51 protein-coding genes, 5 tRNA genes, 6 rRNA genes, 1 other RNA gene, 1 riboswitch and 1 other annotated feature (2 of these 65 cut by a window edge) are annotated in these 57,671 nt (G+C 38.3%); of the genes, 56 read left to right on the top strand and 7 right to left on the bottom strand.

Translation table 11 applies throughout. The features are described from left to right. The 12 genes from ACZ42G_RS00290 to ACZ42G_RS00345 all read left to right on the top strand — a co-directional run. A protein-coding gene (locus ACZ42G_RS00290; RefSeq protein WP_464850920.1) for a helix-turn-helix domain-containing protein crosses the window boundary here: on the top strand, positions 1 to 177 show its final stretch. Its footprint begins 1,020 nt before the window's first position; 177 of the gene's 1,197 nt are visible here — the last part of the coding sequence; its start codon lies off the left edge, out of view; its stop codon occupies positions 175 to 177. A gap of 156 nt (positions 178 to 333) precedes the next feature. Continuing rightward, a complete protein-coding gene (locus ACZ42G_RS00295) occupies positions 334 to 1,464 on the top strand; it encodes a tyrosine-type recombinase/integrase (protein ID WP_464850921.1) in 1,131 nt (376 codons plus the stop codon). A 249-nt stretch (positions 1,465 to 1,713) separates the two neighbouring features. Continuing rightward, a tRNA-Arg gene (locus tag ACZ42G_RS00300) sits at positions 1,714 to 1,790 on the top strand. A 14-nt stretch (positions 1,791 to 1,804) separates the two neighbouring features. Further along, positions 1,805 to 2,233, top strand: a complete 429-nt coding sequence (locus ACZ42G_RS00305) for a nucleoside deaminase (RefSeq protein ID WP_464852066.1) — start codon at positions 1,805 to 1,807, stop codon at positions 2,231 to 2,233. 3 nt (positions 2,234 to 2,236) lie between these two features. After that, a tRNA-Ser gene (locus ACZ42G_RS00310) sits at positions 2,237 to 2,326 on the top strand. Between the two features lie 12 nt (positions 2,327 to 2,338). Then, positions 2,339 to 2,432 (top strand) — tRNA-Ser (locus tag ACZ42G_RS00315). A 136-nt stretch (positions 2,433 to 2,568) separates the two neighbouring features. Next, positions 2,569 to 2,834, top strand: an RNA gene (gene ffs / locus ACZ42G_RS00320) — signal recognition particle sRNA large type. Between the two features lie 154 nt (positions 2,835 to 2,988). Further along, entirely contained in the window at positions 2,989 to 4,881 is a 1,893-nt protein-coding gene (locus tag ACZ42G_RS00325; protein WP_464850922.1) for an HD domain-containing phosphohydrolase, read from the top strand. A gap of 58 nt (positions 4,882 to 4,939) precedes the next feature. Further along, complete coding sequence (gene dnaX, locus ACZ42G_RS00330) at positions 4,940 to 6,532, top strand: DNA polymerase III subunit gamma/tau (protein ID WP_464850923.1); 1,593 nt, start codon at positions 4,940 to 4,942, stop codon at positions 6,530 to 6,532. A gap of 69 nt (positions 6,533 to 6,601) precedes the next feature. Then, positions 6,602 to 6,937 carry a YbaB/EbfC family nucleoid-associated protein gene (locus ACZ42G_RS00335; RefSeq protein ID WP_013786874.1) on the top strand — a complete coding sequence of 112 codons (336 nt, stop codon included), beginning with the start codon at positions 6,602 to 6,604 and terminating at the stop codon, positions 6,935 to 6,937. A gap of 13 nt (positions 6,938 to 6,950) precedes the next feature. After that, positions 6,951 to 7,550: a recombination mediator RecR gene (gene recR / locus ACZ42G_RS00340; RefSeq protein WP_013786875.1), complete on the top strand. Its 600-nt coding sequence runs from the start codon at positions 6,951 to 6,953 to the stop codon at positions 7,548 to 7,550. 521 nt (positions 7,551 to 8,071) lie between these two features. Beyond that, positions 8,072 to 9,772 (top strand): RNA-binding domain-containing protein, encoded by a 1,701-nt coding sequence (locus tag ACZ42G_RS00345; protein ID WP_464850924.1) that lies wholly within the window; start codon positions 8,072 to 8,074, stop codon positions 9,770 to 9,772. 71 nt (positions 9,773 to 9,843) lie between these two features. On the opposite strand, the gene ACZ42G_RS00350 is transcribed toward ACZ42G_RS00345, so the two are convergent. Continuing rightward, positions 9,844 to 10,035, bottom strand: coding sequence for a hypothetical protein (locus ACZ42G_RS00350; RefSeq protein ID WP_464850926.1), 192 nt, complete (start codon positions 10,033 to 10,035; stop codon positions 9,844 to 9,846). Between the two features lie 170 nt (positions 10,036 to 10,205). Continuing rightward, positions 10,206 to 10,266: riboswitch (Fluoride riboswitch) on the top strand. 57 nt (positions 10,267 to 10,323) lie between these two features. On the opposite strand from ACZ42G_RS00350, the gene crcB (ACZ42G_RS00355) reads away from it, so the two are divergent. The 16 genes from crcB (ACZ42G_RS00355) (at position 10,324) to ACZ42G_RS00430 (ending at position 23,304) form a co-directional block, all read left to right on the top strand. Further along, positions 10,324 to 10,725, top strand: coding sequence for a fluoride efflux transporter CrcB (gene crcB / locus ACZ42G_RS00355; RefSeq protein WP_464850928.1), 402 nt, complete (start codon positions 10,324 to 10,326; stop codon positions 10,723 to 10,725). Further along, complete coding sequence (gene crcB / locus ACZ42G_RS00360) at positions 10,725 to 11,096, top strand: fluoride efflux transporter CrcB (protein ID WP_464850930.1); 372 nt, start codon at positions 10,725 to 10,727, stop codon at positions 11,094 to 11,096. Before crcB (ACZ42G_RS00355) ends, crcB (ACZ42G_RS00360) begins: the two co-directional genes overlap by 1 nt. 42 nt (positions 11,097 to 11,138) lie before the next feature. Further along, positions 11,139 to 12,320, top strand: coding sequence for an HD-GYP domain-containing protein (locus ACZ42G_RS00365; protein WP_464850932.1), 1,182 nt, complete (start codon positions 11,139 to 11,141; stop codon positions 12,318 to 12,320). A 48-nt stretch (positions 12,321 to 12,368) separates the two neighbouring features. After that, positions 12,369 to 12,635: a DUF2508 family protein gene (locus ACZ42G_RS00370; protein ID WP_013786879.1), complete on the top strand. Its 267-nt coding sequence runs from the start codon at positions 12,369 to 12,371 to the stop codon at positions 12,633 to 12,635. Between the two features lie 52 nt (positions 12,636 to 12,687). Further along, positions 12,688 to 12,960, top strand: a complete 273-nt coding sequence (locus ACZ42G_RS00375) for a pro-sigmaK processing inhibitor BofA family protein (RefSeq protein WP_274893705.1) — start codon at positions 12,688 to 12,690, stop codon at positions 12,958 to 12,960. Between the two features lie 87 nt (positions 12,961 to 13,047). Next, a complete protein-coding gene (locus ACZ42G_RS00380) occupies positions 13,048 to 13,296 on the top strand; it encodes a DUF1657 domain-containing protein (protein WP_013296629.1) in 249 nt (82 codons plus the stop codon). 335 nt (positions 13,297 to 13,631) lie between these two features. Next, positions 13,632 to 15,203 (top strand): 16S ribosomal RNA (locus ACZ42G_RS00385). Between the two features lie 128 nt (positions 15,204 to 15,331). Continuing rightward, positions 15,332 to 18,208, top strand: a 23S ribosomal RNA gene (locus ACZ42G_RS00390). Between the two features lie 54 nt (positions 18,209 to 18,262). Continuing rightward, positions 18,263 to 18,371 (top strand): 5S ribosomal RNA (gene rrf / locus ACZ42G_RS00395). Together the 16S, 23S and 5S rRNA genes with 2 tRNA genes alongside form the textbook arrangement of a ribosomal RNA operon. A 7-nt stretch (positions 18,372 to 18,378) precedes the next feature. Next, positions 18,379 to 18,453: transfer RNA gene (locus tag ACZ42G_RS00400), tRNA-Asn, on the top strand. Between the two features lie 26 nt (positions 18,454 to 18,479). Then, positions 18,480 to 18,554: transfer RNA gene (locus tag ACZ42G_RS00405), tRNA-Gly, on the top strand. Between the two features lie 181 nt (positions 18,555 to 18,735). Then, a complete protein-coding gene (locus ACZ42G_RS00410; protein WP_013786882.1) occupies positions 18,736 to 18,978 on the top strand; it encodes a hypothetical protein in 243 nt (80 codons plus the stop codon). Positions 18,979 to 19,085: 107 nt separating this feature from the next. Continuing rightward, positions 19,086 to 19,823, top strand: coding sequence for an elongation factor P 5-aminopentanone reductase (ymfI, locus tag ACZ42G_RS00415; RefSeq protein ID WP_085113744.1), 738 nt, complete (start codon positions 19,086 to 19,088; stop codon positions 19,821 to 19,823). 204 nt (positions 19,824 to 20,027) lie between these two features. After that, positions 20,028 to 21,062 (top strand): NDP-sugar synthase, encoded by a 1,035-nt coding sequence (locus ACZ42G_RS00420; protein WP_274893707.1) that lies wholly within the window; start codon positions 20,028 to 20,030, stop codon positions 21,060 to 21,062. Between the two features lie 14 nt (positions 21,063 to 21,076). Next, complete coding sequence (locus ACZ42G_RS00425) at positions 21,077 to 22,255, top strand: glycosyltransferase family 4 protein (RefSeq protein WP_464850936.1); 1,179 nt, start codon at positions 21,077 to 21,079, stop codon at positions 22,253 to 22,255. A gap of 17 nt (positions 22,256 to 22,272) precedes the next feature. Then, positions 22,273 to 23,304, top strand: coding sequence for a glycoside hydrolase family protein (locus ACZ42G_RS00430; protein ID WP_464850937.1), 1,032 nt, complete (start codon positions 22,273 to 22,275; stop codon positions 23,302 to 23,304). On the opposite strand, the gene ACZ42G_RS00435 is transcribed toward ACZ42G_RS00430, so the two are convergent. Next, positions 23,305 to 24,027, bottom strand: coding sequence for a pseudouridine synthase (locus ACZ42G_RS00435; RefSeq protein WP_085113740.1), 723 nt, complete (start codon positions 24,025 to 24,027; stop codon positions 23,305 to 23,307). A 227-nt stretch (positions 24,028 to 24,254) separates the two neighbouring features. On the opposite strand from ACZ42G_RS00435, the gene pflB reads away from it, so the two are divergent. The 18 genes from pflB to ACZ42G_RS00525 all read left to right on the top strand — a co-directional run bounded on the left by pflB (position 24,255) and on the right by ACZ42G_RS00525 (position 43,311). Further along, on the top strand, positions 24,255 to 26,483 hold the full coding sequence (gene pflB / locus ACZ42G_RS00440) for a formate C-acetyltransferase (protein ID WP_085113739.1): 2,229 nt from the start codon (positions 24,255 to 24,257) through the stop codon (positions 26,481 to 26,483). A gap of 28 nt (positions 26,484 to 26,511) precedes the next feature. After that, positions 26,512 to 27,240, top strand: a complete 729-nt coding sequence (gene pflA, locus ACZ42G_RS00445; RefSeq protein WP_464850939.1) for a pyruvate formate-lyase-activating protein — start codon at positions 26,512 to 26,514, stop codon at positions 27,238 to 27,240. A gap of 97 nt (positions 27,241 to 27,337) precedes the next feature. Further along, the gene (locus ACZ42G_RS00450) at positions 27,338 to 28,234 is read left to right on the top strand and encodes an MBL fold metallo-hydrolase (RefSeq protein WP_464850941.1); all 897 of its coding nucleotides are present in this window, start codon (positions 27,338 to 27,340) and stop codon (positions 28,232 to 28,234) included. A 226-nt stretch (positions 28,235 to 28,460) separates the two neighbouring features. Beyond that, positions 28,461 to 29,303: a fumarate hydratase gene (locus tag ACZ42G_RS00455; protein WP_464850943.1), complete on the top strand. Its 843-nt coding sequence runs from the start codon at positions 28,461 to 28,463 to the stop codon at positions 29,301 to 29,303. 23 nt (positions 29,304 to 29,326) lie between these two features. Beyond that, positions 29,327 to 29,884, top strand: a complete 558-nt coding sequence (locus tag ACZ42G_RS00460) for a Fe-S-containing hydro-lyase (RefSeq protein WP_464850944.1) — start codon at positions 29,327 to 29,329, stop codon at positions 29,882 to 29,884. Between the two features lie 14 nt (positions 29,885 to 29,898). Further along, positions 29,899 to 30,462, top strand: a complete 564-nt coding sequence (locus tag ACZ42G_RS00465; protein ID WP_085113734.1) for a uracil-DNA glycosylase — start codon at positions 29,899 to 29,901, stop codon at positions 30,460 to 30,462. A gap of 263 nt (positions 30,463 to 30,725) precedes the next feature. Further along, a 16S ribosomal RNA gene (locus ACZ42G_RS00470) occupies positions 30,726 to 32,372 on the top strand. A gap of 547 nt (positions 32,373 to 32,919) precedes the next feature. Further along, a 23S ribosomal RNA gene (locus ACZ42G_RS00475) occupies positions 32,920 to 36,142 on the top strand. Positions 36,143 to 36,406: 264 nt separating this feature from the next. After that, positions 36,407 to 36,515: ribosomal RNA gene (rrf, locus tag ACZ42G_RS00480) — 5S ribosomal RNA — on the top strand. 127 nt (positions 36,516 to 36,642) lie between these two features. After that, on the top strand, positions 36,643 to 37,590 hold the full coding sequence (locus tag ACZ42G_RS00485) for an ROK family protein (RefSeq protein ID WP_274893714.1): 948 nt from the start codon (positions 36,643 to 36,645) through the stop codon (positions 37,588 to 37,590). Between the two features lie 10 nt (positions 37,591 to 37,600). Continuing rightward, a complete protein-coding gene (locus tag ACZ42G_RS00490; protein ID WP_274893715.1) occupies positions 37,601 to 38,173 on the top strand; it encodes a DNA-3-methyladenine glycosylase I in 573 nt (190 codons plus the stop codon). Positions 38,174 to 38,319: 146 nt separating this feature from the next. Continuing rightward, the gene (locus tag ACZ42G_RS00495) at positions 38,320 to 38,529 is read left to right on the top strand and encodes a sigma factor G inhibitor Gin (protein WP_013786897.1); all 210 of its coding nucleotides are present in this window, start codon (positions 38,320 to 38,322) and stop codon (positions 38,527 to 38,529) included. Between the two features lie 81 nt (positions 38,530 to 38,610). Further along, complete coding sequence (locus ACZ42G_RS00500; protein ID WP_464852067.1) at positions 38,611 to 40,032, top strand: aminotransferase class I/II-fold pyridoxal phosphate-dependent enzyme; 1,422 nt, start codon at positions 38,611 to 38,613, stop codon at positions 40,030 to 40,032. Next, positions 40,032 to 40,649, top strand: a complete 618-nt coding sequence (tmk, locus tag ACZ42G_RS00505; RefSeq protein WP_464850946.1) for a dTMP kinase — start codon at positions 40,032 to 40,034, stop codon at positions 40,647 to 40,649. Before ACZ42G_RS00500 ends, tmk begins: the two co-directional genes overlap by 1 nt. A gap of 13 nt (positions 40,650 to 40,662) precedes the next feature. After that, the gene (locus tag ACZ42G_RS00510; protein WP_013786900.1) at positions 40,663 to 40,992 is read left to right on the top strand and encodes a cyclic-di-AMP receptor; all 330 of its coding nucleotides are present in this window, start codon (positions 40,663 to 40,665) and stop codon (positions 40,990 to 40,992) included. A 9-nt stretch (positions 40,993 to 41,001) separates the two neighbouring features. Continuing rightward, a complete protein-coding gene (locus tag ACZ42G_RS00515; protein WP_085112536.1) occupies positions 41,002 to 41,445 on the top strand; it encodes a YaaR family protein in 444 nt (147 codons plus the stop codon). A gap of 10 nt (positions 41,446 to 41,455) precedes the next feature. After that, positions 41,456 to 42,415 carry a DNA polymerase III subunit delta' gene (holB, locus tag ACZ42G_RS00520; protein ID WP_464850948.1) on the top strand — a complete coding sequence of 320 codons (960 nt, stop codon included), beginning with the start codon at positions 41,456 to 41,458 and terminating at the stop codon, positions 42,413 to 42,415. An 11-nt stretch (positions 42,416 to 42,426) separates the two neighbouring features. Next, positions 42,427 to 43,311 carry a PSP1 domain-containing protein gene (locus ACZ42G_RS00525; protein ID WP_085112534.1) on the top strand — a complete coding sequence of 295 codons (885 nt, stop codon included), beginning with the start codon at positions 42,427 to 42,429 and terminating at the stop codon, positions 43,309 to 43,311. A gap of 28 nt (positions 43,312 to 43,339) precedes the next feature. Here ACZ42G_RS00525 and ACZ42G_RS00530 read toward each other — a convergent pair whose 3' ends face one another. The 4 genes from ACZ42G_RS00530 to ACZ42G_RS00545 all read right to left on the bottom strand — a co-directional run bounded on the left by ACZ42G_RS00530 (position 43,340) and on the right by ACZ42G_RS00545 (position 48,046). After that, a complete protein-coding gene (locus ACZ42G_RS00530) occupies positions 43,340 to 43,675 on the bottom strand; it encodes a DUF1634 domain-containing protein (RefSeq protein WP_085112548.1) in 336 nt (111 codons plus the stop codon). A 42-nt stretch (positions 43,676 to 43,717) separates the two neighbouring features. Then, the gene (locus ACZ42G_RS00535) at positions 43,718 to 44,551 is read right to left on the bottom strand and encodes a sulfite exporter TauE/SafE family protein (protein ID WP_085112533.1); all 834 of its coding nucleotides are present in this window, start codon (positions 44,549 to 44,551) and stop codon (positions 43,718 to 43,720) included. A gap of 11 nt (positions 44,552 to 44,562) precedes the next feature. Then, positions 44,563 to 46,746: a hypothetical protein gene (locus tag ACZ42G_RS00540; RefSeq protein ID WP_464850951.1), complete on the bottom strand. Its 2,184-nt coding sequence runs from the start codon at positions 46,744 to 46,746 to the stop codon at positions 44,563 to 44,565. Between the two features lie 79 nt (positions 46,747 to 46,825). Next, entirely contained in the window at positions 46,826 to 48,046 is a 1,221-nt protein-coding gene (locus tag ACZ42G_RS00545; RefSeq protein ID WP_464850953.1) for an arginine deiminase, read from the bottom strand. Between the two features lie 119 nt (positions 48,047 to 48,165). Between ACZ42G_RS00545 and ACZ42G_RS00550 the strand changes: the two genes are divergently transcribed. From ACZ42G_RS00550 to ACZ42G_RS00560, 3 genes are all read left to right on the top strand, one after another. Next, positions 48,166 to 48,912, top strand: a complete 747-nt coding sequence (locus tag ACZ42G_RS00550) for a tRNA1(Val) (adenine(37)-N6)-methyltransferase (RefSeq protein ID WP_464850954.1) — start codon at positions 48,166 to 48,168, stop codon at positions 48,910 to 48,912. Position 48,913: 1 nt separating this feature from the next. Next, complete coding sequence (gene rsmI / locus ACZ42G_RS00555; protein WP_464850956.1) at positions 48,914 to 49,729, top strand: 16S rRNA (cytidine(1402)-2'-O)-methyltransferase; 816 nt, start codon at positions 48,914 to 48,916, stop codon at positions 49,727 to 49,729. Between the two features lie 145 nt (positions 49,730 to 49,874). Next, on the top strand, positions 49,875 to 50,753 hold the full coding sequence (locus ACZ42G_RS00560) for a cation diffusion facilitator family transporter (protein ID WP_464850957.1): 879 nt from the start codon (positions 49,875 to 49,877) through the stop codon (positions 50,751 to 50,753). A gap of 37 nt (positions 50,754 to 50,790) precedes the next feature. Here ACZ42G_RS00560 and ACZ42G_RS00565 read toward each other — a convergent pair whose 3' ends face one another. Beyond that, positions 50,791 to 51,039, bottom strand: a complete 249-nt coding sequence (locus ACZ42G_RS00565; RefSeq protein ID WP_013786911.1) for an AbrB/MazE/SpoVT family DNA-binding domain-containing protein — start codon at positions 51,037 to 51,039, stop codon at positions 50,791 to 50,793. A 139-nt stretch (positions 51,040 to 51,178) separates the two neighbouring features. On the opposite strand from ACZ42G_RS00565, the gene ACZ42G_RS00570 reads away from it, so the two are divergent. The 7 genes from ACZ42G_RS00570 to ACZ42G_RS00600 all read left to right on the top strand — a co-directional run. After that, a complete protein-coding gene (locus tag ACZ42G_RS00570; protein WP_464850959.1) occupies positions 51,179 to 51,763 on the top strand; it encodes a nucleoside recognition domain-containing protein in 585 nt (194 codons plus the stop codon). A gap of 5 nt (positions 51,764 to 51,768) precedes the next feature. Beyond that, a complete protein-coding gene (locus ACZ42G_RS00575; RefSeq protein ID WP_464850961.1) occupies positions 51,769 to 52,290 on the top strand; it encodes a spore maturation protein in 522 nt (173 codons plus the stop codon). A 56-nt stretch (positions 52,291 to 52,346) separates the two neighbouring features. Further along, positions 52,347 to 53,750: a CCA tRNA nucleotidyltransferase gene (locus ACZ42G_RS00580; RefSeq protein WP_464850962.1), complete on the top strand. Its 1,404-nt coding sequence runs from the start codon at positions 52,347 to 52,349 to the stop codon at positions 53,748 to 53,750. Positions 53,751 to 53,806: 56 nt separating this feature from the next. Continuing rightward, positions 53,807 to 54,040 (top strand) — a binding site (T-box leader). 53 nt (positions 54,041 to 54,093) lie between these two features. Continuing rightward, positions 54,094 to 56,004 (top strand): methionine--tRNA ligase, encoded by a 1,911-nt coding sequence (gene metG / locus ACZ42G_RS00585; protein ID WP_464850963.1) that lies wholly within the window; start codon positions 54,094 to 54,096, stop codon positions 56,002 to 56,004. 143 nt (positions 56,005 to 56,147) lie between these two features. Next, entirely contained in the window at positions 56,148 to 56,516 is a 369-nt protein-coding gene (locus tag ACZ42G_RS00590; protein WP_274893728.1) for a GntR family transcriptional regulator, read from the top strand. Next, positions 56,516 to 57,211 carry an ABC transporter ATP-binding protein gene (locus ACZ42G_RS00595; RefSeq protein ID WP_464850965.1) on the top strand — a complete coding sequence of 232 codons (696 nt, stop codon included), beginning with the start codon at positions 56,516 to 56,518 and terminating at the stop codon, positions 57,209 to 57,211. Before ACZ42G_RS00590 ends, ACZ42G_RS00595 begins: the two co-directional genes overlap by 1 nt. Then, a protein-coding gene (locus ACZ42G_RS00600; RefSeq protein WP_464850966.1) for an ABC transporter permease crosses the window boundary here: on the top strand, positions 57,211 to 57,671 show its 5' portion. Its footprint extends 298 nt past the window's final position; the window shows 461 of its 759 coding nt (coding positions 1–461); the start codon lies at positions 57,211 to 57,213; its stop codon lies off the right edge, out of view. Before ACZ42G_RS00595 ends, ACZ42G_RS00600 begins: the two co-directional genes overlap by 1 nt.

Consider the following 57,671-nt stretch of genomic DNA (forward strand, 5'->3'; position numbering starts at 1 on the left):
ATCTTAAATCCACGCAAAAATCAAAGATTTCATCCTGGGTGTAGGCAAGCTTGGTTTAACCAGCAAAAGAGGAATGCTATTAAAATGTATAAGGAGGGACTAAACATAGAAGAAATTGCTATTAAACTTAACAGAGATGTTGAACAAATAAAAGAATGGGTCAAAAAAGAAACTTAAGAATTATTGGCAATCAATATTATACTATAAGATTGTATTTGTATTTTATATTTGATTGATTATTTGCCATATGCTCTAATTGATATATCTTTAAAAATCTTAATTTAAGGCAATGTTACATTAAAATTGTTGAATTAATTAGGAGGAGGTTTTATAATGGCAAGACAAAGAGGTTCTGTAAAAGAAATTGTAAAAGGCAAAAAATATAAGATAAGCTTCTATATTGGTACGGATACGAATGGGAAGCGAAAATATCATATTGAAACTATTGAGGCAAAAAATAAAGCAGAAGCGCAGAAATATTTATCTAAAAAGTTAGTAGAATTTGATACAGGAACTTTACCTATAGATGAAACTAATATGACATTAAAAGATTATCTTGATAAATGGCTTGAAACAAAGAAAACGTCATTGGCACTTATGACATATAGCAGTTATGAGCGGAATATAAGATTGTATATTGATCCTTCTATAGGGAATTATAAGCTTATAAAATTGACGCCTTTAATTATACAAAATTTGTACAATGGTTTAACATTGCAAGGTTTATCAGCTAGAACGGTAAGATATATGCACACGATATTGAATGAAGCATTGGATCAAGCGGTAATTTGGCAGGTAATCAATAGAAATCCCTGTAAAGGCTTAACATTACCGAAGCAGGTAAGGCAGGAAATGAAGGTGTTAACACAAGAGCAGGTAAAAAAGTTTTTAAAAGCTTGTATCTATAATCGTTTTGGAGTGCTATTTGAATTACTGGTTATAAGTGGTATGAGACCAAGCGAAGCATTGGCACTTAAATGGGAAGATGTTGATTGGAAGAATAATAGGATCACAATTCAAAGATCATTGACAAGAGTAAAAAATAAATGGGAATTTAAAGAGCCTAAAACAAAGCACGGAAGAAGGACAATCCCATTACCGCCTGAAGTTATGAAGGATCTTAAAGAACACAAGATAAATCAAGCAGAAGAAAAGCTTAAAGCGGAAGTATATAATGATTATGGGCTTGTATTTGCTTGTAGCAATGGTAGTCCACTAGAAGAACGAAAGATTGTAACAAGATATTTTAAACCGCTTTTAAAAGATGCGGGATTGCCAGATATAAGGCTATACGATTTAAGGCATACAGCGGCGACATTATTAATGAAGGCAGGTGAAAATCCAAAAGTAGTAAGTGAAAGATTAGGACATGCTAATATCGGAATAACATTAGATATTTATTCGCATGTATTGCCAGATATGCAGGAAGAAGCAACAAAGAAACTTAAGGATATGCTATTTTAAATTGATTTTTTAATTGCGAGTTGATTGCGAACTGAAAAAAACTTGATTAATTTCAACACATATTGTATAATGAAATAAGTAAAAGAAACGTTGAAATGGTGCGCATTAGAGGGATTTAAGAAGAATAGACAATATTCGATAAAAGTGGCTTATAAGGGACTACGAATCAAAAGGCCACGGGTTCGAATCCTGTCGGGCGCACCACTATGATATTGACAAATTTGAAATTTTATTTATAATATAAATCATGCGCCCGTAGCTCAGCAGGATAGAGCAACGGTTTCCTAAACCGTGTGCCGGAGGTTCGAGTCCTCTCGGGCGCACCATTTGTGTGATTAAGATGTACAACGAATTTATGAAGTCTGCTATAGATGAGGCTATACTAAGCTTTATGCTTGGAGAGATGCCGGTTGGTGCAGTTGTAGTTAAAGATGGCATCATCATCGGTAGAGGCCATAATCTGAAAGAAACAGAAAAAGATGCGACGCAGCACGCAGAGATCAATGCTATAAAGGATGCTTGCAAAAGCATTGGTGATTGGAGACTTAATGGTGCATCGCTGTACGTCACATTAGAGCCATGTCCAATGTGCGCAGGCGCGATAATAGAGTCCAGAATAAAAAGAGTGTATATAGGTGCAGAAAGCCGTGATAGCGGTGCTGCAGGCACTGTATATGACCTTTTAAATAAAAAAGCAGAAGTTTATTTTGGCATCATGGAAGATGAATGCAAAAAACTGATAAATGATTTTTTTAGTAGAGTAAGGTAATCTGGAGAGATGGCTGAGTGGTCGAAAGCGCTCGCCTCGAAAGCGAGTGGGCGGATTCCCGCCTCGTGAGTTCGAATCTCACTCTCTCCGCCATGGAAATATCATGGAGAGATGGCTGAGCTGGTCTAAGGCGCACGACTGGAAATCGTGTGTACCCTCAAAACGGGTACCGAGGGTTCGAATCCCTCTCTCTCCGCCATTAAATGTAATTCCCATCTTAATCCATAACATCCATTAAAAATTTCAATCCATGTGTTGATTTTTACATATAGACGATGTATAATAGGTCTTGCATTGCACAAAATAATGTTGTAAGTTGAAAAGGACTTACATGGCCGTACTAGATGGGGAGGTAGCGGTGCCCTGTAACCTGCAATCCGCTATAGCAGGGTCGAATTCCCGAGCCGAGGCATGATTACTGTAAGGCTGGCATAAGTAAGTGATTATGATATTCAAGTCCTCCGCAATGGAAATTTGTGAACCCCGCCAGGTCTGGAAGGAAGCAACGGTAAGCAAATACTTCCATGTGCCGGGGGAGTGCTTGAGTGGAGTTAACTGCTTATGTAACGCTTATGGTAACATGACAGAGTCGGGTGTGCGGCCTTTTTATTTTATTATATTTTACTAAAAAATTTTAATACGTACATAAAAAATATTTTATCAAAAAAATATTCTGATATTTAAAATTTGTGTAAAGTTTTTTTGCGCATTGTCGAAAATACTAATAGTGACTTTTACTGCTTAGGGAGGTATTTATGTTTAGAAGTTATCGCAATCGCTTGTTCGTCATAATATTCGGAGTTTCAGTCTTTGTATATCTACTTTCGTTTGTCCACATAGTAAAAGGCATAGGCAATAACATATTTGCTTCTTTTTTGATATTGTTTATTTCGGCTTTTATAGCAATGACAGAGTCAAAGCACTTGTCATATCCAATAGAAAAGTTGAATGAAGGCGTTAAACGTATAATAGATGGTGAATACGATTATAATATCGATATAGATGTTTCAGAAGAATTTGTAGAGTTATCAAGAAGTTTCAGAGAAATGTCACATAAGCTAAAGTCAACTTATGAAGAGTTAAAAAGGGAGTCTCAGGAGCTTTTAAAGAAAAACAACGAATTGCAAGATTACTATGCAGAGCTTGAGGCATCTTATGAGCAGATGGAAGCTGTGACAAACGAGCTTGAGAAATCGGAATCAAAGTATAGGACGTTGGTAGACAATATTTCAGATATTCTTTGGTTTACTGATAGTGAATATAATATAGAGTTTATTAATAATAGATCAGTAAGGTATTTAGATTATATGCCAGACGAGATGACAGGCAGAAAAATCACAGAATTCGTTCATGACGAAGATAAGAAGATCATGGAAGATCTGATGAATGGCAGAATAAGCATGGCGGAAATAAAATTCAAAAAAAGAGATGGTTCAATACTCCTTACAGAAACGAGAGCCAAGGTAATAAAGAACAATGAAAATGAGATATTGGGAATTCAAGGCTTGTCGAGGGATATAACTGATTACAATAATGCGAAAAAAGAGATAATGGAGAGAAATAGGCAGATTCTGGCCATAGGAAATGTGACGCAATTGTTGACTAAAAATTTAGAACCTCGAGATGTTTTATATTCTATTGCTGAAAAAATATCCACCATTCTTTCTTCACCACTTTGTACCATAAGGACGATAAATGAGTCAGGAAGATTAGAGCTTATGGTAGCAGCAGGGGAATTGAGAGACATGCCTCTTTTGAAAGAGCTGTCGTTGTCGTCGGATGAAAATGTTAAGCTTCTTGTTTCAAAAGAGATTACTGTTTTGGATCCTAATAAATTCCCGATAGATGATAATTTGCTTTTGCGATTGAAAGAATTAAATGTAAAAAACGTGATAGCTGTTCCACTCATATCTAAAGATAAGGCTGTAGGAATCTTAAATATATTAACAACTTCAAAGCTTGCCAATGATATAAGCTTGTTGAGATCTGTGGCTGATAGTGTGTCTGTTGCCATAGAAAATGCAAATCTGTATGACGACATGAGGAATTGGTACTTTAGGACCATCGACGCTTTGGCTCATGCTGTTGAGGCAAAGGATAAATACACAAAGGGGCATTCGCTTAGAGTTTCGAAGTACGCTGCAATTATAGCCGAAAGCATGGGACTGCCAAAAGATGAAATAGAAAAGATAAGAATTGCTGGTCTGTTGCATGATATAGGAAAGATAGGGGTGGCTGACAGTATACTTACCAAGCCTGGCAAGCTTACAAATGAGGAGTACGACAAGATAAAGCAACATCCAAAAATATCTAGAAAAATATTGGAACCAATTGGACTATCTAAGGATATAATGGATGGAATTGAAAAACACCACGAAAGATACGATGGGAAAGGATATCCATTTGGGCTTAATGACGACAACATACCATTGATTGCTGCGATACTGTGTGTGGCAGATTCATTCGATGCCATGACATCTGATAGATCGTATAGGAAAGGGATTTCCTTTGACGAGGCCGTAAATGAATTATTGAAGTACAAAGGCACACAGTTTAATCCGAGGGTTGTTGACAGCGTAATATCTATATACATGAGAGATAGAAAAAAGATGGAGAGGATAAAAATAGAAACGGAAATAGCAAACTAAAAGGATATAGAAAAGTATCCTTTTTTTTGTTACAATTAAGTAAATGAGGTGTTTTTATATGTACCAATCACTGTACAGAAAGTATAGGCCCAGAAGCTTTGAAGAAGTTTTGGGGCAAAATCATATTGTCAGGACTTTAAAAAATCAGATAAAAAGTGGGCGAATAGGACATGCATACCTTTTTTGTGGTACAAGAGGTACAGGCAAGACAAGTGTTGCAAAGATTTTTGCAAAAGCTGTTAATTGCCCTAATAGCGTAGATGGGGAGCCATGCAACAAATGTCAGATATGCCAGTCTGCCAATAACAATTCTCTCATGGACATAATAGAGATAGATGCGGCATCGAATAACAGCGTTGATGATGTAAGAGAATTGAGGGACAACATCATATATGCTCCTTCTTCATGCAAGTACAAGGTGTACATTATCGATGAAGTCCATATGCTGTCTGGCAGTGCCTTTAACGCACTTTTAAAGACGCTCGAAGAGCCTCCGCAACACGCAATATTTATTTTAGCTACAACTGAACCAAACAAGATACCTGCAACTATTTTGTCAAGGTGTCAGAGGTTTGACTTTAAAAGGATATCATCGAAAGTTATTTCACAGAATATAAAGAAGATAGCTGAAGACAGCCAAATAAATATAGATAGTAAAGCAATTGCACTGATTGCAAAGCATGGAAATGGCTCTATGAGGGATGCCATAAGCATACTTGAGCAGTGTGCTTCATACAACGATGTTTTAACGTATGATGATGTGTGCGATATACTTGGCACTGTAAATAATGATACATTGTTTGCTTTAGTGAATAGTTTAAACGATAGAGATGGAAAAGAAACCATAAAACAGATAGATAAGTTGATGCTTTACGGCATAGACGTAAATAATTTGGTGAAGGCTTTATTGTCTTTTTTGAGAGATGTGATTGTATATAAGACATGTGGTGATGAGTCAGAAGAGATATTAGAAACAGAGATAAATGATGTAATTGAGAAGGCTTCTTTATTTGACATGGCGTTTTTATCAAATGTGTTAGAGAAATTGATAGATCTTCAAGGAAAAATAAGATATGCTCAATCTCCAAGAATAATGCTGGAGATAACATTGCTTAAGCTTATAAATCCGGAAATCTCACCTGATATGGACAGTATTTTAGATAGACTAAGTATGTTGGAAAATGTGATTAAAAATGGAAAGGTAATGCCATCTGTAGAGAAAGATATTATCGCTAATGATAAAATTTTAAAATCTGAGAGGGCTTTTGATGATGTAGCTGTAAAAAAAGAAGCGAAAAAAACTGATGATATAGTTGATAAAGTAGATAAGAGCATTGAGATAAATGTGAATGAAGTTTTCAAAAAACTATTAAACATGATAAAAAAAGATAGGCCCATGATTTTTTCTTTTTTAAGCTTAGGCAAACCGTATTTGAAAGATGGCAATTTTGTGATAGAATATCCAAAGGAGCATGTGTTTTACAGAGAAGAGCTTAATAAAATCGAAAACAAAGATTACATCAAAGATATTATTAAAGGACTTACAGGCAATGACTACAACATAGTTTTTGTTATAGAAGAAAAAAATGAAGATGAACAGTTAATTGAGGCAGTAAGAAAATATTTTGGCGATGTAGAAATAATAGATTGATTAATCACTACTGAGTCAAAATTAGCATATAAATAAGAGAGAATACAAAATTAATTAGGAGGTATTTGGATGGCTAAAGGAGGATTTCCTGGCGGTTTCAACATGAACAACATGATAAAGCAAGCGCAGCAGATGCAGGAGCAAATGAAGAAAATGCAGGAGGAGCTTGAAAACAAGACGGTTGAGGAGTCTGCAGGCGGTGGAGCTGTAAAGGTAGTGGCAAATGGCAGAAAGGAGCTTATAAGCATAAAGATCGATCCGGATGTCGTTGACAAAGACGATGTAGAGATGCTGGAGGATCTTGTATTGGCTGCAGTAAATCAAGCTTTAAGAAGTGCTGAAAAGATGATTGCAGAAGAGATGGGAAAAATAACAGGAGGTTTCAACATACCTGGCTTGTTCTGAGGTGAATTAATTAATGAACGTATATTCGAGGTCATTGTCAAGGCTTATTGATGAATTATCAAGACTTCCCGGCATTGGACGCAAGACAGCTCAGAGGCTGGCGTTTTACATCTTAGATATGCCTTTAGACGATGTTGTTAACTTGTCTAATGCTATTTTAGAGGCAAAGAACAATTTAAGATATTGTAAAAAGTGCTATAACTTTACTGACAGTGAGCTTTGCAGTATATGCAGTGATGAGACGAGGGATACACATACCATATGTGTAGTTTCCGATCCCAAAGATGTAGTGGCGATGGAAAAGACGAGGGAATATCGAGGCTTATACCATGTACTTCATGGTGCAATATCGCCTATGGACGGAATAGGTCCAGAGGATATAAAGATAAAAGAGCTGCTGGAGAGGATAAAAGACGCTGAAATCAATGAAATAATATTAGCTACAAATCCAGACATAGAAGGCGAGGCAACTGCAATGTACATTGCAAAGCTTATAAAACCTTTTGGAATAAAGGTGACGAGAATTGCACATGGTGTACCGGTAGGCGGTGACCTCGAATACACAGATTCTGTAACACTGTCAAGGGCTTTAGAAGGCAGAAGGGAAATGTAAACTGCGGTTTAATTATGTATAAATCAAATAAACTCCTTTCATTTTGCAAATTCTTTTTATAATGCAAATAAAGTTGTTTCAGGAGACCATAGGGAAAAGGTATAAGGAATGCCTTGGAACTATGGTTTTTTGTTTAGAAGATTGATAGAAATAAGGAACAAGGAATAAGGCTAAAAGCCAGAAAAATCATAGGGCTTTTTTCTGTTTCCAAAAATCATATGGATAAAAATTCTTAGAAACAGAAAAGTTGTTTCATAAGTGGTAAAGTTCTATTAAAATGCAAATAAAGTTGTATTGAGAATTACTATGGTTATTAGAATGGATATTCTTAAAGAAGACGAAAGCCGATACTAATAGTAAAGATATTTTTGTAGATAGAATTTAATGTATAATGATAATAGAATACTGTGTTTTACTATTGCATTATATAAAGAAATGATGCAATAATATAAGTAATGATGCAATTAAAATGCATCATGTCGCATTTAATTGCAAAAATAAGCGCGAAAGGAGGTAAAGGCTTGAGAACAAAAGATGATATTTTAAAAATTCTTGATTTGTTAGAAGAGCATATTGCAGATGAGTTTGAAGCGCAAGATTTAGACTTTAAGGAATGGATAGAAAGAAGTATAAACGATAACATAAATTTAGCAGTAAAGATGGCAGTTTGTATGGCCAATGGCGGAGGAGGGACCATAGTATTTGGAATAAAAGATAAGGTTAGAGGCAGAAATAAGGCAATATTAGGTGTGCCTCCTACTGTTGATGCATTTTTGATGCAAAAAGCGGTATATGAAAAAACTGACCCCCATATTACTCCGACATTTGATTGGATTGAGGTGCCAGAAGGATATGGAAGAATACTGATGATGAATGTATATCCTGGTATGCCACCTTATACAGAAACAAATGGGAGTGCTACAATAAGAATAGGTAAAGAATGCAGACCGCTTACAGGGTCTATGAGAAAAGAACTGTTTGCTAAAACTGGAGTTTCAGACTTCACATCAAATTTAGTAGACGAATACTGGGAAGACTGTTTCTCACCAGTTGCTATGGAAAGAATAAGAATGATAATGGCCGAAGAACATGCTCCAGATACATTATTAAAAATGTCTAATGAAGACTTGTTAAAGTCTATAGGAGCACTAAAAAACGGGAAACTAACCTTTGGAGGACTTTTGATTGTTGGGAATACACAAGCACTATCAAAATATATCCCAAATCATAGGTGGGATTTTAGAAGAATGATAAGCAGTACAGATTATACGATAAAGCATGGAGAAAATTCAGCGATACCTATAGGTTTATATGAAATAGAGAGGTACATGGCTACTGAAAATCCTACAACCACCATTGAGGTTGGTTTCTTACACCCTGAATTTTCCACGTATCCTAAAATAGCATTGAGAGAAGCACTGCTTAATGCATTTGTACATAGGGATTATAGAATTCCAGGAAGTGTTATGCTGAAACATTATAAAGACAAACTGATTATTACAAACCCAGGCAATTTTATTGGAGGTATTTCTCCGAGCAATATACTTCATCACCCACCAGTAGCAAGGAACTTGCATCTTGCAGATTTGATGGACAGATTGAGACTTGTAAATAGAAGTAATCTTGGAGTTCCGAGAATCTATAAGTCTTTATTAATAGAAGGAAAAGAGCCTCCGCAATATAATGAAATAGGAGAATGCATCGAATTAACCCTTATTGCATCAACAATAGTTCCAGAGTTCAGAAATTTTATTAAAGAATTAAATTCCAAGGGGATTGAAGTTGATGTAGACCACCTGATTATTTTAAACTATCTTCTTAGACATAGAGAAATAGACACATATAATGCTTCTTATATATGTCAGAGAAGTATAGAACAAGTTAGAGAAATACTTAGTTATATGGAGAATAGTTTAAAACTTATAAAATCAGGAGGTACTGTTAAAAAGAAATACTATTCTTTAACCCGGGAAGTCTATTCAATGCTGGAAAAAGGAGTAGAATACGATAGGGATAAAAGACTTGATAAGGAGTCTATTAAAATGAGAATATTATCTATATTGAAAGAAAGGAATCTTACTAATGCAGAGATAAGACAAATGACAAACATGGATAGGCAGCAGGTATTAAGGCTTATGCGCGAGTTAGAAGCGGATGGTGTTCAGATTAAAGGCAGTGGTAGAGGAGCATATTATTGTTTATCTAAAGAGGGGTCAAACTAATAAATAAGTATATGTCTCATTATTTTGTTGCAATAATAAAATATTTGAATCATTTAATTGCGACAAAATGTTTATTGATGCATTTTGCACTTAAGCAAAGATAGTGGATCGTATCCTTTAGGACCTCTTTTATATTCAGGTCTTGATAGTGAAAGCACGGCATTTGAAAAATCAAGCTGTGACAAAACCATTTCAAATTTTGTCTCTGGTTGAAATTTTATTAATTCGTCGAAGGAAAATAAGCATTCTTGTCGAATATACATAAATAGGTTCACCTCTTTTGTTAGAATTTTGTTATTACTTATATATTCGACATTTGGGGTGAACTTCCTTTTTTATCTTTTAAAAAATTAAGGTTATCAAGCTATTTAAAATATGAAATTTGCTCAAATAAAAATTAATTTGACATGCTGTTTGTTTGGGTTATAATATAATTAAGATTGGTGATGGAGCTCACCATTAAATGCGATGATGCTGATGGCTCCTATTGGGTATACTAACTCAATAGGAGCTTATTTATTGCTATCTTATGAAAATGGAGGGTGATTTACATGGAATACGTCTATATAGGTGTTGGTGGTTTTTTTGGAGCAATTTTGAGATATCTAATTTCTACTTACTGCCAAAGTATATTGCATACAGTATTTCCTATTGAAACCTTTTTTATTAATATCTTTGGATCATTTCTACTGAGCTATATTTCAAATTTGGCCCTTGAAGAATTTAATGTAAATTTCAATATAAGACTTGCTATTACAACAGGATTTATAGGTGCCTTCACTACATTTTCTACGTTTACTAAAGAGACTATGGATCTAATGAGAAACGGGAAAATCGCTGTTGCGATATTGTATGTGCTTCTATCAATATTTATAGGATTTATCATGTCATTTATGGGATTTGAATTAGGAGATAAGACAGCAAAAATAATTAAAGGGCGTGAAGAAAATTGATGATAAATATGCTTTTAGTAGGTTTAGGAGGAATTTTTGGAGCAATATTGAGGTATGAAATATCAAGGCACATAAAGGAAAATAGGGAATTTGTAGTGCCGTTAGAGACATTTATCATAAATGTTACCGGCGCTTTATTATTAAGCTTTTTATCAAGTCCTAAGCTTGTCCATCTATTTAATAACGATGTGAAATTATTTATAATGACTGGATTTATAGGTGCTTTTACCACATATTCTACATTTTCTCATGAGACGATTGATCTTTTTCGCAATAAGCATTATATACATGCATTTTTGTATTCATCTATTACTGTCGTCGTTGGACTTATTGGCGCTTTTTTAGGATATTATATTGGAAGTCTGTTTTAAATGTTGTATTATAAAAGTATAGTAGGAGGGAGGTGTAAGGTTTTGATATTAGACTATTTTAGATTGCTTTCGGCGTTATCGCTGTCATTAGATGTGATGGAGAAAAGAAGTTTCGGACATGCTAGAAAAGTTGCCTATGTTGCCATGAGATTGGCACGAAATATTGGTCTCAAAAATGATGATGAATACAAGATCTTTTATTCTGCTTTTTTGCACGATATAGGGAAAAGCGATATAGTTGATGATATCAATCATGACAGCACGTGGAAGCATTCCCTTAAAGGAAGTGAATTTGTAAAAGGGATGCCTAAAGGGGATGAGTTTTCCGAAATCATCAAGTATCATCATGAAAATTGGGATGGAAGTGGGCATTTCCATCTTAGTGGAAATTCCATTCCTTTAGAAGCACAGATAATATATTTAGCTGATCAGTTTGATATAAGGTACAGCATTATATCCAAAAAACTCAATGAGTATGATACAAGGGAAAACATAAAGAGATGGCTTGATTTAGAATCCAAAAAGGCGTTTAATCCTCTATTGGTAAGCATGTTTAAAGATCTAATGAAGCAAGAAAAGTTTTGGCTGGATTATGAAAATTATAATCAATTTGATGTCTTAAAACCGTACATTAAAAATGAGATCATGGTGATCGACGTAGACGATTTTGAGAATATCGCCGAAGTTTTTTCAAAAATAATTGATAACAAAAGTCATTTTACGTACAACCATTCAAAAGGCATATCTGAAATTGCACATAAAGCAGCGATGCTTTCCGGATATGATCAAATTACAGTTCAAAAGGTGAAAATAGCAGGCCTTTTGCATGATTTGGGCAAATTGGCCATACCCAATGAAATATTGGACAAGCCGGGAAAGCTTACTGAAGAAGAATTTACGACGATAAAGTCTCATACATACTTTACTAAAAAAATACTACGTGAGATAGGAGAAATTGATGATATAGCTGAGTGGGCTGCAAATCACCATGAGAAATTAGATGGCTCAGGGTATCCAGAAGGACTTACTGGAGAAGACCTTGATGAAATTTCAAGGCTTATGGCTGTTTGCGATATATACCAAGCACTGACAGAAGATAGGCCTTATAGAAAAGGTATGTCACATATTGAAGCAATCGATGTGATCTATAAATTGGTCGAGCAAAATAAGGTAGATGGAAAATCGCTGGAGATAATAAGAGAAATACAAAAAGTGAACGAATAAGTATACTCATCCATATAACTGTCAATAATATGGATGAGGAGGTATTATATGGGCACACTATATAAAATTTTTAGGGAGATATCAGCTACAAAAGAAGAAACAAATGATGAAAATGATGCTTTGATAGATGAAGTAAAAAACACCATGAGACAGTTAAAAGATGCGGAAATGTATTTTCAAAGTGTTACAGATCCTGACTTAATCGATCAAGCTATTTACAACATAGAGTCATTGAGAAAGAAGTATACATATTTACTTAAAAAAGCTAAAGAAAATGGTGTGAATTTTGATAATTTCAATTCGCTTATATCATAATTTGTCCCCCTCTTAATATAATAATCATAGGATGTATTAAGGGGGAATTTTTATGAATTTAAGCATTGAATACAATATAATAATAGCATATGTTGTGGGACTTTTTTTATTATACATACTTGGGTGGTTATTGGTTGTACCGAGAAAATTTCTTATAAGGCTTATTTTAAATGGAGTAGTAGGAGCATTAGTCTTGTTTTTTATAAATATGGCTGGAAAGACATTTGGAATATATGTCGGCATAAATCCGATAACAGCTTTAGTTGTAGGTTTTTTAGGCATACCTGGAGTGATTTTGCTTATCGTGTTGCAGTATATCGTGTAATATAAATTTCCAAATAATTATAAGTGTAAATAATCTCCTTAATAGAAATAATAAAAAAGGTAATATTTTATTAAGGAGGTTGCAAAGATGACTGTAAAAAGCGATATCGAAAAGGCTGTTGCTGCAGCACAGTCTGCACTTGGAACGTACGCGCAGTTCGCCAGTGCAACAGATGATCCAGCAGCTAAGCAGATGTTTCAGCAGATGCAGCAAGATATGCAAAGGCATGTAAATATGCTAAACAATAGGTTGAATTATATAAATTCAAATAACAAACTGAATCAACAGCAGCAGGCTACACAGCAAGTGCAAAATATACTTTCAAATAAAAAATGAGTATTAGGGGCATCTATTGATGCCTCAAAAATTTTACATAAAATTAACATAAAACGAGAAAAATCCAAGCATTTATAAGATAATTAGACATAAAATGAATTATTGGCCGTAATTTGGGCAATAGGAGTATTGCAATATAAATAATAGATGTGGTATATTAATAGAGCACAGATTATTCGACTATATGATTTTAAAATTATTCACCACAAAATACCAAAGCGAAAGCAGTTGACAGAGAGAAGATAATGTGGTAAGATAGACGATGTCGCGATAAGCGGCGAGGGGAAATGAACCTTGAAAACCGAACAGTGAGATATAGTAAGAGCAAAGGATATAAACATGAGAGTTTGATCCTGGCTCAGGACGAACGCTGGCGGCGTGCCTAACACATGCAAGTCGAGCGAAGGGAGTACTACGGTACGAACTTAGCGGCGGACGGGTGAGTAACGCGTGGACAATCTACCCTGTAGACTGGGATAACACCTCGAAAGGGGTGCTAATACCGGATAATGTCAAAGAATGGCATCATTCTTTGAAGAAAGGAGAAATCCGCTATAGGATGAGTCCGCGTCCCATTAGCTAGTTGGCGGGGTAAAAGCCCACCAAGGCGACGATGGGTAGCCGGCCTGAGAGGGTGAACGGCCACACTGGAACTGAGACACGGTCCAGACTCCTACGGGAGGCAGCAGTGGGGAATATTGTGCAATGGGGGAAACCCTGACACAGCGACGCCGCGTGAGCGAAGAAGGCCTTCGGGTCGTAAAGCTCAATAGTATGGGAAGATAATGACGGTACCATACGAAAGCCCCGGCTAACTACGTGCCAGCAGCCGCGGTAATACGTAGGGGGCGAGCGTTGTCCGGAATTACTGGGCGTAAAGAGCACGTAGGCGGCTGTAAAAGTCAGATGTGAAAAACCTGGGCTCAACCGAGGGTATGCATCTGAAACTATATAGCTTGAGTCAAGGAGAGGAGAGCGGAATTCCTGGTGTAGCGGTGAAATGCGTAGAGATCAGGAAGAATACCAGTGGCGAAAGCGGCTCTCTGGACTTGAACTGACGCTGAGGTGCGAAAGCGTGGGGAGCAAACAGGATTAGATACCCTGGTAGTCCACGCCGTAAACGATGGATACTAGGTGTGGGTTAGTATAATCCGTGCCGGAGTTAACGCAATAAGTATCCCGCCTGGGGAGTACGGCCGCAAGGTTGAAACTCAAAGGAATTGACGGGGGCCCGCACAAGCAGCGGAGCATGTGGTTTAATTCGAAGCAACGCGAAGAACCTTACCAGGGCTTGACATCCACAGAATCCGGTAGAAATACGGGAGTGCCTCGCAAGAGGAGCTGTGAGACAGGTGGTGCATGGTTGTCGTCAGCTCGTGTCGTGAGATGTTGGGTTAAGTCCCGCAACGAGCGCAACCCCTGTTGGTAGTTACCAGCGTAAAGACGGGGACTCTACCGAGACTGCCGTGGATAACACGGAGGAAGGCGGGGATGACGTCAAATCATCATGCCCTTTATGCCCTGGGCTACACACGTGCTACAATGGCCTGAACAGAGGGCAGCGAAGGAGCGATCCGGAGCGAATCCCAGAAAACAGGTCCCAGTTCAGATTGCAGGCTGCAACCCGCCTGCATGAAGACGGAGTTGCTAGTAATCGCGGATCAGCATGCCGCGGTGAATACGTTCCCGGGCCTTGTACACACCGCCCGTCACACCACGAGAGTTTACAACACCCGAAGTCAGTGACCTAACCCGGCACTCAAGTAGATATGGAATTATAGGGAAGAAAAGAAATAATCCGTATCTACTTGAGTGCCGGGGAGGAGCTGCCGAAGGTGGGGTAAATGATTGGGGTGAAGTCGTAACAAGGTAGCCGTATCGGAAGGTGCGGCTGGATCACCTCCTTTCTAAGGAGCAATCCTTACAACAAGTCGTATCTCACTGTTCAGTTTTGAGGGTTTAGACCCTCGGATAAGTGAACCTTGAAAACTGCACAATGCAAATATGGGTAACGAAGAAAAACGAGGAAACAATAGGTCAAGTTAGAAAGGGCGTATGGTGGATGCCCAGGCACTTAGAGCCGAAGAAGGACGCAGCAAGCGGCGAAACGCTCCGGGGAGTCGCAAGCAGACGCAGATCCGGAGATATCCGAATGGGGAAACCCGCTTAAGGTAATACTTAAGCATCCCATGGTGAACACATAGCCATGAGGAAGGGACACCGCGTGAACTGAAACATCTAAGTAGCGCGAGGAAAAGAAAGAAAAAATCGATTTCCTGAGTAGTGGCGAGCGAAAAGGAAAGAGCCCAAACCATCACCATTGGTGATGGGGTTTAGGACCACAAGAAGGTATGAAAAGCGAAGCCGAACAGACCTGGGAAGGCAGGCCAAAGAAGGTGAAAGCCCTGTAGGCGTAGGCTTCAAATACCGAGTGGGATCCAGAGTACCACAGGATAGGCAACCCGGTGGGAAGACGGGAGGACCATCTCCCAAGGCTAAATACTCCTAAGTGACCGATAGCGCATAGTACCGTGAGGGAAAGGTGAAAAGAACCCCGGGAGGGGAGTGAAAGAGAACCTGAAACCATATGTCCACAAGCAGTGGAAGCGAAAGCGACCACGTACTTTTTGTAGAACGGACCGGCGAGTTATAGATATGCAGCGAGGTTAAGCGAAAGCGGAGCCGAAGCGAAAGCGAGTCTTAAAAGGGCGAAAGTTGCATATCATAGACCCGAAACCGTGCGACCTACCCATGATCAGGGTGAAGCCGGAGTAAGATCTGGTGGAGGCCCGAACCACGTTGACGTTGAAAAGTCATGGGATGAATTGTGGGTAGCGGAGAAATTCCAATCGAGCTCGGAGATAGCTGGTTCTCCCCGAAATAGCTTTAGGGCTAGCCTCAGGGGGGAAGGAAATATGGAGGTAGAGCACTGAATGGACTAGGGGCCAAAAAGGTTACCGAACCCTATCAAACTCCGAATGCCATATTGAGACCCTGGGAGTCAGACTACGAGTGATAAGATCCGTGGTCAAAAGGGAAAGAGCCCAGACCGACAGCTAAGGTCCCAAAGAGCATGTTAAGTGGTAAAGGAAGTAGGATTTCCAAGACAACCAGGATGTTGGCTTAGAAGCAGCCATACATTCAAAGAGTGCGTAATAGCTCACTGGTCGAGAAATCCCGCGCCGAAAATAAACGGGGCTAAAACATGCCACCGAAGCTACGGATTCTGAAAAGAATGGTAGGGGAGCGTACTGTACAGGACGAAGGATAAGCGAAAGCGAATCTGGACAGTACAGTAGAGAGAATGCCGGTATAAGTAACGAGAGTAAGGCGAGAAACCTTACCGTCGAAAGCCTAAGGATTCCTGGGGAAGGATAATCCGCCCAGGGTAAGTCGGGACCTAAGCCGAGGCGAAAGCGTAGGCGATGGAGAACCGGTAATAAATCCGGTACCACCGAAATCCGCTAAAAGAGAAGCAAGGACGCAGCGAGATAAGAAAAGCGTGCGGTTGGTAGAGCACGTCCAAGCAGCGACGAAAAGAGCTTTGAGTGAAGTACCAAAGCTCATAAGAGCTGTGATGGGGAGCCGAAAGGCGAAGTTTCGAAGGGGCTGCCAAGAAAAGTTGCTATCGAGGATGAGGTGCCCGTACCACAAACCGACACAGGTAGGCGAGGAGAGAATCCAAAGACGAGCGGGAGAACCCTCATTAAGGAACTCGGCAAAAAGACTCCGTAACTTCGGGAGAAGGAGTGCCGAAAGGCCGCAGAGAAGAGGCCCAAGCGACTGTTTACCAAAAACACAGGTTTCTGCTAAGTCGAAAGACGAAGTATAGGAGCTGACGCCTGCCCGGTGCTGGAAGGTTAAGGGGAAGGGTCAGGAGGAAATCCAAAGCTCTGAACTTAAGCCCCAGTAAACGGCGGCCGTAACTATAACGGTCCTAAGGTAGCGAAATTCCTTGTCGGGTAAGTTCCGACCTGCACGAAAGGCGTAACGACTTGGGCGCTGTCTTGAAGGGGGACCCGGTGAAATTGTAGTACTCGTGAAGATGCGAGTTACCCGCGACAGGACAGAAAGACCCCATGGAGCTTTACTGCAGCTTGTCACTGAATTTTAGTAATATCTGTACAGGATAGGTGGGAGGCGGAGAAATATGGGCGCCAGCCTATATGGAGCCAACGTTGGGATACCACCCTGATATTACCGAAATTCTAACATAGGAGCCGTAAGCCGGCATATGGACACTGACAGGCGGGCAGTTTGACTGGGGCGGTCGCCTCCTAAAAAGTAACGGAGGCGTCCAAAGGTTACCTCAGCGCGGAAGGAAATCGCGCGTAAGAGTGCAAAGGCAGAAGGTAGCCTAACTGCGAGAAAGACAATTCGAGCAGGGACGAAAGTCGGGCTTAGTGATCCGGCGGTAGAGAATGGGATTGCCGTCGCTCAACGGATAAAAGCTACCCTGGGGATAACAGGCTGATCTCCCCCAAGAGTCCACATCGACGGGGAGGTTTGGCACCTCGATGTCGGCTCATCGCATCCTGGGGCTGAAGTAGGTCCCAAGGGTTGGGCTGTTCGCCCATTAAAGCGGTACGCGAGCTGGGTTCAGAACGTCGTGAGACAGTTCGGTCCCTATCCGTCGCGGGCGCAGGAAATTTGAGAGGATCTGCCCTTAGTACGAGAGGACCGGGGTGGACAAACCTATGGTGTACCAGTTGCGTAGCCGTACGCACAGCTGGGTAGCCAAGTTTGGAAGGGATAAACGCTGAAAGCATCTAAGCGTGAAACCCACCTCAAGATAAGATTTCCCATCCGAAAGGAGTAAGACACCTTGAAGAAGACGAGGTAGATAGGCCGGAGGTGTAAGAGTAGAAATACTTTAAGCTGACCGGTACTAATAAGTCGAGGACTTGACCAAAAGAAGCATTGTGCAGTATTCAAAGTTCATTTAGAAGAAAATGAACGAAAGATTTCCGGTGGCAATAGCGGAGGTTAAAAACCCGTTCCCATACCGAACACGGAAGTGAAGCCCTCCAGCGCCGATGGTACTGATTACTCGGGAGAGTAGGTCGCTGCCGGATAATATATTCCTCAGTAGCTCAATGGTGGAGCAACCGGCTGTTAACCGGTAGGTTGTAGGTTCGAGCCCTACCTGAGGAGCCATTTTTGTATTTAAAAAAGAATATTTTGCGGATGTGGCTCAGTGGTAGAGCATCGGCTTCCCAAGCCGAGGACCGCGGGTTCGAATCCCGTCATCCGCTCCAATGATATCAAGATTCCAGTCAATGGGGTCTTTTTTATTTTGTCTTGTTTGTTAATTCTTTTCTATTAAGTATTTTTAAATATGTTTTTTGATAAGAACTGCAAAAATTTTAATTTCATGTGTTAAAAGAGAAAGGACAAAATATAATGATATTAGAAATGTGTATTTAGGAGGATTTAATTATGGATGTGTACGATGTGTCGTTGATACCATTGATAATAGGTTTGGTAGAGGTAGTAAAACAAATTGGCTTACCTAAAAAATATTCAGCATTGATTTCGTTGATATTTGGAATAGCTTTAGGAATACTTTACATAGCTCCTGGTGATATTTTGAAAGGCATACTGTTGGGAACTGCCATGGGTCTTGGGGCATCTGGCCTTTATAGCACTACAAAAAATACAGTAGAGGCCATAAAAAAATAACCACAAAAGGTGTATGAGTGCTTCATACACTTTTTTTCTATTGATTTTTGTTTTACTTTTGTATAACCTATCTATAAGCGGCTTAATTTATTAAAGGAGATGTTTTTATGTTCAGTGGAAAAGTTGTCGTTGTTACAGGTGGTTCTGGAGGCATTGGTTCATCTATATGTAAAGAAGTAGCAAAATTAGGTGGATGTGTGGCAATTCATTACAATACAGATTACGATAGTGCATGTAGTTTAAAGAATTATATAAAAAGTAACTTAGGATATGCAGATGTATTTAAAGCAGACATTAGAAATAGAGAAGAAGTAGAAACGATGATGAAAAATGTAGTTGATAGATTTGGTCGCATAGATTATTTGGTCAACAATGCTGGTGTTTCACAAATTAAGCCTTTTATGGATGTATCAGCAGAAGATTGGAGATACATGATGGATGTGAATTTAAATGGCATGTTTAATTGTACGCAAAGCGCTTTAAAGTACATGTTAAAAAGTAAAAAAGGTGCTATTGTGAATGTTTCATCCATGTGGGGAATATACGGCGCATCTTGTGAAGTGCCATATTCTGCTTCAAAAGGTGCTATTATAGCTTTTACAAAAGCATTGGCAAAAGAATTGGGACCATCAAATATAAGAGTTAATTGTGTTGCACCTGGGGTAATCGAAACAGACATGAATAAAGACTTGTCAGATGATACACTTAAATATCTGTCGACAAGAACTTCTCTCGAAAGGCTTGGGATGCCAGATGAAGTCGCTAAGGCAGTAGTTTTTTTGCTATCGGATCAATCTTCATTTATAACAGGTCAAGTATTGACTGTAGATGGAGGTTTTGTATAAAGTCTTTTAACGTTTACAATCCTTTGACCCTCTTGACTTATGGAATTAAAAGGATTATAATTTTAATTGTTAGCAGCCGTTTATATAGAGTGCTAATACTACTGATGTATCTTCACATTTAACTCACATTGTACTTTGATTGCGACACGTTTATAAATTTTAATTGTTAAACAAAAACTAAATATTGACGAAGGGGGAATTCGAATGAAAGCATTATTGCTGGCAGGAGGATTAGGTACAAGGCTAAGACCTCTGACGAATTTTCTTCCTAAACCTATGGTACCAATAATGGGTAGACCATTATTAGAATCTACCATTTTAAGACTTAAGAATCAAGGTGTAGACGAAGTTGTAATAAGCACATGCTATAAATCTAATCATATTGAGAATTATTTTAAAAATGGTGAAAAATTAGGGGTAAAAGTTTCATTCATCAAAGAAGACATACCGCTGGGAACAGGCGGAGCTATAAAAAATGCTGAGGAATTTTTCGACGATACTTTCTTAGTGCTAAATTCAGATATTATATGTGATATCGATATTAGAAGTCTTGTGGAGCATCACAAGTCAAAAAAAGCATTAGCTACTATTGCAATGACTAAAGTAGAGGATCCCTCGCAATACGGCGTGATAGAATATGACGATAATGATTACATTACAGCGTTTAAAGAAAAACCAAAACCATACGAGACTAATTCAAAATGGATAAATGCAGGAATATACGTGTTTGAACCGCAGCTATTAAATGAAATCCCCAAAGATGAAGTGGTATCGATAGAAAGGGATACATATCCAAAACTTTTATCAAAAGGTTATAAAATGGCTGCGTATAGGTATGACGGGTATTGGATAGACATAGGAACAATTGAAAAGTACAAAAAAGTCCACTTTGACATATTAAAAAAGTATTGCAAATACGTTGACATAAATGATCATGATACTAAGCGTAGAAAAATCACAATCGATAATTCTGTAAAAATTGTTGAGCCTGTTTTTATAGGAAGCAATGTCAAAATAGATGCCAAAGCAGAGATAGGTCCGTATGCGATTATAGGCGATAATACGCGTATAGGTCCTAACAGCATCATAAGACACAGTGTTTTATGGGACAATGTCAAAGTCAAAGGAAATGTAAATTTGATAAATGCTGTCGTAGCTTCAAATAGCGTGATAGATGGCATGAGGAAAATTGAAGATGAAGTTTATGCAAATGGCATTAACGATTATGCTGTAAGTTGATGGAGGTGTTATGAATGGTAAAGAATAAAGAAATAAACATTGCGTTTTTGAGTACATTTCCGCCGAGAGAATGCGGTATAGCTACATTTACACAAGATTTGGTAAATGAGCTTAAAGATATTAAAATTATAAATGAACCAAAAGTGATTGCGATAGACGATAAAGAATATGATTATGGTGATGATGTTATTTATAGGCTTAAGCAGCACGACCGAAATAGCTATTTAGAACTTGCGAATAAATTAAATGATTCATTAATTGATTTGTTAGTCATCGAGCATGAATATGGAATTTACGGCGGTGAGTGGGGCGAATATATTTTAGACCTTGTAGACAATTTAAAAGTGCCTTATGTCGTAACTCTTCATACGATATTGTCTAACCCACTTGATAAGCAAAAGCACATTTTAAAAGAATTGTGTACAAAGAGCAAAAGAGTTGTCACTATGGCCAAAAACACAATTCCACTTCTTGTCAATTTATATGGTGTTGATGAAAGAAAAATCGTAGTATTGCCTCACGGAGTTCCAAATCTGCCAACGCTGTCCAGTGAAAGTTTGAGAAAGAAATACAACATTGATGCAGGAAAATTCGTCGTAAGCACATTTGGACTGATAAGTCCTGGAAAAGGGTTAGAATATGGCATAGAAGCCATAGCAAAAGTTAAGGAAAAATATCCTGATATATTGTACCTTATATTGGGTCAGACACATCCTAATATAGTCAAGTCAGATGGGGAAGTTTACAGAGATTTTCTTGTAAGGAAGGTAAATGAGCTAAATCTAAACGACAATGTAAAGTTTGTCAATAAATATCTGACAAAAAGGGAGATCGTAGAATACTTAAAGCTTTCTGATGTATATTTGACGCCATACATTGGCAGGGAACAAGCGGTCAGCGGGACATTGGCATATGCAGCAGGCTTAGGAAAATTAGTTGTATCAACACCATATAAATACGCTGAAGAAATTTTAAGCGATGGAAGGGGACTGTTGGCGGAATTTAAAAATCCTGATTCTATAGCAAACTGCATAAGTTTTGCCATAGAAAATCCCCACGAAAAGCAAATCATGGAGGAGAAGATAAAAGTTTATGGAAAAACGATGATGTGGGACAACGTTGCATTAGAATATGTTGAATTGTTCTTGAGAATATTTGAAGATTTAGAGGATGATGCAAAAGCAGCAGTATAAACAAGGAGGGACGTACTGTGGACGGCAAAAAAATGTTTAACCATTTGTTTATACTGACAGATGATACAGGTATGATGCAGCACTCTATTGGCTCTGTCCCTAATCCTAAATATGGGTATACGACGGATGACAATGGAAGGGCTTTGATAGCCTGTACTATGATGTACGAAAAATACAAAGATGATGTGTATATTGACCTTATCAAAAAATACTTGTCATTTTTGATGTACGCACAAGAACAAGACGGACATTTTAGAAATTTCATGTCCTTCGATAGGAAATTTATTGATGAAGATTTTTCAGAAGATTGTTTTGGCAGGTGCATTTGGGCTTTAGGGTATTTAATAAATGCAGATATAGATGAAAGGGTAAAGTTACCTGCGTATAAGATGATTGAGAAATCACTGCCTTTAGTGGATACTCTAAATTACATCAGAGGTAAAGCATACACCTTGATAGGCTTATACTATGTTTACAATTCTTTTAAGAATTTAGATAAAGATTTTGTCAGAAAAAAGATGGATAAATTGGCGTACAATATCATTGAGGAGTACGAAAAAAACTCAAGTGAAGATTGGCAGTGGTTTGAAGATGTAGTGTCATACGATAATGGAATCATTCCATTATCGCTTTTAAAGTATTTTTCAATCGCTAAAGATGGAAAAATTCTGGATGTCGCTTTAAAGACAATCAATTTTCTGGATAGTGTTTGCTTTAAAAATGGCTATTTTAAAGCTGTTGGATGCAAAGGATGGTATAGAAAAGGCAAAGACATTGCAGAATATGATGAGCAGCCTGTAGAAGCGTATACAATGGCTCTAATGTATATAGATGCTTATAAATTGACAGGCGATGAAAAATACAAAAAAAGGGCCATAGACTGTGACAAATGGTTTTACGGAAAAAACTCAAAAGGGTTAAGCTTATACGACGAAGATAGTGGAGGCTGCAGTGATGGCATAACGGAAAATGGCGTAAATAGCAATGAAGGAGCTGAAAGCCTTATATCGATTATGATATCCCACTGTGCAACTGGTCAATTGAAATAGCTATTCAATTGACTTAAGCAATTTTATTTCTTCTTCATTTAATTCGCGCCATTCCCCTTCTTTTAAATTTTCATCTAATTTTAATTGACCTATTGAAAGCCTTTTTAAGTAGATGACCTTCGAGCCTATCGCTTCAAACATTCTTTTTATTTGATGATATTTTCCCTCTCTGATTGAGATATTTACTTTTGAGATAGTGCCTGAAGATATTATTTCCAGTTTTGCAGGCATAGTCTTATAACCATCGTCTAATAATATGCCTTCTGAAAACAAAGACACGTCATCTTCGTCGATAAAGCCTAAAACTTCTGCATAGTATTTTTTGAAAACATGCTTTTTTGGCGATAAAAGCTTATGTGACAGTTCTCCGTCATTTGTGATTAAAAGCAATCCTTCTGTGTCTTTGTCAAGTCTTCCTGCTGGGAAGACCTTTCTTGATTTTATATGGTGTGGCAAAAGGTCTACAACGGTTCTTTCTGATGGGTCATAAGTTGCGCAGATGACGCCTTTGGGTTTGTTCATCATTATATATATGTATTCTTTGTATAAGACTTTTTCACTTCTAAATGTGATGACGTCTTTGTCAGGTTGTATTGCAAAACCAGGGTCATTGATTATCACATCATTTATTGAAACAAGGCCTTCTTTTATAAAATTTTTAATCTCTTTCCTTGTGCCATATCCCATATTTGATAAAAGCTTATCTATTCTCATCTTTGGCATCTTAGATTCCTCCTAAACAGTATAACTGTGCTCCTTACTAAATTATATCCCAAAAACATAAAATTTGTATCAAAATGTGATATATGTCATATTTTTTACACTTTGATAGTGATACAATGAGGTTGATGTTTCAAGATAATAAATTTTCTGAAGTGTATACAGTATATTGACTACAAAGAACAAAACAGCTATAATAAAACCATAATAAATCATTAGGGGGAATAAAGATGATTAGCGAATGGCGCGGGTTTCAGGAGGGCAAGTGGCAAAAGACTATTGACGTTCAAGATTTCATACAGAAAAATTACACGTTATACGAAGGTGATGACAGCTTTTTAGAGGGACCTACAGAAAAGACTATTAAGCTTTGGAATAAAGTTCTCGAGCTAATGAAGGAAGAATTAAAAAAAGGTGTATTAGATATCGATACAAAAACTGTATCGTCTATAACATCCCACGATGCGGGGTATATAGACAAAGATCTTGAGGAAATAGTTGGATTGCAGACAGACAAACCTCTTAAAAGAGCTATAATGCCTTATGGTGGCATAAGGATGGTCAAAAAAGCTTGTGAGGCTTATGGATATAAAGTCGACCCAAAAGTAGAAGAAATATTTACGAAGTACAGAAAGACCCACAATGATGGTGTGTTTGACGCATATACTCCGGAAATAAGGGCAGCAAGACATGCCGGTATAATAACAGGTCTTCCAGATGCGTATGGCAGAGGTAGAATTATTGGGGATTACAGGCGAGTCGCACTTTACGGAATAGACAGACTCATAGAAGAAAAGGAAAAAGAAAAACTTGAACTTGATTACGATGAATTTGATGAAGCAACTATTCGATTGAGAGAAGAACTGACAGAACAGATAAAAGCGTTAAACGAAATGAAGGAAATGGCTTTAAAGTATGGCTATGATATATCAAAACCTGCAAAAAATGCAAAAGAAGCTGTGCAGTGGACATACTTTGCCTTCCTTGCTGCTATAAAGGAACAAAACGGTGCGGCTATGTCGCTGGGCAGAGTATCTACTTTTCTTGACATATACATTGAAAGAGATCTTAAAGAAGGTACATTGACAGAGAAACAGGCGCAAGAGTTAATGGATCACTTTGTCATGAAGCTTAGAATGGTAAGGTTCTTAAGGACTCCTGATTACAATGAGCTATTTAGCGGCGATCCTGTTTGGGTCACCGAATCAATTGGCGGTGTAGGCGTAGACGGAAGACCTCTTGTCACTAAAAATTCATTCAGGATATTAAACACATTGTATAATTTAGGTCCTGCACCTGAGCCAAACTTGACAGTTTTATGGTCTAAAAATCTTCCTGAAAACTTTAAAAGGTTTTGTGCTAAAGTGTCAATAGATACCAGCTCTATTCAATATGAAAATGACGACTTAATGAGGCCAATATACAATGATGACTACAGTATTGCTTGCTGTGTATCAGCCATGAAGACGGGAGAACAGATGCAATTTTTTGGAGCAAGGGCGAATCTTGCGAAGGCGCTACTGTATGCCATAAATGGCGGTGTCGATGAAAGGTATAAAACACAAGTGGCACCAAAATTTAATCCTATAACGTCTGAATATTTAGATTACGATGAGGTAATGGCAGCATACGACAATATGCTGGAGTGGCTTGCGAAAGTGTATGTTAAGGCTATGAATATAATACACTACATGCACGATAAATACGCTTATGAAAGATCCCTTATGGCTTTGCATGATAGAGATATCGTAAGGACGATGGCGTTTGGAATCGCAGGTCTTTCTGTTGCGGCAGATTCTTTAAGTGCCATAAAGTATGCCAAAGTAAAAGCCATAAGAGATGAAAATGGCATAGCGGTAGATTACGAAGTGGAAGGTGATTTCCCTAAGTTTGGCAATGACGATGACAGGGTTGACTCAATAGCAGTTGACATTGTGGAAAGATTTATGAATAAGCTTAAGAAGCATAAGACTTACAGAAACTCTATACCAACACTGTCTGTTTTGACAATTACATCAAATGTTGTGTACGGCAAGAAGACAGGTGCAACGCCTGACGGAAGAAAGGCAGGAGAACCTTTTGCGCCAGGTGCAAACCCAATGCATGGCAGAGATACAAAAGGTGCCATAGCATCAATGAATTCAGTATCGAAAATACCTTATGACAGCTCGTTAGATGGTATATCATATACATTTACGATTGTACCAAATGCACTTGGCAAAGATGACGAAGATAAAATTAATAATCTTGTGGGACTATTAGATGGATACGCATTTAATGCAGGACACCATATAAATATCAACGTTTTAAACAGAGACATGCTGCTTGATGCTATGGAGCATCCTGAGAAATATCCACAGCTTACTATTAGGGTTTCAGGGTATGCTGTCAACTTCAATAAATTGACGAGAGAACAACAATTGGAGGTCATATCCCGCACGTTCCACGAATCCATGTAATTCAAATTTTATGTAAAGGTGATGTGTCATGGTTATGGGGAAAATACATTCAATAGAAACATGTGGTACTGTAGATGGGCCTGGCATAAGGTATGTAGTCTTTATGCAAGGCTGTCCTTTAAGGTGCGCTTATTGCCATAACCCTGACACATGGGATTATAGCGGTGGTAAAGAAGTATCGACAGATGAAATATTTAATGATGCAATAAGATATATACCTTACATGAAGGCATCAGGTGGTGGTGTGACGCTGACAGGTGGAGAACCTACATTGCAACCTGAATTTTGCGAAGATCTATTTAAAAAGCTTAAAGCATCTGTCATACACACGGCATTAGACACCTCAGGATATGTGAATATAGATAAAGTGAAAGGACTTGTAAAATACACCGATCTTTTTTTGCTTGATATAAAACACATTGATGATGAAGGCCATAAAAAGCTTACAGGAGCTTCGAATAGAAAGACTTTGGAGTTTGCAAAATACCTTTCCGATGAAGGTAAGAAAATGTGGATAAGGCATGTGATAGTGCCTGGAATAACGGATGATATGGGAGAGATAAAGAAATTGGCTGATTTCGTTTCATCGTTGAAAAATGTAGATAGAGTTGAGATACTTCCGTACCACAAAATGGGTGTGTATAAATATGAGGCACTTGGGATACCATATAGTTTGAAGGGAATAAATCCTCCTGACACATCAAAAATAGAAGAGATAAAAGAAGAATTTAGAAAAAGAGATATAAAAGTAGTCTAAAAGCCTCATGATGGGTATCATGGGGCTTTTCCTTTGAACTGGCTTGATAAAAGGTGTAAAATTATCATGTAATGATGTGATTTTTGGGGGTAATCGCATGAATTTAAATAAGATAAATAGAAATACGTACTACATCAATAATCCTACAAATATAGGTGTTTATTCCTATAAAAACAAAAATTGTCTATTAGTAGATACCGGTATAAACAATGGGCAAGCAAGAAAGATCGACAATGTATTAGCAGAAGGTGGTTTACATCCCAAATATATTATAAATACTCACAATCACATGGACCACTGCGGCGGTAATATGTACTTTAAGACTCAGTACCCTGGATGCGAAATCTATACATCAAATAAGGAGCGATTATATATAGAAAATCCAGAGTTAAGAGATATGGTACTATTTTCTTCATGCCCAATAAGAGATCTTGATACGACTAATAAAACATTTTCTGTTGATTTTGTCCTTGATTATGGTATCTCAAAAATTGGCGATGAAAAATTTGATATAATATCTTTGGTGGGGCATTCAATAGATCAAATCGGTGTTATTACACCCGATAGAGTATGTTTTTTGGGAGATAGCGTATTTAGTGAGGATACAATAAAAAAATATTCACTTCCATATTTGTTTAATATAGAAAAAAGCGTAGAAACCTTAAAAAAGTTAAAAGAGGTTGATGCAGACTATTTTGTAATAAGTCACATAGATAGAGTGCTTAACAAGGATGAGCTTGATGCACTGATAGAAAAAAATATTTCAAATATAGAAGATAATATTGAAATTATACTGGAATTATTGGAACAACCTCATACAAGGGAAGGATTGCTGCAAAACTTAGTAATATTAAATGATCTGCCATTAAATTTTACCCAGTATTATATTTATTTTTCATCGGTTTCCGCATTTTTGAGCTATTTAAGAGATAAAAAACTTATCGATTATTCAATAGAAAACGGAGAAATATATTTTTATAGAAAGGCTGTTTGAATAGATTTTTGGACTTTGCCAAAAGCTTTTGCAAACGAATAATATAATGAAAGGAGTGTTTGTAAAAAGACTTTAATGGAAAAGTTGTAATAGTGACTGGAAGTGGGCATGGCGGTATGACAGTAAAAATGATATATATGTAAAACCCTTTCGCAAAATCTAACGTTGTAGTATTATTATTTTAATGACATTGTATAGCTTTTTTATTTAGTAATGAGGTGTGCTTATGAGAGAAATAAAAGCAGATGATGTAAAAAGGGCTGTAGAGCTTTTGTGCATTAAAGCTAATTACAACTTGCCGGACGATGTGTTAAATACGCTGAAGGAGAAAATTCGCGAGGAAGTTAGCGAAACGGGAATAGAAATACTGAATAGTATAATTGAAAATGCCGAGATAGCCAAGGTGAAAGAAATGCCAATATGTCAAGACACAGGCATAGCTGTAATTTTCGTTGAGGTAGGACAAGATGTCCATATTGTGGATGGTACGTTAAAAGATGCTATACAAAACGGTGTTAAAGAGGGGTATCTTAATGGGTATTTAAGGAAATCAATTGTGATGGATCCGTTTGTACGTATCAACACAAATGACAATACACCGCCGATTGTGCATTATGATATTGTAGATGGCGACAAGCTGAAAATCACAGTTGCGCCAAAAGGAGCCGGAAGTGAAAATATGAGTGCACTAAAGATGATGAAACCTTCCGATGGCATTGAAGGAGTAAAGAAGTTTATAATTGATACAGTTGAAGCGTCAGGTCCCAATGCGTGCCCACCGCTTGTAGTAGGCGTTGGAATAGGTGGCAATTTTGAGTATGCACCATTGTTAGCTAAAAAAGCCCTTTTAAGGCCTATCGATCAAAGAAGCAGTGACAGCGATGTGAGGGCATTAGAAGAAGAACTTTTATTAAAAATAAACGGACTTGGCATAGGACCGCAAGGATTAGGAGGAAGGATAACAGCTTTGGCAGTAAACATCGAAAAATATCCTACCCATATAGCAATGCTACCTGTGGCTGTAAATATATCCTGCCATGTTACGAGACATGCTACAGCTATATTATAAACATATAAAATGTGGAGGAGAAAATGTATAAAAAGATAAATACGCCTTTAACAGAAAAAATTGTAAAAGATCTCCGTGCTGGCGATACTGTATTGATTACAGGCAAAGTTCTTACTGCAAGAGATGCGGCACATAAAAGAATGATAGAATCTTTAAATAATGGAAAAGAATTGCCTGTTGATGTAAAAGATCAAGTGATTTACTACGTAGGACCTTGCCCTGCAAAACCTGGTCAAGTTGTAGGAAGCTGTGGACCTACAACAAGTGGAAGGATGGATGATTATACGCCAAAGCTTTTAGAGGTTGGTTTAAAAGGCATGATTGGAAAAGGCTATAGAAACAAAGATGTGGTTGAGGCAATGATGAAGTATCATGCCGTTTACTTTACAGCTATAGGAGGCGCTGGTGCTTTATTATCTGAAAGAGTAGTAGATTCAAAGGTTTTGGCTTATGAAGACTTGGGACCGGAGGCCATACATCTTTTTACCGTGGTGGATTTCCCTGCAATCGTCACAATCGATATGTATGGCAATAATCTTTATGAAACAGAAAGAGACAAATACAAAAAAAGGAATTACTGAAAAGGGTGGTTTTGATGTCACTATTACCGCTGAAAGAACTTATAGAGCAATGTATGAATTGCACCAAATGTCCGCTGCACAATGTCAGAAATAATGTTGTGTTTGGCGAAGGAAATTTAAAGTCGAAAATCATGTTTGTAGGTGAAGGACCTGGACGAGACGAGGATTTGCAAGGACGTCCTTTTGTAGGAAAAGCGGGGCAATTGCTAAATAAGATGCTGGAAGCAATAAATTTAAAAAGAGAAGATGTATATATTGCCAATATTGTAAAATGCAGGCCACCTAACAATAGAGTGCCGCTTCAGAGTGAAGTAGATGCATGTTTACCATATCTTAGAAATCAAGTTGCAATAATAGCTCCCAAAATCATAGTATGCTTAGGTGCTACGGCTGCAAAAGCCATAATTGATAAAGATTTTAAGATAACAGTCATGAGAGGACAGTGGTTTGAAAAGAAAGGCGTGAAGATAATAGCCACATATCATCCAGCGGCACTTCTAAGAGATCCGGAGAAGAAGTATCCTGCTTGGGAAGACTTCAAATCTATTAGAGATGAACTGGATAGGTGTAATCAATAGTATATAGAAGCATTTTGAAGCATTCTCGAGTTATTTATATGTAATTGTGTTATATTAAAGTTAATGAAGCTTGAATAAGAATTTAAAACGTGGTATATTAACATACGTCGCTTCTTTGAGGAGCGAATAAAGACACCACAAAATACCAGACAGAAAGCAGTTGACAGAGAGAAGATAATGTGGTAAGATAGACGATGTCGCGATAAGCGGCGAGGGAGACGAACCTTGAAAACCGAACAGTGAGATATAAGAGCAAAGGATATAAACATGAGAGTTTGATCCTGGCTCAGGACGAACGCTGGCGGCGTGCCTAACACATGCAAGTCGAGCGATCCGGCACTCAACTAAGCGCTTACAGAAAAAAAGACAGAAAAGAAAGATAAAGCAAAAAGAGAGAAAAATGAGTAAACGCGGAGTTGAGTGCCGGATAGCGGCGGACGGGTGAGTAACGCGTGGACAATCTACCCTGTAGACTGGGATAACACCTCGAAAGGGGTGCTAATACCGGATAATGTCAAATGATGGCATCATCATTTGAAGAAAGGAGAAATCCGCTATAGGATGAGTCCGCGTCCCATTAGCTAGTTGGCGGGGTAAAAGCCCACCAAGGCGACGATGGGTAGCCGGCCTGAGAGGGTGAACGGCCACACTGGAACTGAGACACGGTCCAGACTCCTACGGGAGGCAGCAGTGGGGAATATTGTGCAATGGGGGAAACCCTGACACAGCGACGCCGCGTGAGCGAAGAAGGCCTTCGGGTCGTAAAGCTCAATAGTATGGGAAGATAATGACGGTACCATACGAAAGCCCCGGCTAACTACGTGCCAGCAGCCGCGGTAATACGTAGGGGGCGAGCGTTGTCCGGAATTACTGGGCGTAAAGAGCACGTAGGCGGCTGTAAAAGTCAGATGTGAAAAACCTGGGCTCAACCGAGGGTATGCATCTGAAACTAAATAGCTTGAGTCAAGGAGAGGAGAGCGGAATTCCTGGTGTAGCGGTGAAATGCGTAGAGATCAGGAAGAATACCAGTGGCGAAAGCGGCTCTCTGGACTTGAACTGACGCTGAGGTGCGAAAGCGTGGGGAGCAAACAGGATTAGATACCCTGGTAGTCCACGCCGTAAACGATGGATACTAGGTGTGGGTGAGGAATCATCCGTGCCGGAGTTAACGCAATAAGTATCCCGCCTGGGGAGTACGGCCGCAAGGTTGAAACTCAAAGGAATTGACGGGGGCCCGCACAAGCAGCGGAGCATGTGGTTTAATTCGAAGCAACGCGAAGAACCTTACCAGGGCTTGACATCCACAGAATCTGGTAGAAATACCGGAGTGCCTCGAAAGAGGAGCTGTGAGACAGGTGGTGCATGGTTGTCGTCAGCTCGTGTCGTGAGATGTTGGGTTAAGTCCCGCAACGAGCGCAACCCCTGTTGGTAGTTACCAGCGTAAAGACGGGGACTCTACCGAGACTGCCGTGGAAAACACGGAGGAAGGCGGGGATGACGTCAAATCATCATGCCCTTTATGCCCTGGGCTACACACGTGCTACAATGGCCTGAACAGAGGGCAGCGAAGGAGCGATCCGGAGCGAATCCCAGAAAACAGGTCCCAGTTCAGATTGCAGGCTGCAACCCGCCTGCATGAAGACGGAGTTGCTAGTAATCGCGGATCAGCATGCCGCGGTGAATACGTTCCCGGGCCTTGTACACACCGCCCGTCACACCACGAGAGTTTACAACACCCGAAGTCAGTGACCTAACCCGGCACTCAAGTAGATATGGAATTATAGGGAAGAAAAGAAATAATCCGTATCTACTTGAGTGCCGGGGAGGAGCTGCCGAAGGTGGGGTAAATGATTGGGGTGAAGTCGTAACAAGGTAGCCGTATCGGAAGGTGCGGCTGGATCACCTCCTTTCTAAGGAGCAATCCTTACATTAAGGAAAAAAAGAGTATTTATTTTACGAGCGAACACATAGCGAAGTGTTCGTCAATGTGTCCGATGAATGAAGCGAGTGAAGCGTGCGAGCGTGAAGGACCACGCGAGAGGCACTACGACAGGACGTCGTTAAGTGCCGTTAGCGAAACGAGCTGAAAGAATCGAAGACACATAGAACACGGAGCCTGTGTGAGCGATAAAATAAATATGATATCTCACTGTTCAGTTTTGAGGGTTTAGACCCTCAGGAAAGTGAACCTTGAAAACTGCACAATGCAAATATGGGTAACGAAGAAACGAGTTACAATTAACCAATAGACATTGTTATGAAAAATATTATTAAAAGCGAACGATTAATGAAGCTTACGCAATATATCACGATGAACGAAGCGCAGTTTGGCGTATGAGCGAAAGCTAAGCCTAACAACGCATAGACGGCGTTAGCCAAACAAGCGAAGAGAATCGATGATATATAGTAAGCGGAATTTGTGAGCGTTAATAATATTTTCAAAAAGCAATGTAAGTAGGTCAAGTTAGAAAGGGCGTATGGTGGATGCCCAGGCACTTAGAGCCGAAGAAGGACGCAGCAAGCGGCGAAACGCTCCGGGGAGTCGCAAGCAGACGCAGATCCGGAGATCTCCGAATGGGGAAACCCGCTTAAGGTAATACTTAAGCATCCCATGGTGAACACATAGCCATGAGGAGGGGAAACCGCGTGAACTGAAACATCTAAGTAGCGCGAGGAAAAGAAAGAAAAAGTCGATTTCCTGAGTAGTGGCGAGCGAAAAGGAAGGAGCCCAAACCCGGCACTCAATTAGAATTGTTAAAAAACCAAAAATAGAAAAATAGCAGTTCTAATTGAGTGCCGGGGGTTTAGGACCACAAGAAGGTATGAAAAGCGAAGCCGAACAGACCTGGGAAGGCAGGCCAAAGAAGGTGAAAGCCCTGTAGGCGTAGGCTTTAAATACCGAGTGGGATCCAGAGTACCACAGGATAGGCAACCCGGTGGGAAGACGGGAGGACCATCTCCCAAGGCTAAATACTCCTAAGTGACCGATAGCGCATAGTACCGTGAGGGAAAGGTGAAAAGAACCCCGGGAGGGGAGTGAAAGAGAACCTGAAACCATATGTCCACAAGCAGTGGAAGCGAAAGCGACCACGTACTTTTTGTAGAACGGACCGGCGAGTTATAGATATGCAGCGAGGTTAAGCGAAAGCGGAGCCGAAGCGAAAGCGAGTCTTAAAAGGGCGAGAGTTGCATATCATAGACCCGAAACCGTGCGACCTACCCATGATCAGGGTGAAGCCGGAGTAAGATCTGGTGGAGGCCCGAACCACGTTGACGTTGAAAAGTCATGGGATGAATTGTGGGTAGCGGAGAAATTCCAATCGAGCTCGGAGATAGCTGGTTCTCCCCGAAATAGCTTTAGGGCTAGCCTCAGGGGGAAGGAAATATGGAGGTAGAGCACTGAATGGACTAGGGGCCAAAGAGGTTACCGAACCCTATCAAACTCCGAATGCCATATTGAGACCCTGGGAGTCAGACTACGAGTGATAAGATCCGTGGTCAAAAGGGAAAGAGCCCAGACCGACAGCTAAGGTCCCAAAGAGCATGTTAAGTGGTAAAGGAAGTAGGATTTCCAAGACAACCAGGATGTTGGCTTAGAAGCAGCCATACATTCAAAGAGTGCGTAATAGCTCACTGGTCGAGAAATCCCGCGCCGAAAATAAACGGGGCTAAAACATGCCACCGAAGCTACGGATTCTGAAAAGAATGGTAGGGGAGCGTACTGTACAGGACGAAGGATAAGCGAAAGCGAATCTGGACAGTACAGTAGAGAGAATGCCGGTATAAGTAACGAGAGTAAGGCGAGAAACCTTACCGTCGAAAGCCTAAGGATTCCTGGGGAAGGATAATCCGCCCAGGGTAAGTCGGGACCTAAGCCGAGGCGAAAGCGTAGGCGATGGAGAACCGGTAATAAATCCGGTACCACCGAAATCCGCTAAAAGAGAAGCAAGGACGCAGCGAGATAAGAAAAGCGTGCGGTTGGTAGAGCACGTCCAAGCAGCGACGAAAAGAGCTTTGAGTGAAGTACCAAAGCTCATAAGAGCTGTGATGGGGAGCCGAAAGGCGAAGTTTCGAAGGGGCTGCCAAGAAAAGTTGCTATCGAGGATGAGGTGCCCGTACCACAAACCGACACAGGTAGGCGAGGAGAGAATCCAAAGACGAGCGGGAGAACCCTCATTAAGGAACTCGGCAAAAAGACTCCGTAACTTCGGGAGAAGGAGTGCCGAAAGGCCGCAGAGAAGAGGCCCAAGCGACTGTTTACCAAAAACACAGGTTTCTGCTAAGTCGAAAGACGAAGTATAGGAGCTGACGCCTGCCCGGTGCTGGAAGGTTAAGGGGAAGGGTCATCCGGCACTCAACTATACCTATTAGGAGTGAAAAAAATGTATTATGTCTATATAATAAAGAATGAAAAAGGAGGCATATATACAGGCTATTCAGAGAATATAAAGGGAAGAGTAGAAGCTCATAATAAAGGACTAAACAAATACACAAAAGGGCATAAATGGGAACTAATATACTATGAAGCATATAAAGCAAAAGAAGATGCCCAAAAGAGAGAAAAGCAATTAAAAAAATCTCATAATGCAAGAAGATGGTTAAAAGAAAGAATAGCCAAAAGCATAAACTCTTAGTAGATAGAGTTGAGTGCCGGAGAAGCTCTGAACTTAAGCCCCAGTAAACGGCGGCCGTAACTATAACGGTCCTAAGGTAGCGAAATTCCTTGTCGGGTAAGTTCCGACCTGCACGAAAGGCGTAACGACTTGGGCGCTGTCTTGAAGGGGGACCCGGTGAAATTGTAGTACTCGTGAAGATGCGAGTTACCCGCGACAGGACAGAAAGACCCCATGGAGCTTTACTGCAGCTTGTCACTGAATTTTAGTAATATCTGTACAGGATAGGTGGGAGGCTAAGAAATATGGGCGCCAGCCTATATGGAGCCAACGTTGGGATACCACCCTGATATTACCGAAATTCTAACATAGGAGCCGTAAACCGGCATATGGACACTGACAGGCGGGCAGTTTGACTGGGGCGGTCGCCTCCTAAAAAGTAACGGAGGCGTCCAAAGGTTACCTCAGCGCGGAAGGAAATCGCGCGAAAGAGTGCAAAGGCAGAAGGTAGCCTAACTGCGAGAAAGACAATTCGAGCAGGGACGAAAGTCGGGCTTAGTGATCCGGCGGTAGAGAATGGGATTGCCGTCGCTCAACGGATAAAAGCTACCCTGGGGATAACAGGCTGATCTCCCCCAAGAGTCCACATCGACGGGGAGGTTTGGCACCTCGATGTCGGCTCATCGCATCCTGGGGCTGAAGTAGGTCCCAAGGGTTGGGCTGTTCGCCCATTAAAGCGGTACGCGAGCTGGGTTCAGAACGTCGTGAGACAGTTCGGTCCCTATCCGTCGCGGGCGCAGGAAATTTGAGAGGATCTGCCCTTAGTACGAGAGGACCGGGGTGGACAAACCGATGGTGTACCAGTTGCAAAGCCTTTTGCACAGCTGGGTAGCCAAGTTTGGAAGGGATAAACGCTGAAAGCATCTAAGCGTGAAACCCACCTCAAGATAAGATTTCCCATCCGAAAGGAGTAAGACACCTTGAAGAAGACGAGGTAGATAGGCCGGAGGTGTAAGAGTAGAAATACTTTCAGCTGACCGGTACTAATAAGTCGAGGACTTGACCTTTAGCATTGTGCAGTATTCAAAGTTCATTTAAGAAAGCATATATGTGAAGAAAATATTATTGAAGAGAGCGATTAATTGCGTTTTCATAATATACTCGGCGAACGGAGTGAAGTGAGGCGTAAAAAGACGTCACAACGCATAGACGGCTTTAGCCGAACAAACGAAGAGAGCCGAAAGTATATAGAAAACACAATTTGCGAACGGAAATAATATTTTCAAAGAAAAGAATCAGCATATATGCAAAAGACAAATGAACGAAAGATTTCCGGTGGCAATAGCGGAGGTTAAAAACCCGTTCCCATACCGAACACGGAAGTGAAGCCCTCCAGCGCCGATGGTACTGATTTCTCGGGAGAGTAGGTCGCTGCCGGTAAAAATTTATATATTAGCCCCCTAAGCAAAACTCCTATTTAAGGAGTTTTTAATTTTTATATTGACAAATTGGAAAACCTATATGAATATAGAAGTAGAATAATTTAGTTTGCTTAGGAGGAGTGTTTGTGAAAAAGTTTGCATGCGGTGTAGATCTTGGCGGTACAAAGATAAATACCGGCATTATGGATGAGGACGGAAATATTTTGTGCAATGTAAAAATACCTACAGAGGCAGATAAAGGACCGCAACATGTAATAGACAACATAAAGAAAAGCATAATAGAATCTTTGAATAAATTGAATATAGATGTCAGCCAGATTGCAGGTATTGGGATAGGTGCTCCAGGACCTTTGAATGCAGATAGAGGCGTGGTGGAATGTCCTCCTAATCTACCTGGATGGATTGACATTCCATTGGTGGACATATTAAAGAGAGATTTTGATACAGAGATAAAACTTAACAACGATGCTAATGTTGCGGCACTTGCTGAGCATTTATTTGGTGCTGGACAAGGAATAAATAATATGGTTTATATGACTGTAAGCACAGGTATCGGTGGTGGCGCCATAATTGATGGAAAGTTGTACAATGGCGCAAATTCAAATGCTGCTGAGATAGGACATCACACCATAAACTTTGACGGGCCTAGATGGTGCAATTGCGGCAATCCTGGATGTTTAGAGTCTTATGCTTCTGGCACATCATTAGTTAAATTTGCAAAAAAACATATCGAGTCTGGAAAAGATACTATTCTCAAAGACAAACCTTTAGGTGAGTTAAAAGCAGAAGATATTTTTGATGCTGCAAAATCTGGTGATAAATTGTCTTTAGAGCTTATTGAGAATGAAGCATTTTATTTGGGAATAGGTATTGTAAACATAATGGCATTTTATAACCCTGAACTTATAATAATAGGTGGCGGATTGTCAAGCCAATGGGATGTCTTGTATGACAAAATGATGAGGACAGTTGACGAAAGAGCATTAAAGCCAAATAGGCAGATTTGCAAAGTTGTTAAGGCAAAGTTTGGTGGAAATGTGGGTCTTATAGGTGCAGCATCGCTGGTATTGTAAGGAGGAAAAAATGGATCGATGTCCTTGGTGCCTCAAAGATGAAATATACATAAAATATCACGATACAGAGTGGGGAGTACCAGTACACGATGATATGGTCCACTTTGAATTTTTAGTGTTGGAATCGGCACAAGCGGGATTAAATTGGCTTACGATCCTTAAAAAAAGAGATAATTACAGAAAGGCATATAGCGGATTTGATCCACAAAAAGTTTCGCTCTTTGATGAGAAAAAGCTGCAGGAGCTTTTAAATGACGTTGGCATTATTCGCAATAAAAGAAAAATAGAATCGTCTATAGCAAACGCTAAGGCCTTTTTAGAAATTCAAAGAGAATTTGGTAGTTTTGATACGTATATTTGGAGTTTCACAGACGGAAGGCCTATCATAAATTATTGGGAAAGCATTGACGAAGTACCTGCTAAAACATCATTATCTGATAAGATAAGTAATGATCTTAAAAAAAGAGGGTTTAAATTTGTGGGGTCCACAATAATATATTCACACATGCAAGCGACTGGAATTGTAAATGACCATATAATATCGTGTTTCAGACATAAGGAGCTATTGCAATTTAACTCATAAAAAAATACATGCAGGGCTTGGTGCAAAATGCACTTAGACCTGCCTTTTTTTATTCTTAAAATAATATAATGTTAATAAGAAAGCGTATAGATACTGGTTACTATGGAAATAATTATATTAGAATATTATGAAAGATGGTGTAGCATATGGAAAGCATGTTAAAAACTAAAAAGTGCTTTATATGCAATCATGAAAAGACAGACGGTATCGATGTATTGGGAGAATTTTTATGCAATGACTGCCAGAAAATAATCGCTCACATATCTCCAGATGATGCAAAGTACGAATATTACAGAAAAAAGATGATAGATATCTGGCGCAACTACAAAAAAGATTTTGAATATGAGGACTGTTGAAATATGTCCTCATATTTTTTATAGGCAATAATTAGTGTTATATGGTATTATATATGTATAATACGTGAAAAGGTGATAAAATTGACAGCACCGCTTTATGAAGCATTGATTAAATATGTTGAAGACGGTACAATACCATATCACATGCCTGGACATAAGGAAGGGAAAAATATTTCCCGGAAATACATTGAAAATATTGCTAAAATAGATTTGACAGAAGTTCCTGGGACAGACAATCTTCATGATCCACATGGCCCGATTTTAGAAGCAGAAAGACTTGCTGCAAAAGCATTTGGAGCGAAATCATCTTTCTTTCTCGTCAATGGAACTACGTGTGGAATATATGCAGCAATGTCGTCAGTCTTGAATGATGGTGATATGGTAGTTGTTCAAAGAAATTCTCATAAATCTGTCTATAATGGATTGATACTTACTGGTGCCATACCAATTTATTTAGAACCGCTTATAGACGATGAAGATGACATAGCTATGGGTATATCCATAGATGAGCTTGAAAAGCTCCTTATAAAACATAAAAATGTAAAGGCAGTGGTTATTACATATCCAAATTATTATGGCTTCTGTGTCGATATAAGCAAAGTAGTTGATGTTGTTCATAAACACGACAAGGTATTGATAGTAGACGAGGCACATGGGGCACATTTTGCGTTTTCTGACAGATTGCCATTATCGGCATCTTCAGTTGGTGCAGATATTGTGATTGAGAGTGTTCACAAGACTTTGCCTGCATTTACGCAAAGCTCAATCTTGCACGTGAATACGGATAGGATAGATATTGATAGATTAAGGTTTTACTTAAGCCTTTATCAATCAACATCTCCTTCTTATATTTTGATGACATCAATTGATTTAGCCAGAGATTTTATGGAGAGGGAAGGCAAAGCATTGCTTGATAGATGTGTAGATCTATCGATTCAAGCAAGAGATGTTATCAATGAAATAGATGGTATAAAATGCATTGGCGATGATGTCATTGGCAAGTATGGGATCTACGATTACGATGTTACAAAGCTTACCATCAATGTAAGTGGAATAGGCATGTCTGGAAGTGTGGCGGAAAGTATACTGCGAGAAAAATTCAATATTCAGATGGAAATGTCAGACTACAGAAATATACTTGCCATAATGACCGTAGCTGATGACGAATCATCTTTTGACAAGCTAATAGAGTCTATCAAAGGTCTTTTAAAGTACAAAAGATATGAAAAATTAAGTTATTTTGATAGCAACAGTCGCCCAGAAATTCCCGAAATGGCTATGAAACCAAAAGACGCTGTAAACAGAGAGTATGATTATGTAAGCATAGATGAAGCTGTAGGAATGGTTTCACTTGATTATGTAATTCCATATCCACCGGGCGTTCCGCTTTTGTGTCCTGGTGAACTCATAAAAAAAGATATGGTACAATATATAAAATTACTATATAATATAGGTATAAAGATTATTGGCATTGATAATTTAAAAATACGGGTGTGTAAATAATGTACAGAGGAAAACTCATAACGTTTGAAGGAATAGATGGCAGTGGGAAGACTACGCAGATAAATCTGCTTAAAAAATACCTTTTGGAGATTGGACGAGATATTGTTGTTTTAAGAGAGCCTGGAGGTACAGCAATAGGCGAGAAAATCAGAGAAATACTTCTTGACAAAAAAAATAATATAGTCCCATCTGCGGAAGCACTTCTTTATGCGGCATCTCGTGCAGAGCTTGTAAAAGAAGTCATAATACCGTCATTAAATGATGGGAAAATAGTTATTTTAGACAGGTTTGTTGATAGCTCTATTGTATACCAAGGATACGCGAGAGGACTTGGAGTAGAGGTTGTAGAGGAGATTAACAGTATCGCCATAGATGGACTTGTACCTGATTTAACTGTGTACTTAGATATAAAGCCTAAAGATACCTTAATGAGAATCGACAGAAGAAAAGACAAGGATCGCTTGGAGATAGAAGATGCAGAATTTCATGAAAAAGTCTATGAGGGATATATGAATCTTATTAAGTCAAGGCCAGGCAGGTACTTTATTGTAGATGCTACGCATGATATTTACTATATACAAAAGGCTATAATTGCTGAAGTAAGCAAAATTATTTAAGGAGGGGAAAAAAGTGAAACTGATATTTGCCATAGTACAAGACGAAGACGTAAGAAGGCTTATGGATGGTCTTACGGAAAAAGGCTTCAGCTTTACAAGAGTTGCTTCTACGGGTGGATTTTTAAGATCTGGCAATACGACACTTATGATAGGTGTAGAAGATGATAAGCTGGATGATGCTATTGAAGTGATTGAAAAGAAGTGTAAAACGAGGGACAGAATAATCACATCTCCGACTCCTATGGGAGGAGCCACTGATATATTTATACCACAGCCTGTTGAAGTTTCTATCGGCGGAGCTACAGTTTTTGTCATAGATGTAGAAAAATTTTTCAGGATATAGGTGTTTTGCATGAAGATACAAGAGATAAATTCAAATAAAATAATGACAGGCTATGAAAAAGATGATAGAGGTGAAAGGACTTCTGCCTTAAAATTTGAAGACATTTTTGACAGTGAAATAAGCAAAGTAGAAGAAAGCATGTTAAATAAGATGCTTAATGATATTGACGATGCTGCTGAAAAATTAAAAGATGAAATGAACTTGGATAACCTTATGGTTTACAAGAGAAAAGTTAAAGAGTTCTTGCAGAAGTCTTTAAATGGCATGTTTCAAAAAAGCAAAAGAGAGTCAATAAATCTAAGTGGACGAAAAAAAATCTACACTATTGTTGAAAAAGTAAATGATAAACTTGAAACTATGACGCGGGAGTTTTTAGAGGGAAACAAGAAGAATCTTGATATTTTAAGCGCTATTGAGGAGATCAGAGGATTGTTGATAGATATATATTCGTAGGTGAAGCTTCATGCACAAAATTTACGGTCACAAAAATATTTTAGAATTGTTTGATAAGATCATAAATTCAGGGAAAATAGCAAATGCGTATCTTTTTGTTGGAGAAAGTGGGTTGGGGAAAGAGTACATGGCAAAGTATTTTGCCATGATGGTAAATTGTGTTAGAAATCCTAAGCCATGCTTCAGTTGCCATTCATGCGTTCAATTTGTATCAGGCAATCACCCTGATATTTTCTTTATAGAGCCTGTGGGAGGCTCAATAAAAGTAGACACATTGAGAAATACTGTCATAAGCAATGCCTATATTAAACCGTACAATTCATATAAGAAAATTTTTGTAATAAAAGAAGCTGAGAAAATGACAGAGCAATCTCAAAACAGCATTTTAAAGACTTTAGAGGAACCTCCTTTGCATGTTCTGTTTATATTGACAGCGTCTAAAATGGACGGCCTTTTGCCTACAATTGTATCAAGATGCGAGACAATAAGGTTTAATAGAGAATCGGATGATGTTATAGAGGATTATCTTATAAATGAGAAAAATGTCGATGCAAGTGAAGCCAAAAAGATTTCGTCTGTTGCTTGCGGCAATTATGGCAAGGCGGACTTGTTGACCGATGAGAAGTATTCAACTATAAGGCTTGAAGTTGGAGATGTATTACGAAGTTTAGTAAGCAGTGATAAGGCATTAAGGCTTGATAGCTTTAGATTTTTCGATGAAAACAGAGAAATGATAGATGATGTAATTGATATAATGGTTTCTTACGTGAGGGATATTATGGTTTTAAACTTCCGTGATGAAGAAAGCATTATAAACAAAGATATGCTAGATAAAATTAAAGCAATTTCGAATGATTTGACAGGGGCTAAGCTTAATAATATAATAAATGAGATAGAAGATCTCATATTCAATCTTAAGTCAAACGTCAATTACCAAATGGCCATTGAAAAATTTCTCTTAAGCATTTAGGAGGTTTTATTTTGTATACAGTTGTAGGAGTTCGGTTTAAAAAAGCCGGTAAGATATATTACTTCGATCCAGGTGATTTGCCTATAAATGTGGGTGACAATGTCATAGTAGAGACAGCCAGGGGAGTAGAGTTTGGCGAAGTCGTTGTAGGCAAACGAGAAGTTGACGACGACGAGATTATAGCTCCTCTTAAGATGGTTCTTAGGATTGCGACAGATGAGGACTATGAGCATTACAAGGAGAATAGAGCCTGTGAAGCGGAAGCATTCGGTGTCTGCTTGGACATGATAAAAGAGCATAACCTTGACATGAAGTTAATAGATGTTGAGTACACTTTTGACAACAACAAGATAATCTTTTACTTTACTGCTGATGGAAGGATAGATTTTAGAGATCTTGTAAAAGACCTTGCTGCAGTTTTTAAAACGAGAATAGAGCTTAGGCAAATAGGTGTAAGGGACGAGTCAAAGATTGTAGGCGGTCTTGGTCCTTGTGGCAGACCTCTTTGCTGTGTGACATTTTTAGGGGATTTCGAGCCTGTATCGATTAAGATGGCGAAGGATCAGAATCTTTCCCTTAACCCTACTAAAATCTCAGGGTTGTGTGGCAGATTAATGTGTTGCCTAAAATATGAGCAGGATACTTACGAAGAAGTTAGATCAGAACTGCCTTCTGTAGGAAGCCTTATAAAAGTCGATGACAAAGAGATGAGGGTAGCAGAAGTTGACGTTGTAAGAAAAAAACTTAAGGTAAAGATGAAAAATGCTGAGGGAATAGAGATAACGAAAGAGTACGACCCAGAAGATGTCATTGTCATAGAAGAAAGCCAAGACGATAAAAAAGATGAGATTTCTGAGATTTATGAGGAAATACTGGGAAGCGATTTTGCAGAATAAAAAAATAGAGGTTTTACCTCTCTATTTTTTATTCTACTTTGCCTAACACAAAGCTTAATATCAGAATAATAAAAACTGCCGATGTTATGTATACATACATATAGTCTTTTTCTTGAAGAAATGTGATGATAGATACTCCCACGCGAAATACGGGAGTTAGAATCAGCACTAAAAGTCCTGTCATGATTATGGCGTAAGGCTTTAGAGACATTAGCCCTTTAATTATTGCTATAACAGATGTAGGGTATGTGTTTGCAGGGTAGCCGCTGCTTTTTGTCGCAAAAAATAGGATTAAACCGATGAGAATGATTAAAGCACTTAATAAAACTCCTGCCCTCAATGTTTTGCTTATTATTATCTCCATGTTTTCTATTTTCTCATTTTGATTTTTTCTTTCTTCCACGGCTTATACCCCCAATCCTTTAAGAAGCATTTCGATGGAAACATAAGCTAAGACAGGTATAAATATTTTCCTTATGGTTGTGCTTTTCATATTTGTCATGATTTTTGTACCCAGTGTTGCACCTACAAGTACTCCAAGTGCCACAGGACCAGCTATCTTTGGATCTATATCGCCTCTTACAAGGTATACTCCAGCACTGGCGGCTGCAGTAACACCGATCATAAAATTGCTGGTGGCAGTTGAGACTTTCATCGGAAGTCTCATAAATAGGTCCATTGCCATTACTTTAAAAATGCCGCTTCCGATTCCTAAAAGTCCTGATATTACACCAGCTATGTACATCATGCCAAATCCTTTGTTTACACCGGTGACATTGTACTGTATCTCTTTTTTAAGGACTTTATCGTAGTAAGAACCTTCTAATTTCAATTTTTTTGCTATAGGCTGTGATACCACACCTACAGGCAATTCTTCATTTCGCTTTTTTAACATAGTGAATGCTGAATATAAAAGAAGAAGGCCAAAGATAATATAAAGGTATTTTGAGCTTATGAGTCCTGCGATAAAAGCGCCTGTCAAAGCCCCTGTCGTGGTAGCTATCTCTAAAAACATTCCTATCCTTAAATTAGTGATTTTATCTCTTACATACGTTACAGCAGCACCGCTGGACGTGGCGATGACGGATACGATGCTGGCGCCAATGGCGTATTTTATGTTTACTCCTAAGAGAAGTGTAAGCATTGGTATTACTATTATGCCACCGCCTAATCCTAAAAGAGCTCCAAATACTCCAGCTACAATTGATATGAGAAGTATAATTGATGATGTCAATATCACTTTATCATCTCCTAAATTTCATTATGTTTTATTTCTCTTTCCAACATTATCAGTATTGGAGGAAATGCATATATGCACATTGTGGAAGCAGCCACGATTCCAGCATCGTTAAATGCCAGCGCAAAAAGCATTCCTACAATGCTGCCAAAAAAGCCATAGTAGATATATTTATTTTTCTTAAATATGTTTTTAAGTATTCCTGTAGGCTTGTATGACAAGATAAACAAGCTCATTATGGTTATGATTAGAACCCACGACCATATTGTGTATCTTATTAATGTCAATTCCATGTCTAATTTGCGGGCAAATATCTTGTATAAAGCCATTATTCCTTCGTTTTTAACAATCAAAGCAGTTTGCGCCATATGCGTTACAGTGCCCATAAACATTGATGCTACAAACATAAGCGTTAGAAGGACAGCCATGCTTATGAATAAAATCAGCAAACTTTTGTAGTTGACTTTGATTTCTGACATAAGCAAAAGCGTTACGCCAAATGCCATAAATCCTGTTATAAATCCGCCAATTTTTGCACCATACTGTGGCAATACCATCAACATGAAAACTGCCGCGAATAAGAGCACTCCTAATAATTTGTTTATTCTCGTGTCATACTTTTGGATGTATGTCATTATTCCCATTATTGTGGATCCTATTAGAACACCCATGTATTCATTGCCTATTCCGTAAAATCTGGCACCTGCTATGACGTCATATCCTAAAATAGAGCCTTTCATCAGATGTGCTCCTGTAAAAATGTCAACCGTAATTGTCAAAGCAGTTAAAAGGCTTATCACTATTAGCATATTAAGTTCATCTTTAGCAAAAAGTTTTATTATAAGCAATAAAGCTATTGTTATAAGTATCAAAGCGATCATGCTTGAATACACAGTCAAAGGCCCAAAAAGGGACAAAATCAAAAGCGACAGAGGGACGATCATCACGCCTAAAACTATAGGTTTCAAGTATTTTAAGTAGTTGATCTTTAGAAATAGCGTAATCAGGTAAAGTATTAAAATTATGATTAGAAAAATTACGTAACTTTTTAAGACGATAGGTCGTGCAGTGTAGATAGACACTACTTTATCATTTAGATTTTCCAAGTAATTTACTTTGTCTTGGGTTTTTATGTTTGTTATGGGATGTCCTAACATTTCTACAGGTGCCTTTATGCCGAAATAATTAAGTATTGTAGGCGCCAAATCTAAATTTGTAATGATCCCATTTCTTTTTGTTGTGATAGATGTTGTAAGTCCGTTGTATCCGGGACCATAGATTATTATTGGCGATAGTAGATTGTTAGTAGACATATCGCTTTTTGAAGGGTAAGGCGTCGCCACTATAAGCAAATCCCTCGATGGATCCAAGCTTTTTAGAAGCTTTCCTATGAATGCATCAGCGCTTTTTATGGCGTATTCTTCATATTTTGATGCTAATTGGTCTGATACGTTGGAAGAATAGCTATCTACTCTCGATGTATCACCAGTGTCGATTACAAAGAATCCACCATTTTTATCGTATTTTTGAAAATAGTCAAAGATTTTGTTGTAATCAGTGCTAATAAAATAGGGGCTATTTCTATCGTACTTCAATACATTTTCACTGACATCGCCAAATGCTGTACCTTTCTCATCCATGGCGATTAGCGCCCCATACCTTCTATATGAAACTGAGCTGTCTGTTATTATATCAGAATTTCCAAAGACGTATGTAGGAATGTTGTTATCCTTTAGCAGTTGTCCTAAAAGACCAGGCGTAATCTTGTAGTCGGCTCTTTTGCTGCTTTGTATAAGGTTTGATATGCCTATATTTACTATGTTTGCATTTCCATAGTCATCTCCTGTGTTAAGCTTGTAAATTTCCCCCGCGGTTCCGAAAGAATATTTTTCGTTCACATTAAGACTTATTTGACCGATGTCATGAGCACTTGCCCTTGTGCCGGTTCCAAATGTCAAATACCCAGATGCATCGACGTAACCATCAGCATTTCTGACATTCATGAGACCAACTGAACCGTTGTCGATTAGCTTTTGAATGTTTTTTGCGTCGTATTTTGTATAGTCACTTAGACTAACCCTGTCGATTATTACAAGCACTACTTTTTTATTGTTGCTTGTATCAGCATAACTTTTTTGTGGCAGCATAAAAGTCAAAGTCATCAATAAAAGCATAAAAGCAGTGATAAATTTCTTCAAGTGAAACACACCCTCTATAGTTTTTTATTTATTATACACCATAAATGTTAAGAAATTATTAAAAAGAGGGTAAAACCCTCTAATATCTCAAAAGTGGCATGCTCATACATCTTGGACCGCCTCTGCCTCTTGATAGTTCAGAACCTTCGATCTCGATTACCTCGATGCCTTCTTTCCTCATGATTTTATTTGATGATTCATTTCGGGAGTATGTGATGACTTTGCCTGGCGCTATAGCAAGCGTATTTGTGCTGTCGTTCCACTGCTCCCGTGCTGACGTTATGGCATTAAAACCACCTGTAGGTATTATTTCAATATTTCTGAGATTTAATGCAGATTTCAATGCGTCTTGGAGGTCTTTTTCTTTCTGAATTGAAAAACCTTTATCATCCTTTATTATGCTAAAAACTCGCAGATCTTTCTTTATTCCAGGGTAGAAGACGAACCTTTCCTTATCTACCATGGTGAATACAGTATCAAGGTGCATGTATGATCTGTTTATGGGAATCTGGACGACAAGGATGTGTTCTACTGTTGAATTGCCTTCAAAGAGATTGCGGGCAAGCCTTTCTATTGCTTGTGGCGTAGTCCTTTCGCCGCATCCTACTGCTATTACTCTGTCGCTTAGTATAAGCACATCTCCGCCTTCTAAAGAGTGGAAATAGGTGTTGTCGTACCAACATGGAATGCCGTTTTTCTTAAAAATATCGTGGTTTTTGTATATGTATTTCATTATGAGCGTCTCAGGTTTTCTCGCCGCAGACTTCATGGAGCTTATCATAAATCCTCCATCTATCATTGCGCCGGGATCTCTGGTAAAATACATATTTGGCACAGGCTTAATGTAAAAATAGTGTTCTTCATAGATGAATTCAGCCAGGCCTTTTGGGATGACATTGTCAATATCTCCTTTTTCGAGTCCGCTTATGGCAATTTCAGCAATATTACTGTAGCTTAAATCCATAAGGTAATCTTTAAGGTAGCTTTCTGTTTCGGTATTTGTTATGCCATTTATCTTCAGAAGATCTATTATAAATTGTTCTTTTATAGCGTCATTTTTCAATACATCCTGAAGAAGGTCTTTTACGTACAAAACGGTTATACCGTTATCTTTTAATACTTTGGCAAATTCATCATGTTCCTCTTGAATCTTTCTAACCCATGGAATATCATCAAAAAGCAGTTCTGTCAAATTTTGAGGCGTAAGCCTTTCTAATTCTTTTCCGGGTCTGTGCAATACGACTGCTTTTAAAGTTCCTATTTCTGATGATACATGTGGCACTAATAATGGATGCGTCACCAACACATTCCTCCCTATGCATAAACTCTTTATATAGTATACTTTGCTTATATCTATTTTTCAATACGATTTATATTAATTTATTGATATGGTAAAATTATTTGTAACGAGGTGGTAATATGCTAAAAGATGGCGAGAGAATTGACGATTTGAATTTGAATGGGCTTAAGCTTATACAGAGAGAAGACATGTTTAAATTTGGGATGGATGCTGTGCTGCTTTCAAATTTTGTATACACAAAAAGAGGAGACAAGATTGTAGATTTAGGGTGCGGAACAGGCATCATACCAATTTTGATAGCAGGCAAGTCAAGAGATACACGTATTGTAGGTGTTGAAATACAAAGTGAAGTTGCCGATATTGCCATAAGAAACGTATATCTCAATAATCTTGAAGGTAGAATAGACATAATAAACGATGATATTCGAAATGTTGTGGATAAATTGGGAATTGAAAAATACGATATTGTGACATCCAATCCTCCGTATATGCCCTGCAACACAGGATTTGACAAAAATAGCGAAAGTGAAAACATATCGCGATACGAGTTAAACGGCGGGCTTCATGATTTCATAAAGGTTGCGTCAAAGCTTTTAAAGTTTGGAGGCAAGTTTTTTTTAGTTCATAGAGTGGATAGGATTGTGGATATTGTTTATAATTTGCGGATTTGCAATTTAGAACCTAAAAAAATAAAGTTTGTCCATCCGCATGTTGGGGAAAAGCCCAATTTAGTCTTAGTGGAATCAAAAAAAGGCGCAAAAAGTGGTGTGGCAATAATGCCGCCTCTTTACGTCTACGAAGAAAATGGAGAGTACACAAAGGAACTTTTAAGCATATACGGGAAAACTTCGATAGAGGAGGAATAGAATGTCTGGAAGCTTATATTTGTGCCCAACACCAATCGGAAACTTGGAAGACATAACCTTAAGAGTCCTAAGGATACTTAAAGAAGTAGACATAATAGCTGCTGAAGACACGAGGCAGACTTTGAAACTTTTGAATCATTACGACATAAAAAAAACTGTAGTAAGCTATCATGAGCATAACAAAGCTTCAAGCGGTAAAAAACTTTTAATAGATTTAAAGGCTGGGAAAAATGTAGCGCTGGTTACTGATGCTGGTACACCGGGCATATCTGACCCTGGGGAAGACCTTGTAAAACTTTGCTTAGAAGAAAAGATAAATGTAGTATCGCTTCCTGGCGCTACAGCAATAACAACGGCATTAGTAGGCTCTGGGCTTGACACGAAGAAGTTTGTTTTCTTAGGATTTTTGCCAACAAAGAAAAGCGAGAGAGAAAGCGCTTTGGATGAGATAGGGAGAGAAAAGAGAACGGTTATCATTTATGAGGCGCCTCATAGAATTGTCAGGACGTTGGAAGAATTAAAGCCATACATAGAAGGCAGAAAGGTTGTAATAGCAAGAGAGCTTACAAAAGTGCACGAAGAGTACATAAGAGGTTTGTTAGACGAAGTTCTATCAAAATTAGGAGATGATGTAAAAGGAGAAATTGTAGTCCTTATAGAAGGCGGAAGAGATGAAGTTTCGATGGAACCAGAGGAGCTTCTCAGAAAATACATTGAATGCGGCATGGATAAGAAAGAAGCGATTAAATTGACGGCTAAACAATTAAAGATACCAAAAAGCGAAATTTACAAGCTCGCATTGAAGGATGAATCGTAATTCGATTTCGCCTATCAGTATCAATTGATAATGATAATCAATAATTTCGAATATAAAAATATCTTAATATATTGCATAATTTTTAGTTTAAGCATATAATATGTATTATATTAAAAATTATCAATTGATACAAAGGGGTTTTACAATGAATTCATTTAAAAAGATAAAGAATGTTTTGATACTCATACTTTTTATAAATATAGCTGTGGCGTTAGCTAAACTTTTATACGGTTTGCATATAAAAAGCGCCAGCATGGTAGCTGATGGGTTTCATTCATTGTCAGACAGCTCAGGCAATATAGTAGGCCTTGTAGGCATATATTTAGCGTCAAAACCGCAGGATGAAGAACATCCTTATGGGCATAAAAAATTTGAGACATTTTCGTCAATTTTTATATCTGTGATGCTGTTTGTAGTAAGTTATACTATACTAAAGGAAGCTTATGGCAGGCTTTTAAATCCTGTAGAACCAAAAATCACCTTAGACAGCTTCATAATAATGATTACTACATTATTGCTTAATATATTTGTATTTGCTTATGAGTACAGACAAGGAGTAAATTTAAAAAGCGACATACTTGTATCTGATTCACTTCACACAAAAAGCGACATCTACGTGTCTGTCTCTGTTCTCATTACGCTTATTGCATTAAAACTTGGAATACCGCCATACATCGATCCGCTGATGTCTATAGCAATATCGATATTCATCGTAAAAGCAGGCATTGAAATAATAAAGCACAGCTCTGATATACTATGCGATAGGATTGTCATAGATTCAGAAAAAATCCGCGATATCGCTTTATCCGTAAGAGGCGTGCTTTCATGCCATCAAATAAGAAGCAGAGGCAGAGAGGACGATATAAATATAGACATGCATATAATGGTTGACCCGAATGAAAACATAAAAGATGCTCATTATATAGCTGATCAGTTGGAAGAAAAATTAAAAAAGGAAATACCTGGTGTCACAGAAGTCATCGTCCATATAGAGCCTTACGATAAAAATGAAATAACAGAGTAAAAAAATAATAGAAGTAAAACTTCTATTATTTTTAATATTATTCGCTTTTTTTAATGTCATCGAGGCATGTCTTGCAGATGTTTTTGCCTTTGTAATTGACGACATTTTCTGCATTGCCGCAGAAAATACATGCAGGCTCGTACTTTTTAAGCACAATCTGCTCGCCATCCACGTAGATTTCCAAAGCGTCTCTTTCTGCAATATTCAGAGTCCTTCTGAGTTCGATAGGAATGACGACTCTTCCTAACTCGTCCACTTTTCTCACAATTCCTGTGGATTTCAACATTTCTCTCCCCTCCTAAAACTACAAAATTCGACAAATTCTTTGCATTCTAATAATACCAAGTTTTGAAAAATAAGTCAATAGTTTAATGGCATTTTTTTTTAAAAATAACATAAATTTTTATAGGATGGGGGAGATAAAGTTGATAAATTATATATGGATCTTCATGATTGGCGTAGGTGTGATCGTTGGCATGATAAATGGTAGGATGGGGGAAGTTTCGAAAGCTATAATAGATTCATCCGAGTCGGCTGTTACAATATCAATAGGACTCATAGGCATCATGTCTTTATGGTTGGGTATAATGCAGATAGCTGAAAAATCTGGGCTTATGGATATGCTGGCAAAGGTTTTAAAACCAGCCATAATAAAACTATTCCCTGAGATACCCAAAGATCACCCTGCCATTGGCGCTATGATAATGAATATATCGGCTAATATGTTGGGGTTAGGCAATGCTGCTACGCCATTTGGAATAAAAGCGATGGAATACCTTCAAGAATTAAATAGAAAGGATGTTGCATCTAATTCCATGTGCACATTTCTCGTCATAAACACTGCATCAGTTCAGCTTCTTCCTGCTGTAATGATAGGGTTAAGGGCTTCTTTAGGTGCGAAAAATCCAGCAGATTTTGTGTTGGCTGGACTTTTATCAAGTATTACAGCTTTAACCGTAGGCCTTATAGTTGTAAAATCACTTGAAAAGTCATCCCTTTTTAAGGAGTGATATTTTTGCTTAAATCAATTTCTGAGTTTATAATTCCGGCTATAATGTTTTTGATTCCTGTATATGGGTTAATTAAACACGTAAAAATTTATGAAGTCTTTTTAGATGGCGCAAAAGAAGGCATTAATACGATAGTAAAAATATTTCCTGCTTTGCTGGCAATGTTGGTGGCGGTGGGAGTCTTGAGAGCATCCGGAACTTTAGATATCTTTGCAAGGTGGATTTCACCGCTTACTGCAAAAATTGGAATGCCGTCAGATGTAGTGCCATTGGCACTCATAAGGCCTCTATCTGGAAGCGGTGCATTAGGCATAGCGACAGAACTTATTAAATCTCATGGGCCTGATTCATTTACAGCGAAACTTGCTTCTGTAATGTACGGCTCTACAGAAACTACGTTTTACGTTTTAGCAGTCTATTTTGGGTCTGTTGGAGTTAAAAAGATGAGGCATTCTATAGTAGCGGGCATTGCTGCTGATATCGCTGCAATACTGTCATCTGTTTTTTACAGCAGACTGTTTTTTTGAAACTTCAAATCTGATATACTAAAGACAGTAATATAAAAACGAGGAGTTTACATGATATGGGGATATTGATAAACAGGATAAAGCGCATACTATCTGATGAGGCCGAAAAAGTCTATATTGTAGGAGGAACCATAAGAGACAGAATACTAAATGTAGATATAAGCGATTATGATTTTGCTGTATTAGGTGATGCTGCTTCGGTTTCAAAGCTTGTATGTGATAAGCTAAAAGGCTCTTATGTGCCTTATGCAGAAGACAGAGGCACATATAGAGTCGTATATGAAAATGTAGTGCTGGATTTTACGCAAATCAGAGGTGAAAATATAGATGAAGATTTGCTTCATAGGGATTTTACGATAAATGCGATGGCAATAAGGCTAAATGATTTTTTTGATGTAGACTTGATAATAGATCCTTTAGGCGGGTTAAATGATTTAAGAGAAAAGAAGATAAAATGCGTAAGGGAAACTTCCTTCGATGATGATCCTTTAAGGATGCTTAGAGCTATTAGATTTGCAGCCAAATACAATTTTTCTATAGATGAGGATTCCAAAAATCTTATAAAAGAAAAAGCCGGTTTGATTAAGAACGTTTCTTCAGAAAGGATTATGAGTGAAATATATTCTATACTTAAGTCAAAGGAATCCTTCAAATACGTACAAATGATGGACGAGATGGGATTAATCGATGCAATTTTTCCTGAGATAGCTGAGATGAAAGAGATAGGCAAGTGCTATTATCAGGTTTTGGACTCATGGCATCATTCCATAAAGACGATAGAAGAATATGAAACCGTCGTAAATGAGCTCAGATTTCCTTCAGATATAGAAAATTTGGTCAAAAAGTACCTTGATAAAGATCTTTCCTCAGGAAACAAGCTAAAAGATGTATTGAAACTTGCTGCAATGTTTCATGAAATCGGCAAAAAGGATGCTATTTACATAGATTCTGATAACAGGCTTCAGTTTTACAATCACGATGTAAAGGGAGAAAAAATTGTTGCAGATATAGCTAAAAGATTAAAACTGGCGAAAAAAGAAGCATCTCTGATAAAGAAGATGGTTTTGTACCACGTAAACCCATTTTCACTGTACATAGATGGGATTGGAAACAAAGCTTTGTTTAAATTCTTTTCAGACCTTGAAGAAAACGCTTTAGGGTGCTTGCTTTTGTCGTTAGCCGATGTCACCTCAGCTATGAAGGGACAAGGCCGGTTAAATGAAGCTTCATGCTATAGAAATTTTATAACAAAGCTATTAAGAAGGTACATGGACTTTGAAAGGACTAAGACACCCCTTCTTACGCCGCTTGATATAATAGTCAATTTCGATCTTAGAGATTATAAGCTTTTAAATCAGATACTGTACGAATTGAGAAAAAATCAATTTTACGGTGAAATAGAAAGCAGAGAAGATGCAGTAAAATTTGTGGAAGAAAGAATGAGGATGGGGAAAATATAGTTGACAATACATTTGCGATAAAGTATATTATTATGTAACGATGTTAATAATATATTAAAAAGGCAATGAAGGGAAGAGTAGAAAGGAATTTCTCTTAAAGAGAGCTGGGTTAAGGTGAAAGCCAGCAGAGAATGAACTTTTGAACATGGACCTTGAGCTTCAAAGCTGAAACTAAGTAGGCTTTGGCGGGATTTCCCGTTACAGAGTAGGAGTGTGACAGCACTTTACGAGGCATACTGCCGTGAGGCGTATGTGAAAAGGGTGGTAGCGCGAATAAACTCGCCCCTTAGTGGGAGGCGGGTTTTTTTACGTCTTAAAAATAAATTTAGATAGGAGGATTTTTATGGCGAAGACTTTTTACATTACAACACCTATATATTATCCCAGCGATAAACTGCATATAGGCCATTCTTATACGACTGTTGCTGCAGATGCGATGGCACGGTTTAAAAGGCTGACAGGTTATGACGTGATGTTTTTGACAGGAACCGATGAGCACGGTCAGAAGATACAAAGAAAGGCAAAAGAAAAAGGCGTTACGCCGAAACAGTATGTGGATGAAATTGTGGCGTGGATAAAAGATTTGTGGAAAACAATGGACATAAGCAATGATAAGTTTATAAGGACGACGGACAAGCAACATGAAGAAATCGTGCAAAAGATATTTACAAAGCTTTACGAAAAAGGGGACATATACAAAAGCGAATACGAAGGATGGTACTGCACACCTTGTGAGACGTTTTGGACTGAGAAACAGCTTGTGGATGGAAACTGCCCAGACTGTGGCAGACCTGTAGAGCTTGTGAAAGAGGAAAGCTATTTCTTTAAGCTTTCAAATTACGCAGATAGGCTTCTTAAATATTACGAGGAGCACCCAGACTTCATACAGCCTGAATCAAGGCTAAATGAGATGGTAAGCTTTATTAAATCCGGACTTGAGGACTTGTGCGTATCCAGAACGTCCTTTGACTGGGGCGTAAAAGTTCCGTTTGACCCAAAACACGTTGTGTATGTTTGGATTGACGCCCTTTCCAACTATATAACTGCGTTGGGTTATTCTACAGACCATGACGAAGATTTTAAAAAGTACTGGCCGGCAGATGTGCACCTTGTTGGAAAGGAAATCGTAAGATTCCACACCATTATATGGCCTGCTATGCTTATGGCGCTTGATTTGCCTCTCCCTAAGAAGGTGTTTGGCCATGGTTGGCTTATATTAGAAGGCGGCAAGATGTCAAAGTCGAAGGGCAATGTGGTTGATCCGAAAGAGCTTGTTTCAAAATACGGCGTGGATGCCATAAGGTATTTCCTCTTAAGAGAAGTTCCGTTTGGAGCAGATGGCGTATTTTCAAATGAAGCTCTGATTTCCAGGATAAACTCAGATCTTGCCAATGACTTTGGAAACCTTCTAAGCAGAACTGTAACGATGGTGGAAAAATACTTTGACGGTGTAGTACCTGAGCCTTTAGATAAAGACGATGTTGATGATGAGTTAATATCTATTGCAAATAATTTGCCAAAAGTTGTTGAAAGTTATATGGATAAGCTACAGTTTTCAAATGCTCTTGCGGAGATTTGGAAGCTTGTAGGTCGCGCCAATAAGTACATTGACGAGACGATGCCATGGGTATTGGCAAAAGATGAAAACAAAAAAGGAAGGCTTAAAACTGTCCTTTACAACCTTGTTGAATCACTGAGGTTTGTTGCTATTTTGATAACGCCGTTTATGCCAAATACGCCTATCAAAATATACGAGCAGCTTGGAATCAGCGATGACTTAAAGACATGGGATAGCCTTAAATTCGGCTTACTGAAATCAGGCACAAAAGTCAAAAGAGGCGAGAATATTTTCCCGAGGATCGATGTAGAAAAAGAGCTTAAAGAAGCTGAAAAAGAATCGCCTAAAAAAGCAGAGGTAAAAGAAGAGGCAAATTACATCAAAATAGACGACTTTGCAAAAATCGATTTGAGGGTTGCAGAAGTATTAGAAGCGGAAAAAGTAGAAGGCGCCGACAAATTATTAAAGCTTAAGCTTAAAGTAGGCGATGAGGTAAGGCAAGTTGTATCAGGACTTGCACTGCATTACAAAGTAGAGGAGCTTATAGGTAAAAAACTTGTCCTTGTCGCTAACTTGGAGCCTAAAAAATTAAGAGGAATAGAATCGTATGGAATGATTTTGGCGGCATCAAACGAAGGTAAATTGACTGTTGTAACTGTCGATAAAGACATAGAAAGCGGAGCAAAGGTAAAATAGCATTATAAGAGGGCATAACATAAGTCCCTCTTATTTTTATGTGCTTTTTACCTTACAATAAGTTTTTAAAAAAATATTGACATTCTCGCTATCATAGTGTACTATTCAATTAGTGCACTATGATAGCATCATGGAGGTGAAACATGAAAATCGAATTTAATGAAAAAATGCCTATTTATATCCAGATTATGGATATGATAAAGAGGGATATAGTGACAAAAAAATTAAATGGAGGAGACAAATTGCCTTCTGTAAGAGAAATGGCCGAAAGCCTTAAAGTGAATCCAAATACTGTTCAAAGAGCTTATCAGGAACTTGAAAGGGAAAACGTCACATATACACAAAGAGGTATGGGAACATTTATAACCGAAAATACCGAAAAGCTTGCATCGTTAAAAAGAGAAATGGCAAAAGAGATAGCTGAGTCATTTGTAACAGGTATGAGAAGCTTAGGATTCAATTCAAATGAAATACTCGAAATTATTAAGGAATATCTTAAGGAGGTCAACTGATGGGGTTAATTTTAAAAACGGCAAACCTTACTAAAAATTATTACAGCAAAAAGGCATTAAAAGGAATTAATATTGAGTTGGAAGAGGGTAAAATATTAGGTCTTTTAGGTCCTAACGGTAGTGGAAAAACGACATTTATAAAGATTGCAGCAGGCATATTAAGGCCCACATCTGGCGAAATATTAATTGACGGTCAGGAACCAGGTATCTATACAAAATCAATTGTATCGTATCTACCTGATATAAACTATCTCTATAAATGGATGAAGATTAGAGATGCGATAAATTTCTTCAAAGATTTTTACGCTGATTTTGACATTGAAAAATCAAAGAGATTGCTGGATTTTATGATGTTGGATGAAAATGATAAAGTAACGTCACTTTCAAAAGGAATGCTTGAAAAATTGAATCTTACACTTGTGCTTTCAAGAAATGCGAAACTGTATATTTTTGATGAACCACTTGGGGGAATAGATCCGAATACAAGGGAAAAGATAATTGACGCAATAATTGATAATATTCACGAAGATAGTTCAATGATTATATCTACACACCTTGTAAGAGATATTGAAAGGCTTTTTGACGATGTGGCATTTATCTCAGATGGTGAAATTATTTTAAAAGGAAATGCTGAAGAATTAAGGATGGAAAGAAATAAATCTATTGATGAAATCTTCAGGGAGGTGTATGAATAATGATTAAACTAATAAAGTATGAGTTTTTAGGAAGGTATAAATATTATCTTGGATTTTTGGCTGCCTTGATTTTATTGAATATATACCTTATAACGAAAAATAATACATGGTCACATGGCTTGCCATTCGTTGTATCTTTTATGGCTGGATTTGCCTGCTTTGTAGCCGTGCTTATATCAGGAGTGATGTTGTATCAGAGAGATATGTACGGCTATACAGGATATCTTTTGTTTACACTGCCACAAAGAGGTTTTGACATAGCTTTTTCAAAGCTAATTATATCGATCATTGAATTCACATTGTTTATAACAGTATCTGGAGTGATGGCATTTATAAATCTATTATATGTGAATGAAGCTAAAGTGTTTATAGATGCAGTACTTCAACATAAAATTTTTATACTTTATATATTTATATCTACTTTATTGAGTTTTATTGCTTTATTGATTTTGTCGTATTT

The organism is Thermoanaerobacterium calidifontis, assembly GCF_055381745.1.

Excerpts from the sequence above, each read along its gene's own strand:
- ACZ42G_RS00580 (WP_464850962.1), top strand. The coding sequence starts at position 52,347 with ATGGGGATATTGATAAACAGGATAAAGCGCATACTATCTGATGAGGCC.
- dnaX (WP_464850923.1), top strand. The coding sequence starts at position 4,940 with ATGTACCAATCACTGTACAGAAAGTATAGGCCCAGAAGCTTTGAAGAA.
- crcB (WP_464850930.1), top strand. The coding sequence starts at position 10,725 with ATGATAAATATGCTTTTAGTAGGTTTAGGAGGAATTTTTGGAGCAATA.
- ACZ42G_RS00325 (WP_464850922.1), top strand. The coding sequence starts at position 2,989 with ATGTTTAGAAGTTATCGCAATCGCTTGTTCGTCATAATATTCGGAGTT.
- ACZ42G_RS00450 (WP_464850941.1), top strand. The coding sequence starts at position 27,338 with ATGAATTTAAATAAGATAAATAGAAATACGTACTACATCAATAATCCT.
- ACZ42G_RS00490 (WP_274893715.1), top strand. The coding sequence starts at position 37,601 with ATGGATCGATGTCCTTGGTGCCTCAAAGATGAAATATACATAAAATAT.
- ACZ42G_RS00370 (WP_013786879.1), top strand. The coding sequence starts at position 12,369 with ATGGGCACACTATATAAAATTTTTAGGGAGATATCAGCTACAAAAGAA.
- pflB (WP_085113739.1), top strand. The coding sequence starts at position 24,255 with ATGATTAGCGAATGGCGCGGGTTTCAGGAGGGCAAGTGGCAAAAGACT.
- ACZ42G_RS00350 (WP_464850926.1), bottom strand. The coding sequence starts at position 10,035 with ATGTATATTCGACAAGAATGCTTATTTTCCTTCGACGAATTAATAAAA.
- ACZ42G_RS00465 (WP_085113734.1), top strand. The coding sequence starts at position 29,899 with ATGTCACTATTACCGCTGAAAGAACTTATAGAGCAATGTATGAATTGC.
- ACZ42G_RS00530 (WP_085112548.1), bottom strand. The coding sequence starts at position 43,675 with ATGGAGATAATAATAAGCAAAACATTGAGGGCAGGAGTTTTATTAAGT.
- ACZ42G_RS00595 (WP_464850965.1), top strand. The coding sequence starts at position 56,516 with ATGGGGTTAATTTTAAAAACGGCAAACCTTACTAAAAATTATTACAGC.
- rsmI (WP_464850956.1), top strand. The coding sequence starts at position 48,914 with ATGTCTGGAAGCTTATATTTGTGCCCAACACCAATCGGAAACTTGGAA.
- ymfI (WP_085113744.1), top strand. The coding sequence starts at position 19,086 with ATGTTCAGTGGAAAAGTTGTCGTTGTTACAGGTGGTTCTGGAGGCATT.
- ACZ42G_RS00560 (WP_464850957.1), top strand. The coding sequence starts at position 49,875 with ATGAATTCATTTAAAAAGATAAAGAATGTTTTGATACTCATACTTTTT.
- ACZ42G_RS00495 (WP_013786897.1), top strand. The coding sequence starts at position 38,320 with ATGGAAAGCATGTTAAAAACTAAAAAGTGCTTTATATGCAATCATGAA.
- ACZ42G_RS00425 (WP_464850936.1), top strand. The coding sequence starts at position 21,077 with ATGGTAAAGAATAAAGAAATAAACATTGCGTTTTTGAGTACATTTCCG.
- tmk (WP_464850946.1), top strand. The coding sequence starts at position 40,032 with ATGTACAGAGGAAAACTCATAACGTTTGAAGGAATAGATGGCAGTGGG.
- holB (WP_464850948.1), top strand. The coding sequence starts at position 41,456 with ATGCACAAAATTTACGGTCACAAAAATATTTTAGAATTGTTTGATAAG.
- ACZ42G_RS00305 (WP_464852066.1), top strand. The coding sequence starts at position 1,805 with ATGTACAACGAATTTATGAAGTCTGCTATAGATGAGGCTATACTAAGC.
- ACZ42G_RS00410 (WP_013786882.1), top strand. The coding sequence starts at position 18,736 with ATGGATGTGTACGATGTGTCGTTGATACCATTGATAATAGGTTTGGTA.
- ACZ42G_RS00295 (WP_464850921.1), top strand. The coding sequence starts at position 334 with ATGGCAAGACAAAGAGGTTCTGTAAAAGAAATTGTAAAAGGCAAAAAA.
- ACZ42G_RS00455 (WP_464850943.1), top strand. The coding sequence starts at position 28,461 with ATGAGAGAAATAAAAGCAGATGATGTAAAAAGGGCTGTAGAGCTTTTG.
- ACZ42G_RS00460 (WP_464850944.1), top strand. The coding sequence starts at position 29,327 with ATGTATAAAAAGATAAATACGCCTTTAACAGAAAAAATTGTAAAAGAT.
- crcB (WP_464850928.1), top strand. The coding sequence starts at position 10,324 with ATGGAATACGTCTATATAGGTGTTGGTGGTTTTTTTGGAGCAATTTTG.
- ACZ42G_RS00420 (WP_274893707.1), top strand. The coding sequence starts at position 20,028 with ATGAAAGCATTATTGCTGGCAGGAGGATTAGGTACAAGGCTAAGACCT.
- metG (WP_464850963.1), top strand. The coding sequence starts at position 54,094 with ATGGCGAAGACTTTTTACATTACAACACCTATATATTATCCCAGCGAT.
- ACZ42G_RS00375 (WP_274893705.1), top strand. The coding sequence starts at position 12,688 with ATGAATTTAAGCATTGAATACAATATAATAATAGCATATGTTGTGGGA.
- pflA (WP_464850939.1), top strand. The coding sequence starts at position 26,512 with ATGGTTATGGGGAAAATACATTCAATAGAAACATGTGGTACTGTAGAT.
- ACZ42G_RS00435 (WP_085113740.1), bottom strand. The coding sequence starts at position 24,027 with ATGCCAAAGATGAGAATAGATAAGCTTTTATCAAATATGGGATATGGC.
- ACZ42G_RS00335 (WP_013786874.1), top strand. The coding sequence starts at position 6,602 with ATGGCTAAAGGAGGATTTCCTGGCGGTTTCAACATGAACAACATGATA.
- ACZ42G_RS00550 (WP_464850954.1), top strand. The coding sequence starts at position 48,166 with ATGCTAAAAGATGGCGAGAGAATTGACGATTTGAATTTGAATGGGCTT.
- recR (WP_013786875.1), top strand. The coding sequence starts at position 6,951 with ATGAACGTATATTCGAGGTCATTGTCAAGGCTTATTGATGAATTATCA.
- ACZ42G_RS00565 (WP_013786911.1), bottom strand. The coding sequence starts at position 51,039 with ATGTTGAAATCCACAGGAATTGTGAGAAAAGTGGACGAGTTAGGAAGA.
- ACZ42G_RS00590 (WP_274893728.1), top strand. The coding sequence starts at position 56,148 with ATGAAAATCGAATTTAATGAAAAAATGCCTATTTATATCCAGATTATG.
- ACZ42G_RS00380 (WP_013296629.1), top strand. The coding sequence starts at position 13,048 with ATGACTGTAAAAAGCGATATCGAAAAGGCTGTTGCTGCAGCACAGTCT.
- ACZ42G_RS00515 (WP_085112536.1), top strand. The coding sequence starts at position 41,002 with ATGAAGATACAAGAGATAAATTCAAATAAAATAATGACAGGCTATGAA.